Below are 57671 nucleotides of genomic sequence, written 5' to 3' on the forward strand. Positions count from 1 at the left end.
GTGGGTTAACGTGAAGATCCTGCCCGGCATTAATCGAATACAGTTACTGTCCGCTTGCCCGGATTTGCTGTCGGCACGTAAAGCTTCCAGCCGGTATTGGGTAAATGGAATGCCCTCTTTGTCTTTCAGAAAACGCCCGTAACTTTCGAAAATGTGAAATGGTGTGCTGTTCTCTGCCTCAAAATCCGTTGCGTTATGCTGCAAGGCATAATTGGGGTTGTGGTAATTCCGGTCTTTTTGAGAGAGGGATTCAGGGCGCATGTGGGAGCCAAAAGACCATTTGGAGATAACATTTTCTTCTATTGCGCTGGTGACATCCGGGTTGTAGATCAGCGTATCCGGTGCTCTCATGTTTAAATGGCTATCGCTTACATGGAGTCCATCATCGGCGAACCAGAAGAAAATCCCTTCTTCCGCCGCAAGGCGGGTAAAGAAATCGTAGGAGGATTCCCTTTTCATGGTGGTATATTCCCGCACTGAATGAGGGTCATTAAAACGCATATTGGCCCTGAGTTTTTTCTGTTTCAGCAGGCTGTATAAAATCTCGGGAACGCTGAGTTGGTGATAGATGCGGCTGTCCTGATCAAGGGTCAGCAGCCACATTTCGGGTCTGACGGTCAGGTGATACAGGGTTTGATACCGGTTTGTGGTCCCAATAACCGCACTTTCAACCAACCCTTTCACTTCACGTTGTGGGCTCTCGTCACGGGTGACGGTGAACTGTGCGGTCTGGAGTAGGAGGGTATCCGTATCAATATCGGAACGCGGTGCCGCCAAGGTCAGAGACAGGGTAAATAACGATGAAAGTGCTTCATCTAACGTAAAATTGACGACCGTAAAAGTCATGGGTGCCAGGTTGCCGATAGTGCAGGAAAAGCGGAGTCCGGTTTTCATGATTTTTCCTCAATGATGTTACATGAGCTTCTGGTGCCCGGGCATATTGTAAAATCTCCAGCATTCACCGGTGCCGTTATTGATGACGGTTAATCGGTGAAAGCTTGTTTCGACCAGGCAGAGGGCGAAGGCGGTATGTAATGTTTTAGCGAAGACATACATTTCGCCTTCATGTTCATATTTACACTTGTCTCTTTTGTATCCAAATATTAATGTTAATTTATATTTCAGTCTAATAAATATCAAGCTTGATATTTTAAAGATGTGTAAATTTCGTTTTAAAACAGTGAATGACGTAAATTTTATAGGTGTTCAGGTAACATGATTATTTTAGTTATTTCAAATAGTTTGGTTTCGGTTGGTTTGTTTTAATCAAGTTGTAACGCCACGATAGGCAAATGTCATAAGCTGAAATTAATATTTAACTAATAGTTAAGTGGGTAAAAGATGTTGCGTTCCATTATTTTGGTTGGAGATTCGACTTCGCATGGTGGCAAGGTGATGGCGGTTTTGATGTGTTAGGGAAGAAAGCGGCTCGGGTTGGGGATGCGGTATCCTGTCCCAAATGTGGTGGTAATCAAACCATCGTGGAAGGGACGCTGGGTATACAGTTCTAATGGGCAAATGTATGCACTGGAGGGGATGAAAAACTCTTGTGGGGCGACATTGATTGCTTCGCAAAGTCTATTTCAGGCATAGGATGGCGGTAACTGCCTGAAATAGAGTGGGTTGATTTAAGCGCGGATGCTCAGTTCTTCATTATCTGTCTTTTTATAAACTGCCGGGTTGGCGTGGTGGATTTCGGCCTGACATATTGGTCGTCGCACTGCGGATATTCTGACCAATTATATCAATGCTAGCCTGAAAGGGTGGGAATGGCAGAGTAATACCATGCTTGTGAAATTCTTGCAGAATAAGCTGGTGGACTTCATGACGGACGGGCATTCGGTGCCCCATTTCCGCGGCATAAATACGTAATTCAAATATCTGAATGCCATGCTGGAGATCAACCAGATACACTTCAGGTGCCGGGTTATCCAGGATCAGAGCGCTGCATTTGGCCGCATTTAACAGGATTTGGGTGATTTCTTCGCTGTTATTTTCTGCCGGAGCAGGAATTGTCAGTACGACACGGGTGATGGTGTCAGACAATGACCAGTTGATAAATTGCTCAGTGATAAAGGCTTTGTTAGGAACAATAATCTCTTTCCGGTCCCAATCTGAGAGCGTCGTTGCCCGTGTATTGATCTTAGTGATGCTGCCGGTCAGATTGCGGATGGTGACGGTATCACCAATGCGGATGGGTTTTTCAAACAGGATCATCAGGCCAGAAACGATGTTGGCGAAGATTTCTTGTAAGCCAAAACCAAGCCCAACACCCAGTGCTGCAACAAGCCATTGCAGTTTTGACCATTCAAGGCCAATCAGCGAGAAACCTACTAAGCCACCGATCAGCGTAATGGTGTATTTGGTTAGTGTGGTAATAGCAAAGCCAGTACCTGGGGTTAGTTCCAAATGTTGCAATAAGGCCAGCTCAAGCAGTGCAGGCAGGTTACGTACCAGTTGCGTCGTGATAATAATCACCAGTATGGCAATTAATACCGAGCCCATTGTGATGGGTTGAACTGTTTCTACATTGTTTATCGTTGTGGTGACATCCCACAGGCGGATATTTTCCAGGAATGAGAAAGCTGAATGGAGTTCTGACCAGAGCAAAATCAGTGAAACCAGTGCCAGCATAGTCAGAATTGAGCGTATCAATCCCAAGGATTGAGCACTGATTGCATCCAGGTCAATAATAGGTTCGTCAACCTCAATGGAGCCTTCGATGCTGCTTGAACCCGTTGAATCATCTTCTCCTTTGGCGCGTTGAGCCAGAATTTCCGCCCGTCGCTGTTTTGCCCGTTCAAAGGCAATCCTGCGCCGCTGAATCAGCATCCAGCGCCGGATAATGTGGTAAATAACCAGCAGGAAGAACCAGATAGCAACGGAGGTCTCCAAACGTCCCAGTAATGCCTGTGATGTACTGAAATAGCCCAGTATGGAAGCCAGAGCAGCAATTATTGGCGCAGAGAGTAAAATCCACCAGAGAGCAGTATTGATAACGTTTTCACCGGAGCCATTTTTATCCAGATAGAGTGGGACTCTTGCCCGTTTCAGGCTGCTGGTAATCAAGCTTAAGGAGACACACAATATCAGGAAACAGAGCCTGCCAAGTGTGGAGGCAAATTCTCGATCACTGTAATGTTCGAAAGTGATTAATGCCATCACCAATGGCACGATGGCAAAGATAGAGAGTTGGTAAAATCGCAATGCGCGTTTGACTCGCTCTTCCGGCCAACGAAAATGGGCGATGAATAGCCCATTTGGATGCGCAAACGTCGCACTCAGCATAAAGATCCACAATACGGGAGTCGTCGCACTGACACCATAACCAATGGCGATCGCCATTGGATACTGCCAGGCGCTTTGCAGTCCATAGCCGATCGCAGACCAGAGCATTGGCAAAGGTAACGCAACAATAACCGACCAGAATACGGTACGCAAAGTAAGCGAGAAGTGATCATATGTTACTTTGCCGATGCGGTTACTCGCGCGCTCAAGAAATGCGTGATAGTGGCGGAGAGAACCGACGCTGAATATGACAAGAAATAGCGCCCCAAGCAGATATAGCAGCGTATCCTGAGTGGTCAGCATGACTATCAGGGCCCCACTCAACTGAGAGAACGTATCCAGTGATAATAAGCGGGTTAGATCCTGTACAACATTAATAGGGTAATTGAGAGAAACAGGATTAACATCTGCGACCCAGAATAGATAACGGTGGGTGGCTTCTTTTACTTCTGTCAGTGCATCGTTTAGCTGGTTGGTAGCGACTTTCAGTTTGGTTAGTTCAAGAATTTCACTGTCATAACCAGATAATAATGAATTGAGTAATTCTTTACGGGTACGAATCAGCGAATCGTAAATCCGCTCTTGTTCGGCCGTCAGTGCAACGTTGTTTGCCTGCGTTGGTTTTGTTTCTTTCTGTAATTGTTCCAGCATATCTTCGTATTTCAGCCGATCGACCCTGAATTTGACAATATTCCGGTCGAGTTGCTGAGGCTTAGACATGTCGGGTAAACGGGCAAGTTGAGTTCGAAGTGCTTCTCCAAGCGTCGTGGAGCCTCCAAGCCATTGGGCCTGTTCACGAATTGTGCTCAATGCTTGCCGGACTTGAATAATATCACTGGCGGCCTGGCGTTGCTTTGAGCCGATAGTATTCATTCGTTGCGCTTGCTGATTTAGCTCCTGAGATAAATGACGGTTCAGTTGCAATTCATCAAGCAGAAATTTTGGTAGCTGACCACTCTGTTCTGCCAGCATTTCTGTATGTTCCAGCGCTAATTCTGCTTTTTGCTGGCGTTGCGCGTTAAGTTGGCTGCGGAGTTGTTGCAGCTCAAGATCAAGTCGCTGATAACGCTTTTTGAACAGATCAACTCGCATACGGGAAATTTCCTGCCGGTTATTGGCAGAAAGTTGAGCTAGTTCCAGTTCATTCACTGTAGCCTTGTGAGCATTTACTTCGGCTTGAGTCAAAGCAAATAGGGCTTCTCCTAACGGGGTGGAGGGTGTTTCTAATGATTGAAGACGAGAGGATGCTTCAGTCAGGAGACGTCGTGCTTCTGACTGTTGTTGGGGTAATAATCCAAGGGAGTCGCTGATTTCCCGTCCTTTGTCCTGTTCTTGCTGTAATTGTCCACCCTGGTCCAGTAACCGACTGCTGATCTGAATGATCTGCTGCTCAAGATTTGCGATTGGCTGGTTAGCAGGAATTTGGCGGGGAGTATCACTTTCAGCAAGTAACTTTTGGCGAAGCTCTCTGATTATTTTTGGGAAATCATCAATGGTAGCCTGATATTTCTGTGTTCTGTCGTTAGCAGATTTAGTATCAGCAATCCAATTGAGCGCCCCTTGGAGCGCCTGAGTAACTTCTGCATCCTGCGGATTTTTACTGGATTCAATTTGTTTCAGTTCTTGTTTGAGCTGGTTTTCATCAAGTTGAGTAGCAGCAAAAACCGGACTAATAATGAGCAGGCTAAGCAATAAGCTGATAATCAGGCGCACGATAGAGGGCTCTCCTTGGAAGGGGATTAGCTTATGTTATCAGTAGGTTCTTCAGGTATTATCGCCTGGGCTAATAGTTCACCCATGCGGGTTGATGAACCACTGCTTAAGTGCCCGGCTAACTGCACCTGATTTGCTGCGAATAGGTTAATAACGGTAGAGCCCAGTTTGAAGCGCCCCATTTCTTCACCTTTCTTAAAAGAGACAGCGCCAGTTGTACCGGCTTCAGGGTAAGTCCAGCGTTTGATAATACCTTCCCGTGGTGGCGTAACCGTTCCACACCAGGCCATCTCAATACTGCCGACGATAGTTGCACCAACCAGAATCTGGATCATTGGCCCAAATTGAGTATCAAACAGGCAGATGACTCTTTCATTACGAGCAAATAGGTTTGGTACGTTGGCAGCAGTCAATGGATTGACAGAGAACAGATCACCTGGGACATAGATCATCTCTTTCAGCAATCCATCGCAGGGCATGTGTACACGGTGATAATCTTTTGGTGATAAGTAAGTCGTTACAAACTGCCCATCACGGAATATCTCCGCCAATTGATGATTGCCGGCTAGCAGAGCTTCAAGGGTATAGTGGTGCCCTTTGGCCTGAAGAATTTGGTCTGTCCGGATATTACCTAACTGACTGATAATACCATCAGCAGGCAGCGCTAATTGATGTTCTTCGCTGACAACCGGGCGAACATCTTCTTTTAATGGACGGATAAAGAATTCATTGAATGTCGTATAGGCGGAAAACTCAGGTGCTTTCGCTTCATTCATATCCACTTTATAAACACGGGCAAACGCCTTAATTGCCAGTTGAGTCAGCCAGCCAGCCTTTTTATTTGCAAACCAGCCTGCCAGATTCGTAATTCCTTGTTTAGGCAATAAATAATGCAACCTGATTTTAATGTTATCCAGCACGTCAACCTCTTGGATGTTATTTTATCGGCAAATTAGACAAAAGGGAGCTATTGTACCCGTCCTTTTCTTTAATGTCAGTTAGCTATCGTTATCTGTAAACGTCTTGCGTGGTTTAATTTGGTCCATACTGTCGAGAATACGGTGATAGTTCTCAAAACGTTCTTCAGTTATTTCGCTATCTTTTACTGCTTTCCGTAACGCACATTCTGGATCATCCCGATGTTTACAATCACGGAATTTACAACGGCCCAGATAATCGTGGAATTCGACGAAACCCTGAGTTATCTGTTCTGGTGTTAAATGCCATAGGCCAAATTCCCGTACACCTGGGGAATCAATCACATCACCGCCATGTGGAAAGTGATAAAGGCGGGATGCCGTGGTGGTGTGTTGACCTAAACCGGAAGCTTCTGAAACCTGATTGACCAGAATTTCTTTTTCATCTTCTGGCAGGAGCGTGTTCAGTAAACTTGATTTACCCACTCCGGACTGACCGGCGAAGATACTGATTCTGCCTGCGAGCGTTTTTAGTAATTCTTCCATACCTTCGCCAGTATGGCTTGATAACTTTAATACTCTGTAACCAATATTATGGTATGTGGACATGACTTCATTGACCCATTCACGGCTTTCTTTATCCAATAGGTCAATTTTATTCAGCACAATCAATGGCTCAATGCCCAGTGTTTCACAGGCAACAAGGTAGCGATCGATAATATTGAGTGAAAGTTCAGGGAGAATGGCTGACACAATAACTATTTGGTCAATGTTGGCGGCGATAGGTTTAATGCCATCATAGTAGTCAGGACGTGTCAGTACAGAAGTCCGCTCGTGAACCGCTTCAACAATGCCATTGACTTTAACATCCGTTTGCGTTTGCAGCGAAGGACGCCATACCACCCGATCACCTGTGACTAATGAACGGATCGTTCTGCGAATATTACAACGTTGTATAGAACCGTCTGCTGCTTCTACATCTGCATGTTGGCCGAAACGGCTGATAACCAGCCCTTCCTGAGGTTCACCTAACTGGCTGTCATCCATTTCAGGTTTATTATCCTGTTTTTTCAGTCTGCGCTGATGATTTGCCTGTACCCGCCGTTGCTGGCCTTTGGATAATTTATTCTTAGCCACCGAACCTCACTTGTTCCATATTGATCGCTGCTATTTGTTAAAAGCGCTATGATACACCATTAATAAGAACTATCTCTCCAACCTAGGATATAACATGTCAAAAAGTGAGCACAATCTTATCTGGATAGATCTGGAAATGACGGGTTTAGATCCAGAGCGGGATCGCATTATTGAAATTGCGACAATTGTCACCGATGCAAATTTGAATATTCTGGCTGAAGGGCCAGTCATTGCGATTTATCAGTCTGATGAGCAACTTGCTCTGATGGATGAATGGAATGTGCGTACCCATACTGGCAGTGGGTTGGTTGAACGTGTTAAAGCAAGCAAAATTGATGATCGTGCGGCAGAGAAGGCGACGATTGAGTTTCTGGAACAATGGGTTCCTGCGGGTGCTTCACCTATTTGTGGTAATAGTGTTGCTCAGGATCGGCGTTTTTTGTTCCGTTATATGCCGGAGCTGGAAGCCTATTTTCACTATCGTTATCTGGATGTCAGTACATTGAAAGAATTAGCCCGTCGCTGGAAACCGGAAATCCTGACTGGATTAAAAAAACAGAATACTCATCAGGCATTGGATGATATCCGCGAATCAGTGGCTGAATTAGCTTATTATCGGGAACATTTTATTCAATCGGAATAAGAAAGTTTTATTTTGTCCTCTGTTGGCTATGATAACGCAAGCTCAGTGTGACGGTTATTAACCTGCATTGGTGTTTATTAAATCACCACTTGACCGAAAAGTTTGTTTTTTTGCGCTGAGGGGCTTGCGAGCGCAACGATTTCTCGTATAATGCGCTCCCCGTACCGATGAAGAATTTTATCAGGTATGGCATACTGAAAGATATGCGGGAATAGCTCAGTTGGTAGAGCACGACCTTGCCAAGGTCGGGGTCGCGAGTTCGAGTCTCGTTTCCCGCTCCAAATTTTGATTTGTAATCAGTATGTTTTTTCAGGCTATGATTAGCCAATCAGTGACGCGGGAATAGCTCAGTTGGTAGAGCACAACCTTGCCAAGGTTGGGGTCGCGAGTTCGAGTCTCGTTTCCCGCTCCAAATTTGGACTTGAAATCAATATATTGTTTCGGAATATATTGTTTCAGGTTGTCACTAGCCAGTCAGTAATGCGGGAATAGCTCAGTTGGTAGAGCACGACCTTGCCAAGGTCGGGGTCGCGAGTTCGAGTCTCGTTTCCCGCTCCAATCCTTACTTTCATGCCGATAATTCAGAAGTTTTCTTTTTTCCTTTATCAACCCTATTTTAACGCAACAGAACCCGTTGCATGATGTCGTAAACATCGTCTGGGTTATTGATAAACTTTTTATCTTTACTTGTGAATTTAACAAAATTGCGGAATTCTCCCCTTCTCTGCGAGATCGACGCTTTGGTACAGAACAAAAGCGTCGACAGGGTGAAATTTCTGAGCTATTTCCTGTAATTTTTTGTTTTCACTATATTCTTGATTCCAGATTTAGGTTTTTGTGGAATAAGTTCTGTACGGATTGATGTCTTATTGCAGATCAGGATACCTCCAACTACGAGGGCACCCCCGACGAACATGGGAAATGTTAATCTCTCGTTTAACAGTGCTGCGCCAAGCAATACCGCAGTTAAAGGATTAAGCGCAATGAATACGCCAGAGCGAGTGGAACCAATTCTTTGGATTCCGTCGTAATACCAGATGTAAGCCACTGCTGATCCCACAGCGCCGAGATAAAGTAAGCTGACGAGGTCAGTCATGGATAATGCATTTATTGCAGATAAACTTATTTGTCCTGTGAAAATGGCCGTTGCTGCCAGCATGATAGCGCCTGCCAGGATGGAATATGTGACGGTGTGTAGAGGGCCAATTTCATGCACAATGTTCTTGCAGAAGACGCTATAAGCAACCCAGCTTAAAACACAGCCGAAGATTAGCGCATCACCCAACCAGTTACCCTCTTTTCCAACAGTCAATTGCGGTGTTTTGCTAAAAATTACGATCATGGCGCCAAGCAGGCAAAAAATAATCCCCAGTATTTTCAATGGTGATAGCCTCTCTTTATAAAAGAAATATGAAAAAATCGCCATGACTGCTGGATTCAATGCCACGATAAGTGATGCTATGGATGCGGTCGTGTGGTGTAGCCCATAAAAGAAGAAAAGGTTGTAGGTATATATCCCGCAGAAGCCAAGCCCAATGATTTTCAATAGCTGATGTAGATTAATCTTGACGAACATCTTTCCTGACAGAATGAGGAAGATTGTCAGCGTTATGCTTGCAAGAATGAATCTGAGACTTGCTGACAGTAAGGGCGGTGTTTCAACAGAAATGTATCGGCCTGCAACAAATGTCCCGCCCCAGATGATGGCTACAAGAGACAGCTTGATGTAGGTTGAATGGTTATTGATCGGCTGTATTGATGTGTGGTTGTTTTTCATCAGTTAGCCTCCAGGAAACTTCGTCCTTCAGGACGGTGAGGAAAGGAGGCGGTTTTCCCGCTAACGATGAATTTCTGCATTTTCACATTTTCCTATGTCGTGTGTGACCCTATGAAACGCGTATATAAAGCGCTAAATATCAAAGCTGTCTGGCTGATAGTGTTAGCCCGTGGAGAGATAAGAATGTTCCGTTGATTTCCGGCCATATGGAAGATGAGCCGTCTGAAGCCCATTGATAACTTATAAAATCCCCCTTTTTTATTAATGTTTTTTTATTTATGGTTTGGAACTCTGGTGGCATGCCTTATCTATTGTTTTATCCCTGCATTGCATATATTTATATTAAATGCATGATCATGCGGAAATGAGTGATGACTCATGGGGGAGATAATGACTTTAACTCAGCTCGAAATTTTTGCCGTTGTTGCTGAACGGAAAGGTTTTACCTTAGCTGCGGCTCAGCTCAAGATCTCTCAGTCGGGGGTTTCTCATGCCATCAGGGCTCTTGAACGGGAGCTTGGTGTGGATCTGCTTCATCGGTATCAGGGAGCTGTCGAACTGACGGATATCGGGGAAAGCCTGCTTCGGCGAGTCCAGGCTATTCTTGGTCTGGCTGAAACCATGCGGCAAGAAGCATCTGATGCCCGGGGAATGAAGAGAGGAACGCTGCGGATTGGATCGTTTGGTCCAACCTCATCCCTGAGGCTGCTGCCAACGGTATTGGCCGATTATCGCAGGCTCTATCCTGGCATTGAGGTCCATGTCGATGAGGGGTCCGACAAGCAGGTCGTGCAATGGCTTATGAATAGGCGAGTGGATGTGGGATTCGTGACTCTGCCGGAAGACCAACTCGACACTTATCCGATTCTTGAAGACCAGATGGTGGCTTTGTTACCGGCAGATCATCCTTTGGCATCGCAGGATACGGTGACGTTGAAGGATCTGTGTGTCGGTCCATTTGTGTTGACAGAAGCAGGGTCGGCTGAACTGATTTCCAGGCTTTTCTTGTCGGCAAAGTTGCAGCCAAATATTCGTTATCGAACGTCTCAATTGTTAAGCACTTTGGCTACGGTTGTTCGTGGGGATGCGGTGACGATTGTAGCCGAGTCATCTCTACCGCTGACTGGCGAAGCTTACTATATCAAGAAGGCTCTGAACCCAGAAGTGAAACGGCACGTTGGGTTAGCTGTGTTTGATGAACGTCAATCGTCACCGGCCACTAAAGCATTTATCACATTGACTGCTAAAAAATTTCGAATGGCGAGTTCGACAGCTGCTCTATTGGTGGACTCAGTTGCCGGATAGCACCACGTTATTTAATTTCTCATTAATGATCTGAAGCCTGATGGCTTCAGATCGGGTTGCTCAATATTGATAGTCGACTATGATCGTATTGTAGTGATACGGATAAACAGGGTAAGTACCACCGCTCAGAATTCCACTAATTCTAAAGGAACCTTTGGCATCCTGGCCGCTAAAGGTATTTGTGGAACCATTGAGGCTGCCGGAGACATCCAGGCATTGCGATGGGTTGGAGGAATATCTTGGGGTGTAACAAACGTTGAAAGTCTGAGTTGTTGCACCATTGGCATATAAGCCGATATTCCAGGATACTGTTGTGATAGTTGCCCTTGTCGGTACTGAAGTCGGTGTGTTAAAGAAGTTTGAGTTGGTGAAGCCTCCAGCGTAAACGTTTGGAGCACGAATTGTTTGTGACCAACTGTTGGTAGCGGCAAAAGACATTTGAGCTGCGGTTAACGCGAGAAAACCTACTGCAATTTTGGTGAATCTTTTCATTTTTTGATCCTCATTGCTAGTTAGTTGTCTTACTGTTATCTGCATGCAACAGCTGCGCGAAGTCCGATATGATCGGTGCACATGAAAATTGCTTGCTTATTGATTCCTACTGTTTGTCCAGATCTTCCTTGAACAAATAAAAAGAGTCTCATTGTAATAGCCAGTAGATCAAGTGAAAGCCTTAGCTGAATGTTTAAATTGTGCGCCGACTCTATAGCGAATGTATGATGTTTGTCCGTTAAGAGTTATTGCTTGGTTATAGGCTATCTGTCTTTCTTTGGCACAGGACAATTAGGAAGGAGAAAGGCATGACCCTTTAGCCCCGAAAGTTTTTTCAACTTCTGCTTGCCAAACTTTTGAGGGTGGTACATAATGCACTCCTTTCAATGATGATGAATTTAAAAATCTCTGTTGAATCAATGAGTTAAGTGGGATTTAGAAGATTTGCTTCCCTATCCAAGTTTCTTCCTCAATGATAATACTCGCTTGTTTTGATTCGATTTTTGGGCTATATGGTTCGGTGCTGGTTTCTATTTTTTATCCACAGAATAGAAAGTGATTTCTTGGTAAATAAGTACAACACCTTGAAATTACCACACAGACTTATCCACAGGCTGTTTCTTTCGGATTTTCCTGATCTTATATTTTATGAAATCAATATTTCTTCTATAAGTTATTGATAGTTTTTCGGAATAGTCCTTTGTTAAGAAATATCACACTGATCACTTGCGCTTTTTTTGAGCATTGATCAGCAAGGGATTTTTATTTTATTCACAGGAAAATTATCTGAATTTTTTATACACTGCCAGGATGGCTAATAATTAAGCATCTCTGGGTAAGCCTTTGGTTATCGCTCGGATAAGCCGTTTTTGTTGCGAAGTTTGTACATTGACAGTATTGGTTTCTCTGCGAGTCATTTGTTGGTCAATAGCCCAATAAATATGCTCATCAAGCATTGTGTTTAATCCTAGTTTCTGTTGCAGAGACAGAATGATGTTGTCTTGATATGGTGCATTTCCCAAGGCAACCGCAATATTGCGTAACCAGCGTAAATGTCCAATACGGCGGATTGCAGAACCTTCTGTTATTCTTAGGAATTTTTCTTCACTCCAATTGAATAAATCCAATAATTCCGGCGTATGTAATGTTGCTCGGGGGCTGAAATCATTTTCATCTGTTAGTTGGGAAAAGCGGTTCCACGGACAAATAAGTTGGCAGTCATCACAACCATAAATTCGGTTTCCCATCAGTGGACGAAACTCTTTAGGAATAACACCTTCCAATTCAATCGTGAGGTAAGAAATGCAACGGCGGGCATCAATGGTATAAGGGGCGATAATTGCACCTGTTGGGCAGGTTGTCATACAGGCTACACAGCGGCCACATTGCTCTTGTTGTGGTGTGTCTACAGGTAGGGGAAGATTTATCAGTAGCTCACCAAGAAAGAACCATGAGCCGGCTTCTCTATTAAGGATAAGTGAGTGTTTGCCAACCCAGCCTAATCCAGCTTTAGCGGCTAGTGGTCGCTCCATTATTGGTGCTGAATCAACAAAAGGCCGGAAATTAAGAATTTCCTGATATTCAAAATCATGGCAATAGTTTTGAATTTGTTCACCCAGTTTTTTCAGACGTTGGCGCAGCAGTTTGTGATAATCTCTTCCTAGAGCATAACGGCTTATATAGCCGAGTTTAGAATCATTTAGCGTGCTGGCAAAAGAGGCTTTGGCAGGGAGATAATTCATTCTTACACTGATGACTCTCAATGTTCCTGGCAGTAGTTCATCCGGGCGTGTACGCATCATGCCGTGGCGCTTCATCCATGCCATCTCTCCATGATGCTGCTTATCCAGCCATTCTTGAAATTTTGGTTCTTCTACTGATAAATCAGTATCGCAGATGCCAACTTGCTGGAAACCCAGAGAGAGGCCCCATTGTTTGATGTTTGTGGTCAGACGATTGAGATCGAGAGGAGTTGCCATGGCGGAAATTAGTTTATGCTGCAAGGAGCCGCAGTATAGCATAATCTGTTGCAGGCCAAAAATAGTGAGTTTGGCAACGAAACTGAGCAGAAGATGTTAAATGTTGATAATAGAATTGTGTTAGGGTTATCGTTTTAGCTGACGAATTAATAAAACAGCAGATATTATTCGATGAAAGAACTTGTTTTATCACTTCAAGATGAAGATGCAACGGTTTCTCTTGGGAGCGCGGTTGCGATTGCCTGTAATCGTGGCAGTGTAATTTATTTATATGGTGATTTAGGCGCGGGTAAGACGACATTCAGCCGTGGTTTTTTACAGTCCCTGGGCCATCAAGGGCATGTAAAAAGCCCAACTTACACTTTGGTTGAACCTTATGCTTTAACACCGAGGCCGGTTTATCATTTTGATCTTTACCGGTTGGCTGACCCGGAAGAGTTGGAATTTATGGGAATACGTGATTATTTCCATCAAGATGCTATTTGCCTGGTGGAATGGCCTCAGCAAGGAGAAGGCGTATTACCGGATGCAGATATTAAATTATATTTGAGTTATCAGTCCGAAGGGCGGCAGGCACATTTTATTGCTTTGTCTGAATATGGTGAGAGCCTGTTAGATAATTTGAAATATTTATGAGGGATCACCCGACTATGATGCACCCTTTAGTTGCAATAATGATAAAGAAATGGCAAATCAGTTTTATGATAATTTGCTGGCTGTTTATCATGATGAGCAGTTTAGTGGTGGTAACCGCGACAGCGGCGACTTTATCCAATATTCACGTCAGTAACAGTGTCAATGAATCCAAAGTGACGATGGTTTTTTCAGATGGCCGCCCTGATTACAGTTTTTTCCCATTGCATTCACCGGAACGTTTAGTGGTAGATATTCACCAGTCAGCCAATATTATTGGCTTGCCAATGAATCTGCCAGGACTGGATTTGGTGAGGAAAATTCGCGCCAGTCAGGCACCTGATACACAAAAAAAACGTATTGTGTTTGAACTAAATAATAAAGTTAAAGTCAACTCTATAGTGAAGCAGTCGGGTCGTGAATATCGGGTTATTTTTACCTTGCGGGCTTCCGGTACATCTGTCAGTAATCCTGTTTTCAGAGAAAGCTCACAAGTGGTAGCCAGTAAATCAGTCATTATTGATAATAAACAGCCGGCGACAAAAAAGGCGACTCCACAAATTACTTCCAAGGGGAGTCAGCAGGTTGTTGTTGCGATTGATGCAGGACATGGTGGACAAGACCCTGGCGCGATCGGGCAACATGGACTGAAAGAGAAGAATGTCACTATTAGTGTCGCGCGCAAATTGGAAGCGCTATTGCGCAATGATCCTATGTTCAAACCCGTTTTGACCCGTAACGGAGATTATTTTATTTCTGTTGCTGGTCGTTCTGAGGTTGCGCGTAAACATAGCGCAAATATGCTGGTTTCTATTCATGCTGACGCTGCGCCTAATCGCAGTGCGCGTGGTGCTTCTGTCTGGGTACTGTCAAACAAGCGTGCAAACAGTGAATTGGGTAATTGGCTTGAGCAGCATGAGAAGCAGTCTGAATTACTGGGCGGTGCAGGAAATGCATTGGCAAATGGTGCAGATCCTTATCTAAGCCAGGCGGTACTGGATTTACAATTCGGTCACTCTCAACGGGTGGGTTATAATGTTGCAGTACAGGTTTTGAATGAGTTGCGCAAAGTTGGCTCATTACATAAACGTTCGCCAGAACATGCCAGTTTGGGTGTGCTACGTTCACCGGATATCCCTTCAATTTTGGTAGAAACTGGATTTATCAGTAACTCAGCTGAAGAAGCATTGCTTGGTTCCAGTGATTTTCAGGATAAGCTGGCAAGCGCTATCCATCGTGGATTGCGCAACTATTTTCTGGCGCATCCATTACAGGCTGCACCTAAAACAGCCAGGAAGTAAGGGTTAAATATGGCGATCAAGATTTTACCTCCTCAATTGGCAAACCAAATCGCTGCTGGCGAAGTGGTAGAACGTCCTGCATCAGTAGTAAAGGAGTTGATGGAGAATAGTCTTGATGCTGGAGCCAGCCGCATTGATATTGAAATTGAACGCGGTGGAGTAAAACTTATCCGTGTCCGTGATAATGGTTGTGGAATCAATCATCAGGATCTTGCTTTGGCACTGGCTCGTCATGCTACCAGTAAGATTGCCACACTGGATGATCTGGAAGCGATTATCAGTATGGGGTTCCGTGGAGAGGCGCTGGCCAGTATCAGCTCAGTTTCGCGTCTGACATTGACTTCCCGTACGAAAGAGCAGAATGAAGCCTGGCAAGCATATGCAGAAGGACGGGATATGGAGGTCACAGTGAAGCCGGCTGCCCATCCGGTAGGCAGTACGGTTGAAGTGTTAGATCTGTTTTATAACACACCCGCGCGGCGTAAATTTCTGCGAACAGAAAAAACGGAATTTGGTCATATTGATGAAGTTGTCAGGCGTATTGCGCTGGCGCGTCTGGATGTATCAATCAATTTGCATCATAACGGCAAGTTAGTTCGCCAGTACCGGCCGGCAAAAGAGGAATCACAGTATGAACGACGTTTGGCTTCCATTTGTGGTACCGCTTTTATGCAGCAGGCACTTGCTCTTTCCTGGCAGCATGGCGATTTATCCATCAAGGGATGGGTTGCGGATCCGATGAACGCGACGGCGAGTGGAGACATTCAATATTGCTATGTTAATGGACGTATGATGCGTGATCGCTTAATTAATCATGCTATCCGTCAGGCTTATCAAGATTTGATTAAGGGAGAACAGCAGCCGGCTTTTGTTTTGTATCTGGAAGTTGATCCGCATCAGGTGGATGTTAATGTACATCCAGCAAAGCATGAAGTTCGTTTCCATCAGGCTCGTCTGGTACACGATTTTATCTATCAGGGGGTCACTGCCGTATTAAAACAGCGCGGAAGCGGTGTTGAGCTGGATATAGCATGTTGTGAGCCTGCGCCGGTCTGGGAGCCGGAAAACCGCCCATCAGCAGGAGAAAATCATTTTTCCCGGCAAAATAATGCCGCATCTGCGGCAACGTCATCACCAAAAGAGGTTTTGTCAGGCAAAAGTAGCACAGGTTTTTCCCGCAGTGGTGAAAACCGTCAGTATCACGGGGACAATTATCAAAAACCTCAGGGTGAGTTGTATCAGAAGCTGATGCAATCTGTGCCGGAACCCGAAGAGAAAAGAGAGCTTTTCCCGGCAAGAATCGCTCCTGTTGTGGCAGCAAAAGTGACATCTGTTCCTGTTCAGGTTAAAAATAACAGTCATAGTTTTGGTAAAGTGTTGAGCATATATCTGCCATGCTACGCTCTGATTGAATCTCCGTTAGGTATTGGATTGTTATCTTTGCCAGTCGCTGAACGCTGGTTAAAACAAGTACAATTAACACCAACGGAGCAAGGACTGAAACCACAACCTCTTTTGATCCCGCTGAAACTTGTTCTCAGTAAGGAAGAAGCTAGTGCTTTAAATCGTTATAGTGACTTATTAGGCTCTTTTGGTATAGAAGCGTCTGTATCTCATGGAAAAGCAACACTACGTGCTGTATCGTTACCATTGCGCCAGCAAAATTTGCCCAAATTAATTCCTGAATTGTTAAACTATTTGGCGCAGCAGCCATCAGCATCGGCAGAACAGATTGTAACTTGGCTTGCTCGTCATATTGGCAGTGAGCATGAAACGTGGAATGTTGCTCAGGCAATACAGTTATTGGCTGATGTTGAGCGGCTTTGCCCACAACTGGTAAAATCTCCACCAGATGGGCTATTACAATTAATTGATTTACAAGCAGTGGTGGCATTCCTTACTCATGAGTGATCAGAAAACTCAACATCTGCCAGCGGCAATCTTTGTTATGGGGCCGACGGCCTCAGGCAAAACCGCCTTATCTATCGCTTTGCGCCAGCATCTTCCTGTGGAACTGATAAGCGTTGATTCTGCGTTGATTTATCGTGGAATGAATATTGGTACAGCTAAACCAACAACAGAAGAGCAAGCGTTGGCGCCTCATCGTTTGATCGATATTCTTGACCCTTCTCAGCCTTATTCTGCGGCTGACTTCCGTCAGGATGCGTTGAAGGAAATGGCGGAAATTACCGCTTCTGGGCGTATTCCTCTGTTGGTTGGCGGAACTATGCTCTATTTCAAGGCATTACTTGAAGGTTTATCCCCTTTGCCTTCTGCTGATCCGGTTATTCGGGCGCAAATAGAGCAGCAGGCAGCAGAGCAAGGATGGAATGCATTGCATCAGCAGCTACAGAAGGTTGACCCTGTGGCAGCGTTAAGAATTCATCCCAATGATCCACAGAGGCTTTCCCGGGCACTGGAAGTTTTTCTTATTTCAGGTAAAACTCTCACTGAACTGACGAGATTGTCAGGGGAAGTACTTCCTTACCGTGTCCATCAATTTGCTATTGCGCCGGCAAAGCGTGAGCTCCTTCATCAACGTATTGAAGCGCGTTTTCATCAAATGCTTGAATCAGGATTTGAAGAAGAAGTTAAAGCCCTTTATGCTCGTCATGATTTGCATGTGGATTTACCTTCTATTCGTTGTGTTGGTTATCGCCAGATGTGGTCCTATCTTTCCGGTGAGATTAACTACGATGAAATGGTTTATCGCGGTATTTGTGCAACACGCCAATTGGCAAAGCGTCAGGTAACTTGGCTCAGAGGTTGGGAGTCGGTTCATTGGTTGGATAGTTTTCAACCTGAACAGGCTTTAAGCACAGTTATGCAGGTTGTTAGTGCATAGGTTTATTGATTGTGTACAATTGATGAGTACCAAAGCGCAATTTTTGAGTAGTTCATTTTTCGAACCTCCAGGTTCTTAGTTAAAAACAACAAAATAAGGAAAATATAGAATGGCTAAGGGGCAATCTTTGCAAGATCCGTTCCTGAACGCATTACGGCGTGAAAGGGTCCCGGTTTCTATTTATTTGGTCAACGGCATCAAATTGCAGGGGCAGATTGAATCTTTTGACCAGTTTGTCATTTTACTGAAAAATACAGTTAGCCAGATGGTTTATAAACACGCTATCTCGACTGTTGTACCTTCCCGCCCAGTTTCTCATCACAGTAGCAATACGGGTGTAGGGGCAAGTGTAGGTAATTACCACTCTGGTGGAGCTTCCGCTCCGGCAGCACAACAGGAAAGTGATGGCGCTGAATAAGCTTGAGAACGGTAACAAAATGAAGAAAAACATAGGTAGGGAGACTTTACCTATGTTTTTTCCTATAGTTTTTTACTCAGCCTGAGAGGTCTCACCTTTGTTTGAGCGTTATGAAGGCGGTGAACGAGCCGTTGTGGTGCACATTTTCTTCTCGCAGGATAAAGACACAGACAATCTCAGTGAGTTTGAATCACTGGTAACTTCTGCTGGTGTGGTTCCTGTTCAAATTGTCACAGGGAGCAGAAAAGTACCTAATCCGAAATATTTTGTCGGAGAAGGTAAGGCTGAAGAGATTGCTGAGGCTGTACAGGCTAGTGGTGCTGATGTTGTGCTGTTTAATCATACTCTTAGCCCTGCGCAAGAGCGTAACCTTGAACGGCTCTGTCAGTGTCGGGTGATCGATCGCACTGGTGTGATTCTGGATATTTTTGCTCAGCGAGCGCGGACCCACGAAGGGAAGTTGCAGGTGGAGTTGGCACAGTTACGCCATCTTTCTACCCGTCTTGTCCGGGGATGGACTCACCTTGAACGTCAAAAAGGTGGGATTGGTCTAAGGGGGCCGGGGGAAACTCAGCTTGAAACAGACCGGCGTTTACTGCGGGATAGGATCCGCCAGATTCTGGGTCGCCTTAATCGGGTTGAGAAGCAGCGTGAACAGGGGCGTCAGGCGCGGAATAAGGCGGATATACCGACGATTTCTTTGGTGGGATATACCAATGCCGGGAAATCGAGCTTATTCAACCGCATGACATCCGCTGAGGTTTACGCGGCTGATCAGTTGTTCGCAACGCTGGATCCAACGTTGCGGCGGATTGAAGTTGATGATGTTGGCACGGCGGTGCTGGCTGATACTGTTGGTTTTATCCGTCATTTGCCTCATGATCTGGTTGCGGCATTTAAAGCGACATTGCAGGAAACCCGGCAGGCAACACTATTGCTGCATATCGTCGATGCTGCGGATAGCCGCATTGACGAAAATATTGCCGCAGTTGACAGTGTACTGGAAGAAATTGAAGCTCATGAAATTCCGGTACTGCTGGTGATGAATAAGATTGATATGCTGGGAGATTTCACACCGCGTATTGATCGCAACGAAGATAACTTACCGGTCAAAGTTTGGTTGTCGGCGCAAACCGGTGAAGGTATCCCGTTGTTGTTACAAGCGTTAACGGAGCGTCTTTCGGGTGAAATCGCACACTACGAATTGCGCTTGCCGCCAGAGGTGGGTCGTTTACGCAGCCGCTTCTATCAACTTAAGGCAATCGAGAGAGAGTGGATAGAAGAGGACGGCAAAGTTGGTATTGAAGTGAGAATGCCGATTGTTGACTGGCGCCGTCTGTGCAAACAAGAACAGGATTTGTTTGATTATATTGTCTGATGTGTTTGTCAGATGAATATCTGAAAACTTGTGTGATTGAGAGCTGGTTTGTTTACAAGCGGCTCTTGGCCTGAAAAACCAATCATAAAAGAATGGAGCTAAAACATGGCGTGGAATCAGCCCGGGAACAACGGACAAGACCGTGACCCGTGGGGGAGCAGCAATAATAATGGCGGCAACTCCGGCGGGAACAAAGGTAGTCGAAACCGTGGGGCATCTGATCTCGACGATCTGTTCCGTAAGCTGAGCAGTAAACTCGGTGGTTTCGGTGGGAATAAGGGGGGTAATGGCTCTGATCAGGGGGCAAAATTTGGCGGGCGTATTATTAGCCTTGCTGTTGTCGCGGTCGTCGTGATCTGGGCCGCCAGTGGTTTCTATACGATTAAAGAAACAGAACGTGGTGTTGTTACCCGTTTGGGTAAATTGAGCCATATCGTGCAGCCAGGTCTGAACTGGAAACCAACGTTCATTGATGAAGTGGTTCCGGTCAACGTGGAATCTGTTCGTGAACTGGCGGCATCCGGTGTGATGCTGACTTCCGATGAAAACGTTGTTCGCGTGGAAATGAACGTTCAGTACCGTGTGACTAATCCAGCCGCTTATCTCTATAGCGTAACAAGCCCTGATAACAGCCTGCGTCAGGCAACCGACAGCGCGGTTCGCGGTGTTATCGGTAAATACACTATGGATAAAATCTTGACAGAAGGCCGTACTATTGTACGTAGCGATACCCAGAAGGTACTGGAAGAAACGATTCGTCCATATAAAATGGGTATTACTTTGCTGGATGTTAACTTCCAGACTGCCCGTCCACCGGAAGAAGTAAAAGCGTCATTTGACGATGCGATTGCTGCCCGGGAAAATGAACAGCAGTACATTCGTGAGGCGGAAGCTTACGCTAATGAAGTTCAACCGCGTGCAAATGGTCAGGCTCAACGATTAATCGAAGATGCTAAGGCTTATAAAGCGCGTGTGGTATTGGAAGCGCAGGGTGAAGTGGCGAGTTTTGCTAAGATGCTGCCTGAATATAAAGCAGCACCGGAAATTACCCGTGAGCGTCTGTATATTGAAACTATGGAAAAAGTACTGAGTAATACCCGCAAAATTATTGCTAATGAGAACAGTAATAACCTGATGGTCTTGCCATTAGAGCAAATGTTCCGTAGCGATGCAGCCAGTGGTAAAACGGCCGTGGAAAGTCAGCTTGGTAATACAACTGTTTCCAGCCCGCGAGTTACTCGTCCGACAGCATCCTCAAGTTCAAACCGGACAGTAGATTACAACCGTACAGATAATCTGCGTAACGATACTGTCAGAGTAGGGAGACAATAATCATGCGTAAGTCATTCATCGTTATTATTGTCGCTGTACTGGTGGCTTTGTATACCTCAGTGTTTGTTGTGCATGAAGGACAGCGCGGTATTGTTCTGCGTTTCAGTAAGGTTGCCCGTGACGCGGAAAATAAACCGATCGTTTATGCACCCGGTTTGCACTTTAAAGTGCCATTCATTGAAACAGTGAAAACACTTGATGCCCGCATCCAGACTATGGATATTCAGGCGGACCGTTTCCTGACCAGTGAAAACAAAGACCTGATTGTTGATTCTTACCTGAAATGGCGCATTATTGACTTCAGCCGTTACTATCTGGCTACCGGTAATGGTGATATTTCTCAGGCTGAGGTTCTGCTGAAGCGTAAATTCAGTGACCGTTTGCGTTCTGAGATTGGTCGTCTGGATGTTCGCGGTATTGTGACTGATTCCCGTGGTAAACTGACAACCGATGTTCGTGATGCCCTGAACAAAGGGACGACTGACGGCGAAGCTGTGGCTACCAGTGAAGCAGACGATGCGATTGCATCAGCGGCGGCTCGTGTAGAGAAAGAAACTGCGGGTAAACAACCGGCTATTAACCCAAACAGTATGGCTGCTCTGGGTATTGAGGTTGTTGATGTGCGTATCAAACAGATTAACCTGCCACTGGAAGTTTCAGAAGCTATCTTCCAGCGTATGCGTGCAGAGCGTGAAGCGGTAGCCCGTCGTCACCGCTCTCAAGGTCAGGAAGAGGCAGAAAAATTGCGTGCAACAGCAGATAAGCAAGTCACTGAAACATTGGCAAAAGCGGAGCGTGAAGCCCGTACTTTGCGTGGTTCCGGTGATGCAGAAGCTGCTAAACTGTTTGCTGATGCATTCAGCAAAGATCCTGACTTCTATGCCTTTATCCGTAGTTTACGTGCTTACGAGAAGAGCTTCAGTGAAGATGGGAAAGATGTTCTGGTACTAAGTCCGGATACTGATTTCTTCCGTTATATGAAAGCACCTGAAAAACGTGCAGTTCAACATTGATAGATGTTTGAATATCTAAGTAAGGCCCGCATCAGGCGGGCCTTGTCGTGTCTGGTGGTCAACAAAAATAACAGATGTGATAAAAATTACTGAAAGGTGTGGAATGAGATGTTAGAATCCATTTTTAAGCAACCGAGTGAATTTTGAAATGGGTAAGAACGTTGTCGTATTGGGCACCCAATGGGGTGACGAGGGCAAGGGCAAGATCGTCGACTTGCTGACTGAACGAGCTAAGTATGTTGTTCGTTATCAAGGGGGCCATAATGCTGGTCATACACTGGTTATCAACGGTGAAAAAACCGTTCTCCACTTAATCCCGTCGGGGATCCTGCGTGAAAATGTTATCAGCATCATCGCAAACGGAGTCGTATTAGCACCGGACGCGCTGATGAAAGAGATGAACGCATTAGAGTCCCGAGGTGTTCCTGTCCGCGAGCGTTTGCTCATTTCAGAAGCCTGTCCGCTTATTCTTCCGTATCATGTTGCTTTAGATAATGCTCGCGAAAAAGCACGTGGCGCAAAGGCAATTGGTACAACCGGCCGTGGTATTGGCCCTGCGTATGAAGACAAAGTTGCACGTCGTGGCCTGCGTGTTGGTGATTTGTTTGATAAAGAAGTCTTTGCGGCCAAGTTGAAAGAAATTATCGAATATCATAACTTCCAACTGGTTAACTATTACCAAGAGCCGGCGGTTGATTACCAGAAAACTCTGGACGAAATCATGGCGGTTGCCGATATTCTGACGGGTATGGTTGTTGACGTTTCTGACTTGTTGTATAAAGCAACGCAGAAAGGTGAGCTGGTCATGTTCGAAGGCGCACAAGGCACGCTGTTAGACATCGACCACGGTACCTATCCATACGTGACCTCTTCCAACACCACGGCAGGTGGCGTTGCAACAGGTTCCGGTTTAGGTCCACGCTATGTTGATTATGTTTTGGGGATTATCAAGGCTTATTCCACCCGTGTAGGTGCTGGCCCATTCCCAACTGAGTTGTTTGATGAAACTGGCAATTACCTGCGTGAAAAAGGCCAGGAGTTTGGCGCGACTACCGGGCGTAGCCGTCGTACTGGCTGGCTGGATATCATTGCTATTCGTCGCGCAGTACAAATCAATTCACTGTCTGGTTTCTGTATGACCAAACTGGATGTACTGGATGGTTTGAAAGAAGTCAAAATTTGTGTTGGTTACCGTATGCCTGATGATCGCGTGGTTGAAACAACACCTTTGGCTGCGGATGACTGGGAAGGGATTGAACCTGTTTATGAGACGATGCCTGGCTGGGACGAAAGTACTTTTGGTGTGCAAGAGCACAACAAATTGCCTCAGGCGGCACTGAATTATATCAAACGTGTAGAAGAGTTGACCGGTGTTCCGGTTGATATTATTTCTACAGGCCCGGATCGTTCAGAAACTATAATTCTGCGTGATCCGTTTGATGCTTGATTGTGTCACATGATCAGGTAAAGCCGGGCTTGTCAGCCCGGTTTTTTGCTATTTATTATGGTCTTTTTTGCGTAACTACCAGATGATTAACATGATTTCGGCCAATTCAAGGTATATGTTGAACAAATACTTATTTTTTTAATTTGTTCTCGGATATATTAACTTATATCTCATTATCCAGAGGTTGATGTGCAGTTAACGAGTTTTACAGATTATGGCTTGCGCGCGCTAACTTATATGGCTGCTTTACCGCAAAATCGGATGACCAGTATTTCTGAAGTCACTCGTGTTTATGGTGTTTCCCGTAACCACATGGTAAAAATTATTAACCAGTTGAGCCATTTAGGTTTAGTGGATGCTGTTCGTGGTAAAAATGGCGGCATTCGTCTGGGTAAGCCAGCAAAAGATATTAGAATTGGTGATGTCGTTCGTGCTCTCGAACCATTATCATTGGTTAACTGTAGTCAGGAATCTTGCCGTATTACCTCTGCATGTCGCCTGAAAATAGTATTAAATCAGGCAATAGAAACATTTTTGAACGAACTGGATAAATATACTTTAGCTGATATGGTTGAAGATAATATCCCCCTTTATAAGCTGCTTCTGACCGAATGAAGAAATGGCGCAAACAGCCTGCTGATGACAACGGAGGAACCGCCATGTCACAAGATCCTTTTTTGGAGCGCGAAGCAGAAAAATACGAATCTCCTATTCCAAGCCGCGAATACATCTTAGACATTATTTCTAAACGCACTGTACCGGTAAGTCGCCAGGAACTGGCACAAGAGCTGAATCTAGCTAACGATGAGGAGCTTGAAGCGTTACGTCGTCGTTTACGGGCGATGGAGCGTGATGGTCAACTGCTTTTCACGCGCCGTCAATGTTACGCTTTGCCGGAAAAACTGGATTTATTGAAAGGTACCGTCATTGGCCACAGAGATGGTTATGGGTTCCTGCGGGTAGAAGGCCACAAAGACGATTTTTATCTCTCTGCCGAACAGTTAAAAATGGCTATTCATGGTGATGTTGTGCTGGCACAGCCATTACCTTCCGATCGCAAAGGGCGTAGTGAAGCGCGTATTGTCCGTGTGTTGGAACCCAAGACCAGCCAGATTGTTGGCCGCTATTTTATTGATTCTGGTATGGGTTTTGTTGTGCCGGATGATAGTCGCTTGAGCTTTGATATCCTGATCCCGAAAGATGAGAATAGTGGTGCCCGCATGGGGAGTGTCGTTGTCGTTGAGTTGACTACACGCCCAGCGCGTCGTACAAAAGCTGTCGGTAAAATAGTTGAAGTGTTGGGTGAAAAGATGGGAACGAACATGGCAGTGGAAATTGCCCTGCGTACTCATGAAATTCCACATAGTTGGCTGCCGCAGGTGGAAAACCAAGTGGCCTCTCTGGATGAACAGGTGCCGGAATCTGCGAAAAAAGACCGCGTTGATCTACGAGATTTGCCATTAGTGACAATCGATGGTGAAGATGCCCGTGACTTTGATGATGCCGTATATTGTGAAAGAAAGCGAAGCGGCGGCTGGCGTTTATGGGTTGCTATTGCTGATGTCAGTTATTATGTCCGCCCACAAACGGCATTGGATACAGAAGCACGTAACCGAAGTAACTCAGTTTACTTTCCATCTCAGGTTGTTCCCATGTTGCCTGAAGTGCTTTCCAATGGCCTCTGTTCTCTGAATCCGCAGGTTGACCGCCTTTGTATGGTGTGTGAGATGACGGTTTCAGAGCAGGGAAAATTGTCATCCTATAAATTTTACGAAGCCGTCATGAATTCTCACGCCCGCCTGACCTATACCAAAGTATGGCGTATGTTGCAGGGTGATGAAGAGCTGTGTGAGTACTATAAACCGCTGGTGCAGCATATTGAGCATTTACATGAGCTTTATCAAGTGTTAGAAAATGCCCGTGAACAGCGTGGTGCAATCTCCTTTGAGTCAGAGGAGGCGAAGTTTATCTTTAACGCTGAACGTCGCATTGAACGAATTGAGCCGGTTGCCCGCAATGATGCTCATAAACTGATTGAAGAGTGCATGATTCTGGCGAATATTGCGGCTGCGCGTTTCGTGGAAAAAAACAGCGAACCGGTGCTTTACCGCATTCATGATAGGCCAAGAGAAGAAAGCATTGTTAATCTGCGCTCTGTTTTTAGCGAATTGGGGTTGACGCTGCCGGGTGGCATGAAGCCGACACCAAAGGATTATGCGCAACTGATGCAGCAAGTGGCTGAACGCCCGGATCGTGAGTTATTGCAAACCATGTTGCTGCGTTCAATGAAACAGGCAATTTATGACCCGGAAAACCGAGGTCACTTTGGTCTTTCACTAAGTTCTTATGCACACTTTACCTCACCTATCCGCCGTTATCCTGATTTAGTGCTGCATCGAGCGATTAAATATCTGCTGGCCACACAGCAAGGTGTTGTTGAGCAATGTGGGACACCGACTGGTGGGTGGCACTGCGATATGGCGCATATGTTGCAACTGGGCCAACATTGCTCTATGGCAGAGCGTCGTGCAGATGAGGCAACGAGAGACGTCGCCGATTGGCTTAAGTGTGACTTTATGCAGGATCAGGTGGGCAATACCTTTACCGGGATTATCACTAGTGTGACTGGTTTCGGCTTCTTTGTTCGTCTGAATGATCTGTTTATTGATGGTCTGGTACATGTTTCCACACTGAATAATGATTATTATCATTTCGATAATGTTGGTCAGCGTTTAATTGGTGAGTTTTCTGGTAAAACTTTCCGGTTGGGAGATGAAGTTGAAATCCGTGTGGAAGCTGTCCATATGGATGAGCGTAACATTGATTTTAAACTGCTCTCCGTTAGCCGGGAAGCCCGAAATGTGGGTAAGACAGCGCGTGACAGGGCGAAAAAAGCAGAACCTGGCCGTAGTAACAGTAAGAAAGGGCGTAGTCGTAGCAAAGAGGCTAACTTTGAGCCCGATGGTGCTTTCCGTAAAAAGAAATCTGTGGATAAGCCTAAAGGAGATAAGAAAAAGGGTAAGAACCTTTCAGCCAAGACACAGAAAATTGCCGCTAAATTCAAAGCTAAACGGGCTAAGAAAAGCGCAGATAAATAATCAAAGGGCTATCCTGTTTCTTCAGGATAGCCTGAATATTTTAGTCTCTTGAATACATTGAGCTTGATGGATGGGTTCAGGGATGTCAGTGCTGTATGACAGTGAAAATAAGAAGATTATGAGTGAAATTATCTACGGTATTCATGCCGTTAAAGCTTTACTGGAGCGAGATCCTCAGCGTTTTATGGAAGTTTATGTACTGAAAGGGCGCGAAGACCGCCGTCTGACACCGCTGATTAATGAGCTGGAAAGTTTCGGCATGGCGATCCAATTAGCAAATCGTCAGTGGCTGGATAATCAAACGGAAGGTGCTGTGCATCAGGGGATTATTGCTAAAGTAAAACCAGGGCGTCAGTATCAGGAAAACGACCTGCCAGATTTACTGGCGCAAATGGAAACCCCTTTTTTGCTAGTGCTTGATGGTGTGACAGATCCACATAATCTGGGGGCTTGCCTGCGCAGTGCAGATGCAGCAGGTGTACATGCTGTTATTGTGCCCCGTGACCGTTCTGCCCAGCTTAATGCCACTGCGAAGAAAGTTGCATGTGGAGCCGCGGAGAGCGTACCGCTTGTTCGTGTCACCAACCTTGCCCGTACTTTGCGTTTGTTACAGGAACACAATATTTGGGTGGTGGGTACAGCAGGAGAAGCCGATCATACGCTACATCAGAGCAAACTAACCGGCCCTATGGCGCTGGTGATGGGGGCTGAAGGGGAAGGTATGCGTCGTCTGACCCGCGAACATTGTGATGAATTGATTAGTATTCCAATGATGGGTTCGGTCTCATCCCTGAACGTGTCTGTTGCAACGGGTATTTGCCTGTTTGAAGCAGTGCGTCAGCGGAGTTCGCAGTAACCCATAACATAAAACGTTACCCGCTCCTTGAGTTTTTTATGTGAGGCGGGTATAGTTACGCGTCAATTTTTCAGCCGCACTTAAACAAGTTCCTTGCCTCCACGGGCCGCGGTTGACCCTGACAGGAGGCTGAATAATCCGTAAGGAGCAATTCTAATGCGTCATTACGAAATCGTTTTTATGGTCCATCCTGACCAAAGCGAACAGGTTCCGGGCATGATCGAGCGTTACAGTGCGACTATCACTAACGCGCAAGGTCAGATTCACCGTCTGGAAGACTGGGGCCGCCGTCAACTGGCTTATCCAATCAACAAACTGCACAAAGCTCATTACGTTCTGCTGAACGTTGAAGCGCCGCAGGAAGCGATTGATGAGCTGGAAACTAACTTCCGCTTCAACGATGCCGTTATCCGCAGCATGATTATGCGCGTTAAGCACGCGGTAACTGAAGCATCTCCAATGGTTAAAGCCAAAGATGAGCGTCGCAGCCGCGATTACTCTATGGAAGACGCCGGTGTTGATGCTGAAGAAGCTGGGGATTCTGAAGAGTAATAACTGTGACAACTAATCGTTTGGTGCTTTCTGGCACAGTGTGCAAAGCCCCCATTCGAAAAGTCAGTCCTGCCGGCATTCCTCATTGCCAGTTCGTGCTTGAGCATCGCTCACAGCAGCAGGAAGCCGGTTTGAGCAGGCAAGCATGGTGCAGAATGCCCGTTATTGCCAGCGGACAATTGTTACAAGTTTTAACTCACAGTATAACGGTCGGCAGTCGATTAACCGTTTCAGGATTCATTAGTTGCCATCAAGGTCGCAATGGTCTTAACAAACTGGTTCTTCATGCCGAGCAGATTGAATTGATAGATTCTGGAGACTAGCCAAATGGCACGTTATTTCCGTCGTCGCAAGTTCTGCCGTTTCACCGCGGAAGGCGTTCAAGAGATTGATTATAAAGACATCGCTACGCTGAAAAACTACATCACCGAGAGCGGTAAAATTGTACCAAGCCGTATTACTGGCACCCGTGCAAAATACCAGCGTCAGCTCGCTCGTGCTATCAAGCGCGCGCGCTACCTGTCTTTGTTGCCTTACACTGATCGTCATCAGTAATCGGCACAGTCCATTAACGACTCTGAGAGGATAAGGTAATGCAAATTATTCTGCTTGATAAAGTAGCAAACTTGGGTAGCCTGGGTGATCAAGTTAACGTTAAACCGGGTTATGCCCGTAACTACTTAGTACCACAGGGCAAAGCTGTTCCTGCGACTAAGAAAAACATCGAATTCTTCGAAGCTCGCCGCGCTGAACTGGAAGCTAAATTGGCTGATGTTCTGGCAGCAGCGCAAGCTCGTGCTGAGAAAATCAGCGCACTGGGTTCCGTTACTATCGCTTCTAAAGCGGGTGACGAAGGTAAACTGTTCGGTTCTATCGGTACTCGTGATATTGCTGATGCAGTGACTGCCGCAGGTGTTGAAGTATCTAAAAGTGAAGTTCGTTTGCCTAACGGCGTTCTGCGTACTACTGGTGAACATGAAGTTAACTTCCAGGTACATAGCGACGTATTCGCAAAATTGAACGTTAACATTGTAGCTGAAGCTTAATTTCTGATTAACTGATGCGAACAAGTAAAAAACGCTGGCAATGCCAGCGTTTTTTATTGTTTTAACTCACTATTACCCCGTTAGTCTATAAAATTGGATAATTTATATTGAACTGGGTATTAATCTGACTTATTTTCCATTTGTTTTCTTTATGTTTAATTTATAGAAACATGGTTTTTCTTGCATATTTTCCTATAATTTTATCTCTTGGCTTGTTTTTATTATCTAATAATGCGGCTTGCTAATTCTAATGTAATTGGCGATCTTTTATTAGATAATCTAACATCTTTTCTCATAAATTTGATTAATTACAGATATTATTATTTCATAATAATTTAAAAATATATTTATAATATTCAATTTATTTCATCTGATCTTAGATAAGAATGTGAAAAAATTAATGATATGTTATTTTATTGTTAGATAATATAATGAAAATTATACGAAACATTATTGATATAACTGTCAGAGTTGACAGTAGACTTTTAGGTGTAAATTTATAATTATCATTTGTACCGATTAGTCATTGAACGAGCACACAAATAGATGCAATTATCTTTATAGTAATTAAGTTATTCCCAATATTTATTTATAAGATAGATAATTTCATCAGTATATGAATAGGAAAATCAGATATAAAAGTGCTTTATTTGTTGGTAAAAACACTTCATCATCATTCACATTGATTCAAAATTAGAGATAAAATAGATATGAAGCTGGGTAAAAATATATTACAAACTATAGGTAATACTCCAGTAGTTATGTTGGATAGTAGACATACGAAAGGTATTAATATTTTTCTTAAGATGGAGAATGTTAACCCTGGTGGAAGTATTAAAGACCGCATTGCAGTTGCTATGTTGGAAAGTGCGGAAGCTCAGGGAGAATTAAGATCGGGTATGGTGGTTATTGAGCCATCATCGGGTAATACTGCGATTGGTCTGGCAATGGCGTGTGCTGTTAAAGGTTACCAATTTATTGCTGTTTTAAACCGTATGGTACCGCCTGCGAAATGCGATAAAATAAGGGCATTTGGTGCTGAAATTATTTTTCTGCCAGAATTTGAAGCGGGAACAAATACTGCCAAGCAGCTTATCTCTTTAACCAAGGAGATTGTAAAAGCCTATCCAAATGCGTTTAGCCCCATGCAATTCGAAAATCAGGTTAACCCTAATGAACATTATCATTCTACAGGGCGTGAGCTATATGAAACCTTTGGTGATAATTTGACGGCTTGTTTTGTGACAGCAGGAAGTTGTGGAACGCTTACTGGGATTTCCCGTTATTTGAAAGAGAAAAACCCTCAAGTGCGGATTTATGGCGTTGAACCTGTTGGGTCAGCTATTTTTGGTGGTGAGCCGGGAAAATATTTGGTACAAGGTGCAGGGCTGACGTTTACACCTTCTATTTTGGATCGTAGTAATATCGATATTACTTTGAAGATCGCAGATATTGATGCATTCCGGATAGCAAGGAAATTAGCCAGAAATGAAGGTATTCTGATCGGTGGAACGGGAGGTTGTGCGGTAAGTGCAGTATTAAGTCACTTAGATGATTTTAAACCTGGAGATAATATTGTTGTTGTTATTCCTGATAGTGGAGAGCGGTATATCGACACGATGTATAATGATACTTGGTTATCTGAAAATAATTTTTCAGAATTAATTGAGGAAAGTACAATAGAAGTAAATTTAAAAGAAATTATTACGCGAATGGGGTGCACACTAAATGAATTCTGATAGTGTTTTGGGTGATTTATTTATAAATATTATTGGAAGAGATGTACTGAAAATTTTCTTTCATAAGTGGTAAAAGCCAATGTTATTTATCAGAATGGTTATTTTCTCAATTCTGCACTTTTCCGGCCTACAATTGTTGGCGATTAATCTCTGATTACTTGTTTTAACTCACAATTATCTTGTTAATCTATAGCATTTTTTCTGGTAATTTATTATTAAACTGAATGTTAATACAACCTGTTTTCTTATAAATCTAATTAATTACGTGCGTTATTATTTTATAATCATAATTATTGTATTTGTAATAGTTATTTTTTTTCTTGATTTTATATAAAGATGTTGAAAGTTAATGATATATATTCTTATTATTAAATAATAATATCAAAAGTTTATATGGAGTTTTATTTATATAACTGTCAGAGTTGACAGTAGACTTTCAGGTGTAAATTTATAATTATCAGTTATGTTGATTAATAATTGTATGAGAACACGCACAGATGGGCTTGTTTTTAATAGGAATCAAATTATTTCTAGGAGTTATTTATAAAATAAATAATTTCATCAATAAATTAATAGATATATTAGATATAAAAGTACTTTATTTATTTGTTAACAAAAATACCTCATCATCACTGTATGTTCTTCACATTGACCAAAAAATGAGAGATAAAACGGATATGAAGCTAGGTAAAAATATATTACAAACTATAGGTAATACCCCTGTGGTTATGTTAGATGGCAAATATACTAAAGGTGTTAATGTTTTTCTTAAAATGGAGAATATTAACCCCGGTGGGAGTATTAAAGACCGTATTGCAGTCGCTATGCTAGAAAGAGCGGAAGCTCAGGGAGAATTGAGGCCAGGAATGGTGGTTATTGAACCATCATCGGGGAATACGGCGATTGGTCTGGCAATGGCGTGTGCTGTTAAAGGTTACCGATTTATTGCTGTTTTAGACCGTATGGTGCCGGTAGCGAAACGCGATAAAATCAGAGCATTTGGTGCAGAAATTATTTTTCTGCCAGAGTTTGAAGCTGGAATAGATACGGTCAAATATCGTATTGACTTAACCAAAGAGATCATAAAATCCTATCCGAATGCGTTCAGTCCCATGCAATTTGAAAATCAGGTTAATCCTGATGAGCATTATCATTCCACAGGGCGTGAGTTGTATGAAACCTTTGGCGATAATTTGACGGCTTGTTTTTCTACGGCGGGAAGTTGTGGAACCATTACTGGGATTTCTCGTTATTTGAAAGAAAAAAATCCACAAGTACGAATTTATGGTATTGAACCTGTTGGATCAATTATTTTCGGTGGTGAGCCAGGAAAATATCTGGTACAGGGAGCGGGGTTAGCATTCATACCGACTATTCTCGATCGTAGCAACATCGATTTTACGTTGAAAGTTGCAGATATTGATGCATTCCGTATGGCAAGAAAATTGGCCAGAAATGAAGGTATTCTGATTGGTGGGACGGGAGCCTGTGCGGTGAGTGCTGCATTAGATCATCTGGACGATTTTAAACCTGGAGATAACATCGTTGTCATTATTCCTGATAGTGGAGAACGTTACATCGATACGATTTATAACAATACCTGGCTATTTGAAAATAATTTCTCGGAACTTATTGAAGAAAGTACGACTGAATCTGGGTTAAAAGAAATTATCACAAGTATGGGGTGCACATTAAATGAATTCTGATAGTGTTTTGGTGATTTACTATAATCGTCGCTACAATCCTCTTATAATAAGGAGTCTTAAGTCTAAATTTAAAGAGGTTATTGCTCTTTATATTGATGAAGGACAAGTAAGAGATATTGAAGATATTGAATTGGAGTGCATGGTTGCGGGTGCTGATAAGTTTATTTATAAAGATTATCGAACTCAATATGCTGAAAATTTTCTTTCAAAAGCAATAAAAGCTAATGCTATTTATCAACATGGTTATTTTCTCAGTGCTGCACTGTCCCGGCCTGCAATTGCTGAAGCTGCCGTTGAGGTAGCCAATTCACTTAATATTAATTATATTGCACATCAATTCAGAGGTAATGATCAAGTCAGAATGGATATGAATATAGAAATTCTGGATAAAATACCTATTGCTTCGTTGCGAGATTTCAATTATGACGAAAGTATCGTAAATAATTATGCGGCTCAGTATGGTATTCCTCAAGAATTTGGTTGCAATAATCCTTATTCTACCAGTGAAAATATGTGGGGATTCAGTATCGAATGTGGTCCGTTGCAAGAACCAGAAATGTTGATTCCTGAAGATGTCAAAGAGAAATTATATGAATATGCACTCTCAGCCACTGAACCAATATTTTTGTCAGTAGGTTTTGAGAATGGTGTACCTGTATCACTGGATGGTGAAAAAAGATCATTAAATGAAATTATTGAAATATTAAATGAAATTGGTAAAAAGCTATCGATTGGCATTTTTGATATTGTTGAAGATGGCATTGTAGGTTTGAAAACGCGTGCAATTTATCAATCACCTGCTGCACACATCTTAATTACTGCTCATCGTGATTTGGAACTCTACTGTAGTAATCGTAATGAAAACTGGTTTAAAGAAATAGTTGATAAAAAATGGGCTGAACTGGTCTATTCCGGGCTTTGGTATGATCCCTTATTTACTCATTTGAACCAATTTATTGATAGTATGAATCAGCATGTCAGTGGTGAGGTCAAACTTGAATTAGGTTATAAATATGTCAATGTTTGCTCCCGTTCTTCAAAGAGCAGTATTTATGATCATAATTTGGCGATATATAATTGTGGGCATTTATATAGTCAAAATGATGCAGAGGGATTCGCAAAAATATTTAATATACATACTAATCAAAGTGTTAAATCCAGAGTGAGGAAAATGTAATGATTAAAGAGTTATTAATGTGTAAACCGGATTTTTACGATATTGAATATGTTATTAATGATTGGATGGATCCTAATAATAAAGTTAATAAAAAATTAGCACAACAGCAGTGGGACTTTCTTTATGAACGACTGATCGAACGAGGTATTAGTATTCGTACTATCGCTCCTGTTAATGGTTTGCCTGATATGACTTTTTCAGGAGATTGTGGCATGGTGCATAATAATAAATTTCTTGCCAGTAATTTCCGGCACGCTGAACGTCAGGGAGAAAGTCAATATTATATAGATTATCTGAAAGATCTGGGCTACGAGATACATCATGTTGATGAAGATATTTATTTTGAAGGGCTTGGAGATGTTATCTATTGGGATAATGATATTATCTTTGGTTATGGTCCTCGCTCAGATAAAGAAGCAATAAATACAATTCAAAAAGTATACCCTGAACTTAAAGTGAAAGGTGAACTGCATATTCAGGATAATACTTTCTTCCATGTGGCTCTGGCATTTTCATTTATTGACAAAGATACTGTTATTTATTATCCGGAAGCATTTACTAAGGAAAGTCAGGATTATATTTCTGAAACATTTGAACGAAGGATTTCGATATCAGAGTATGATGCTAAAGAGTTATTCTCTTGTAATAACATTCCAGTAGGAAAAGATATTCTAATGCATGATTGTTCTATTGAGGTTGAACGCCAATTAAATAATTATGGTTATAATGTCGTTAAGTGTGATATGGGTGAATTCTTAAAGAGTGGTGGTAGTTTACGCTGCTTGGTATTAAAAATAAATTAACCATAATGAGAGGGTAATAAGCAATGTATATATTAGGTTTAAATTCTGTTTACCATGAATCAGCTGTTTGTTTATTAAAAAATGGCGAAACTATTTTTGCCATTGAAGAAGAACGGTTAAATAGAAGGAAACATGGGAAACCAGCAAATGTCGATAATTCTGATGAACTACCATTGGCTTCAATTGAAGCTGCATTAGATTTTGCAGGCATTAAGTTGGAAGACGTGAGTCATATAGGATTTTCGATTGATCCGATAGAACGAAGAAAGTCAGTCTTTATTGATGAAGTAAAGGATGAGGGAAGTTGGGGAAGCGTATCGGGTGAGTCAGTTTTCTATCGTAAAACAACTTCAGTACCAGAAATTTTGCAGTCAATGGGATTTCGTGGTCAGTTCCATTGGGTACCTCATCATACAGCTCATGCGGCATCTGCTTATTTTGTCTCGTCATTTGATAAAGCACTAACATTATCGCTTGATGGTATCGGAGAGGATAATACCGCTGGCGTATATCTGGGCGATGGCAATAGCATTGAGAAAATTAAAACTATTGAATATCCTAATTCAATCGGGTTTATGTGGGAGAAGTTAGCGGAATTCTTGGGTTTTTCAGTATACGATGCATGTAAAGTAATGGGAATGTCTGCCTATGGAACGCCTGAAGGTTTTATGCCGGCATTCCAACAATTAGTTAAAATTCTTGAGAAAGGGGAATTTACTATCGATAACACCATTCTCAATTTCCGCGGTAAAGATTTTTCTAAATTGGAATCTTTGTTTGGCATTGAGAAAAGGGTTCCTGGTGGAGAAGTTGCACAGGAATATTATGATATTGCCGCCTCTCTTCAGGAAATAACTGATGAGATAGTTTTGAATATGGCTCGTTATCATTTACAGGAAACTGCAACGAATAAGCTCTGCCTTGCTGGTGGTGTTGCATTAAATTGTATAACAAATAAGCGGTTGTATGAAGAGTTGGATATTAAAGATATTTTTGTACAACCTGCCGCGCATGATGCGGGTACTGCTACGGGAGCCGCGTTATTTATTTGGCATCAGATTCTTGGAAATGAGCAACGCTATCCTCTGCCTCATACTTATTGGGGGCTTGGATATAGTGACGATGATTACCAGCGTAGTTTGAGAGCACATGGTCTGAATTGGACATATGAAGAAAATATTCATGAAGTCGTCGCAGGCTTGCTGGCTGAAAATAATGTGGTTGGTTGGTTCCAGGGGAGGATGGAATTTGGGCCGCGGGCACTAGGTAATCGTAGTTTGCTGGCAGACCCGAGAAATAAAGATATCCGGGATTTAATGAATCGTAAAATTAAGCATCGTGAAATGTTCAGGCCATTTGCGCCGAGTGTATTGCGTCAGCATGTCGCTGATTGGTTCCACGTTCGGAAAGAATTACCTGAAGCTGCAAAATATATGCTGTTGGCGATGGATGCTAAAGTCGATAAAGCATCACAAATTCCAGCAGTTGTTCACGCAGATGGCACTGCCAGAGTTCAGGTTGTAGATAGTGAATCAAATCCAGGTTATGCTCGGTTAATTGAGGAGTTTTATCGGAAAACAGGTGTTCCTTTGTTGCTGAATACCTCTTATAACGATAGTGAACCGATCGTTTGTTCACCTGAGGATGCTATTAAAACTTTCATGAAAACAAATATTGATTATTTAGTTTTGGGGAATTATTTGATTAAATCGATTCATTAAATTTTGCGTAGTAAAAGTCTATCCCAGTAGGCGTAATTGATGAAGTCAATTTGAGTGTTGCTCAGACTCAAGTTGATAAATAAAATAGCCTAATGGGATAGACAATAAGGTTGGGGTAATATTAATGATACACAGGATCATACTGGCTCGCTTTTTTTCCGTTTTTTCAGAGGCATTTGTTATGTTTGCTGTGCCGGTATTAGTATATACCTCAACTAATAGTGCTTCACTTTCATCTTTTGCTTTCGGGCTTGAACGGTTATTCAGAGTCATTTCACTCCCTATTTCTGGCTGGATGGGTGACAGGATGCATACATTGGTTATGTTATTCCTGAGTGATATCCTACGTTCATTGGTTTGTTTATTCCTTTTTATTGTTTCATTTATATATTCTGACAATAACATCGTATATGTCATTATTCCTCTCTCATGTGTTTTATCCTTTTTTAGTGGAGCCGGATATGTCAACCTAGAAGGTTTTGTCTCTAAAAACATTAATGCAATAGAGTTACCTTCTGTTAACTCTCGTTTGCAATTTGTTGAACAGTTTACCTATATTGCAGCACCGGCGGTTGTTGGTGTGTTGGTTTATAAATTCAGCGTTTATGCCGTATTTGCATTCGCTTTTTTTCCTTTCCTGATTAGTAGCTTCATATGGTTTCAGTTACAAAAGAAAAATCAGATTGAAGAGCATGCTAATAGAGAAGGCTATAATCTGTTTGCGATTTTTAAATTCCTGATGGGAAATCCATCGCTGCTACGGGTTATTAGCCTGACGTTTCTGATGAATGTGATGCAAGGGGCTATCTTATCAACGGCTGTTTATGTTATCACTAGTGTTTTTTCGCAACCGGAAGAGGGCTATGCCCGGCTTTTGGCTTATGCAGGGGTGGTGAACTGTTGTGTATTTTTTGTTGCTCCAAAATTATGCCGTATTTTTGATGTGCGTATCGTTGGTGTGACGGCTTTTCTTATTGCATTATGTGGTCTGACATTATTCGCTACCGGCCCGTTATTCTTTATTTATACATTGGGTTTCTTGCTGGTCATTGGTTCGGAAGGTTGTTTCAATCTTTTTTCCCGTTCTTATCGGGCAAGCCTTATTCCGAAGAAGAATTTTTCTCAGTATCTTGGTGTTGTGCTTGTTTTGAATCAGATAGCAACACCTTTAACCAGTTTCATTTGTGCTAATTTACTGAACTATTTTTCCTACAATAGTATTTATCTGATATTCTCTGTATTTGTTTTATTGATGTTCGTCATTATTAATCCTTATCGTTCGCTTAAATTTAATCTGCATAATAGTTAATAATGGAGGAAATATGGGTTCGAAAAAATACTTGTTAGTACTTGATTATCTTCCGGCAAGACTGAATGAAATCGTTAATATTCGTGATTATATTCAGTATAATTATTCCCTTGAATTAGTGATTATTAGTGACATGTTGTCCGGTGAAGAGAAAAATATCACCCCATTTGTCTATCATATACCTGTACGGACAGAAAATTATGTTGATAAAGTAATAGGTGTTCTTTCTGACCTTGATATGACATGTGCCGGTATTCTTCCTTTTATGGATGCGGTATCCGGGTATGCTGCTGTTATAGCGAAGAAATTGAATGTTTATGGTGATGATCCTGACTTAAGTTTCGCGGGTATTGAGAAATATCAGTTCCGTCAACAAGAAACTCGTATATTGCCACTGCTTGCGGCCCAACATATTAAGACCCCTCGCTACACTTTTATTAATAATATTAAAGAACTGGAAGTATTTTATGATTCTGTTCCGTATGGTGTGATTATTAAACCTAATTGTGGTCGGGCAAATTTCGGTGTAGTGGCGATTAAAGATAGGAATAAAATCCCAACGGCTTTTTCTCAATCTGTTGAGCAATCGGGTGGCAATCAAATTCTTGCAGAAGAACTTATTACTTTCGATACAGAATATTCGTACGATGGTATTGGTTGTATGGCTTTTTTAACGCAAAAAGTCTCTCAGAAAGGTGAATATCCTGTTGAAATAGGGCAAATAGTTCCCGCGCAATGTGATGGAAGAAATGCTATTGCATTACATAAAGCAGGGCAAGCAATTAACCTGATTTCAGGGCAGACTCTCGGCGCATTCCATAATGAGATTAAGCAAAATAGTAAAACGGGAGAAACTTTTCTGGTTGAAACTAACCGTAGACCAGCAGGTATGCGTATTTGGGATATGGCTAATCGGGTATATGGTATAAGTTTGCAGGAAATTTGGGTTGATCATTTAGTTAAAGGATTTAGTGATCGAATGATATTACCCGAAGCGAAGGGGAGAGCATTTTTGATTAATTTGCTAGCGGGCAAAGATGGGAAAATAAATGATAAGTTTAGTAAAACAGAAGTAAATAGATTATTGTTAGCATCTATTGGTAATATCCTGAGAAAATTACATTATGAAATTATTTCAATAAAAATTAATTTAGACATAAATTTACCGGTCTATGAAACACCTAAGAGTAATAATGATTTCTGTGGTTATGTTTGTGTGCATGTTAATGATGAACATATCAAATGTGAATCCCTGATGAATGAAATTAATGATGCTTGGAGAGATATTTTGGGAAATTATATTTTATAGTTTTATATAATTAGAGCCTCATTGTGGCTCTAATTGTTATATGATCAGATTATATGCTATTGCTTTAGCAACAGCAGCGACTTTATTGGGAACAACTAATTTCTCCATAACATTATTGATATGGAAATTGACTGTTCTTGTTGAAATTTCCAGTATATTGGCTATTTCAGCGGAGGTTTTTCCTTCACAAGTCCATCTTATTACTTCGACTTCTCTCGTGGATAGTGTTGGAACAATTATTTTATCCTTTTTATTTTTTAGTTTATTGAATGTCTCCACGCATTCATTTGCCAATATGCCTAACATGCCTGCTTTATTAAGTATCTCATTGTGAGAAATGGCGCCTTCTTTTCTGGCGACTGAAAAAATTGATCTTTCTCCATGAGAGCCTTTGATTTTAATTGAAAGACTATTTTTAACTTCGTCTATATTTGATTTTTCAATCATAAAATCAGTATCTTTTGATATTTTTTCATTGCAAATTGAAGGGATAGAAAAAGTATAATCACCATTCATTAATTGATCACTGTCGTGATTATTATTTTGATTATAATTGTTTGCTGTTTCTATATTTAAATTGGTTATTAGAACATATTTCTTTGTTGTGAATGGATATTTTTCTTCCTGATAAATTGAGTAAAATTCAAAACCCAGATAATTTATCGCGTTTAACAATTTCCTTTCTAATTCTAGCATGGTTTTGGATTTTTGAATTTCTGATAAAATCTCATTAAATGATGTATTCATAAGATTTTCCTCATTATATAATATTAAATGTAAAATTAATTCTATATCAATAGTATTTTATTCATATAATCAATTGGAAGTAAAAATTTTTTAAAAGAATTTATTCATATTATAACCTTTAAGAAATAAATATGCCACTTAGAGTTATACCGATTATCGAGTCTTATATATTTCGGCGAGACGTATCCTCCTGTGAATATCTTCGGTTTACCCTGCTACATAGCACTGTTATGCTTGCAGTCCTAATTTAATTTGATCACAGGTATTTTCATGGCAAAACTTTCTTTTGACTCTATCGAAGCACAAGCAAGTTATGGGGTTGGCTTACAAGTCGGTCAGCAATTACTGGAATCTGGTCTGCAAGGTTTGGAGCCTGAAGCTTTGCTGGCAGGGTTATGTGATGCGCTGGAAAGTCGTTCTCCAGCGGTGCCGGTTGATATACTGCATCGTGCTTTACGTGAGATGCATGAGCGTGCAGACGGTGTGCGTCGTGAACGCCAGCAGGCTATGGCAGAAGAGGGTCAGAAGTTTCTGGCAGAAAACGCCCAGCGCGATGGTATCAGTACGACAGAATCTGGTTTACAGTTCTCAGTACTAAAACAGGGTGATGGAGCAATTCCGTCCCGTACTGACCGGGTGAGTGTTCATTATACAGGTCGCCTGATTGATGGCACTGTGTTTGACAGTTCAGTAGAACGTGGTGAACCTGCCGAATTCCCAGTGAATGGTGTGATTGCCGGATGGATCGAAGCATTAACCCTGATGCCTGTCGGTTCTAAATGGGAACTTTATATCCCATATGATTTGGCTTATGGTGAGCGTGGTGCCGGCGCATCGATTCCTCCATATAGCGCACTGATTTTTGAAGTGGAATTACTGGATATTCTATAATTTTATCCAGAAATATGATTAAAAATAGCCGGTATATCCGGCTGTTTTTGTTTTGGTGATGGCAATAAAATTCTTACAATTCCGGCAGAAGATCGATTGATAATATAGTCTAAAATGATAACAGATAACTAACCGTAGAGGTGTATGATGCTAGAACAAGTCTGCCAACTGGCCCGGGAAGCTGGCGCAGCTATTATGACGATTTATCAGGATGAGCATCCCCTGAAAGTTGATCATAAACAGGATGATTCACCGATTACTATTGCTGATATTGCGGCTCATAAGATCATTAAAGCCGGATTATCCCGTATCGCACCGGAAATCCCATTATTGTCGGAAGAAGAGCCCCCAGCTTGGGAGGAGAGGCGTGATTGGAAGCGCTATTGGTTAGTTGATCCTTTAGATGGAACTAAGGAGTTTATTAATCGTAACGGTGAATTTACGGTTAATATCGCTCTGATTGATGGGGGAATTCCTGTGATGGGGGTGGTGTACGCTCCTGCGCAGGATACGCTTTATTTTGGGCAAGGACGACAGGCATGGAAAAAAACCTGTGGTGGTCAATGTTTGCCGATTAAAATTCGTGATGCTAATCCCCCAATGGTGGTAGTCAGCCGCTCTCATATGGATACAGAATTGGAGGATTATCTCAATCAGTTAGGTGAACATCAGACGGTTTCTGTGGGTTCTTCATTAAAGTTCTGCCTGGTGGCCGAAGGAAAGGCGCAACTTTATCCCCGTTTTGGACCAACTAATATCTGGGATACCGCAGCAGGCCATGCTGTGGCAATTGCGGCCGGTGCTCATGTAACAAACTGGAAAGGCCAGACTCTGGATTATACGCCTCGTGAATCATTCCTGAATCCGGGATTTAGAGTAACAATTTTTTAGTAAATGAGGGTAAAACTACCTTGCTCATCCTGCACCGTGACTGCAAGGGCACGGGTCAGGTTGGTGGAGAAGAGCAAAGCGATAAACATAACGCGAATCAGTGCAGACATAACTGAACTCCAGAAATAGCAAAGCCGGGCAATGGCCCGGCGAAAGGGTTAACGTAGCATCAGAACTTCAGTGAGCCTTGCATATAGAATATGCGCGGCTGCCCGGCGTAGATGCCTTTATTGTTATCATCATAGGAACGGGTGTAATACTCGCGGCCGAAAATGTTTTTTACCCCAAAGGCTAGAGTGAGATTAGCCATTTGTGGGCCGAAGTCATACGCCATACGTGCATCCCACAGCATAAAGCCCGGAATGCGGCCGGTGCTGCCATCGGCACTTTCCTGTACGGTGTTAGCGTTATCAGCAAACTGACCAGACTGGAATTCGCTGTTGAGGTTGAAAGTCCAGTTGCTAGGTTTGTAATCTATACCAAATGTACCTTTATGTTTCGGTGAGAATGGCACTTGATTCCCGTAGGTATCGCCTTTTTCACGAATTTCTGCGTTCACATACGTGTAGTTGGCGTAAACTGAAACGTTCTCCAGTTTAGGCGTAAGCTCGGAAAGATTGTAACGTGCCTGAGTTTCCAGCCCAGTGTGTCGGGTTTTTCCACGTGCCGTAACAGTATCGTTGGTCTGGTTGGAGTCGTACTGATTGTTGAAGTTAATCAGGAACAGCCCCATTTCCGCAGTCAGAGCGCCGTCGTCGTAGCGGGTTCCGACTTCCCAGGTTCGCGCTTTTTCCGGTTCTACATTGCCGCTCCGCACCGCCTTACCAATCTGGCTGTACTGTACGGTACCGAATGAGCTTTCCGTATTGGCATAAAGATTCCAGCTGTCAGTAACGTGATAAAGAACGTTGAGTGCAGGCAGCGGTGCATTGTAGCTTACTTCTTGGCGGGTGCCTTTCAGGTTGTTGTTTTGGATGGATTTAATATGTTCGAATCGTATCCCTGGCGTGATGGTCCAGTTGCCTATATCAATGCGGTCGTCAATGTACCAAGCATGAGCCTCGGTGCCAGAGCGGGTATTACGGTCATAAGGGCTCGACGTGCTGGGTAATTCGCCGCTGCTGGCGGCGGTGTAGTAACGCATTTCGTGACTGGCTTCATTTACGTAACGGTAGCCAATCCCTACTTCATGGGCTGAAGGCCCTAAATTGAAGAGCTGGCTATAGCGCGGTTCGATGCTGCGCACCCAGTATTCCCGTGGGGAAAGGGTAATGCGTTTGCCCTGTTTGAGATAACCGCTGCGCAAGGTATGGGTATATAAGCTCTGAATATTGAATTTGTGCTGCTGGTCGGGCTGATACTGATAGCTGAGGCTCGCGAGCTGACGGCGGCCCCAGAAGCGATCATATGGGCGAGTGGATTGCCAGCGATTGGCATCGTAATCGGCGCGTGAAAGACCTCCGGGCATATCCGCGCTGCCATCATAATATTGCAGCAGGCTGTTGAAGGTGTGCACTTCATTGGGTGCATAGCGGCTTTTGAGCATCACGTCGTCAATGTGCGTGGCGCTGTGTTCGCGCCAGTCGCTGCCACGTGTACCGGAGTAGAGAAGCGCCGTGCCGAAACCGTTATCTGCCGTACCGCCAATCATCAGGTTATGGGTTTCTTTTGGATTATTTTGTGAAGATGTGGGGCTAATCTGGCCTTCCACGCTTGCCTCAATACCAAAATCCTGTGGGATAGCGCGAGTTACGAAATTCACTACACCACCTACGCTTTGTGGTCCGTAGCGCACAGCGCCGCCGCCGCGTACTGCGTCGACTGCGTCCATGTTGCCGAGAGATATTGGCGCCAACGATAGTTGTGGCTGGCCGTAAGGTGCGAAGGGGACCGGAATGCCATCCATCAAAACCGTAGAGCGGCTGGCAAGGCGGGGGTTCAGGCCACGAATGCCAAAGTTCATCGCCAGGTCGTGGCTGCCGGTACCGTTGTTTTCCGGTGCACTGACGCCAGGAATGCGGTTTAGTACTTCACGCATTGTTGTTGCGCCTGTTTTGGCAAAATCTTCACGGCGGATGACATCGCGTGCGCCTGCATGTTCAAACACGTCAGTTTCACGAGCATCGCCTAGCCAGTCGCCTATCACGGTCATCGAGTCTTTCTGCGTGACAGAAGCGGGTTCGAGCGTGAACGTGTTATCACCCAACGTTTTCGCCTGTAAATCAGTACCGGCCAGTAAGGTGTTCAGTCCATCGGTGATGGAATAATCGCCGTGTAGGCCGCTACTCTGTTTGCCGCGCGTTAAGCTGGCATCTACCAAAAGGGTAATACCCGCGCGGGTGGAATATTGGTTGATAACTTTATCCAGTTCGCCTGCATTAATGTCATAATGTGCGCTAGCTGGCGCCACCGAAGCATACGCTATCCCTGAGGTTAGGCAAGCCACTGGTAACAGGCTTAAACGAATCGCTATTGCCAGCGATGTTGTTTTGTGAAGCGCGCGCAGTGGCCGTGCACGTAAAGGCATCATAACGTCTCCATAATCATTTTGTTGCTGTATTCACTTATAAGTCGAATGAAGAGGTAAAAAGGGACAATCGAAAATGATTATTTTTACGTTAATAATTTTTATGCGGGCAGAACATTCACCCAGTAACGGGTAATGTATTGAATCTTAACGGGAAGTGTTTTTTCTATAACGGTTAATACTGTATCGGTATTTTTTATCGGGAAAGTGCCGCTTAACCGTAGTGAGGCGATAGTTGGGTCGCAGCGTAATACGCCGTTGCGATAGCGGGCGAGGGTCGCTATCACTTCACTCAGTGGTTTGTTGCTAAAGCTTAATATACCCTGCGTCCAGGCGTTGTTTTCGGCGATTGCTGTTGTCAGTTCGCTAAAATCGGTAGCGCTGAATCTTAAACTTTCACCCTGACGCACAATATATTTGCGGTCAGCACCGGTCAGTATCACCTCTACGGCATGCTGCTGCACGCTAACTAGCGTGGTGTTGCCTTCCTGACGAACTGTAAATTTAGTACCCAATGCGGTCAGTTGTGCCTGGCGGGTTTGTACGCGCAATAACCTTGTTCCAGCATCGTGCCCGGTGGTGATGGCAATTTCGCCATACCAGAGATGCACCAGACGTTGCTGAGGGTCAAAATGGACATCTACTGCGCTGTCAGTATTGAGTGTAAGCAGTGTGCCATCGCTCAGTTGATGATGCTGAATGTCCCCTTTAGCAGTACGGTAATCTGCTCGCAGACCCTCTCCCGCTTCTGAATACCACAGTTGCCAGATACCGCCGACCCCTAATAGCAACAGCACGCTTTTCATCATTCTGCGGCGTGACAGGTGCGTTTCCTGAAGTGTGCGGCTTGCCATATTGCCTGGCACCACAAGCATCTGGTTACGCAGATTTTCCACTTGTTGCCACGCCCACTGATTATCCTGATGCTGTTCGTACCAACGCTGCCATTTTTCGGTTTGCAATGGGCTTGTTTGATCGCTGCTTAGTACTGCATACCAGTGTGATGCTGATTTTAGGGCCTGGAGACGAGAATTGGTCAACGTAGTATTCATATCAGAGTCCATGTTCCAGGCGAAACAGCAAGCAATGTTCGGTGGCTTTAGCCATATATTTTTTCACGGAACTGACAGACACGTTAAGACGTGAAGCGATGTCGCTGTAGGTCAGGTTTTCAAGCTGAGACAGTAAAAAAGTTTGGCGCATTTTGCTGCTCAGGCCATCGATCATCTGGTCGATTTGTTGGAGCGTCTCAAGCTGACACTGACGAATTTCTGGCGAAGGTATAAGCGCCTCGGGCTGTTGCGCAAGCAGTTCCAGATAGGCTTTTTCCAGAGCGTTGTGGCGAAACAGATCAATCATCACCCTTTTGGCGATAGTGCAGAGGAAGGATTTTGGGTCGCGAATTGTCTGTAGCGAGTCACTGGTTATCACGCGGAGGAAGGTATCCTGCGCTACGTCGTCGGCGTCAAAGGACGATTGCAGTTTGCGCGTGAGCCAGTTTTTCAGCCAGCCGTGATGCGTGCCGTAAAACGATTCAAGCGTCAGCTCAGCGGAAACAACAATGTAGTCAGACATAGCTTTATAATATCAAAAGTTAATAATCACGGTATCATCTTAATGTGAGAATGGTAATCATTACAATTGTTCATGAAGGTTTTTCTTTCATGTTAGCGTGATGTTAAGTAGGTGTGATTACGAGACTTGTCGCTGTTTCCTAACATGTTGGAATGTAAACACTGTGTACGTGATTCTGAAAATTGCTGCTCCTAAGCAAATCTGACGTTAAATAAGTTGCTTTTCAGTAGGGTTGTGGTGATAAGGGCAAACCGAACCATATCCGCAAGTCGTTATCACCACTGATGTTTTTACTGTAATTCTTTACGAACCAATTCAATTACTTGTTTGATTTCGTTGCTGTTTAACTTACCTTCTTTGGCAAACTTCGCGACGCCGTTTTTATCCAGGACAATAATGGCAGAATTTTTGGGTTCCAACTGCCAGGTTTTTTTGACTACACCATTGCTGTCAGCGATAAACTGGGACCAAGGAAACTCTTTTTTACTGTCTTCAATACTGCTGCGGACGAATGGCCCGGTACCAAATATGGCATCATTAACATTGATGATGGTGGTTGTTTGGTATTTTTCTTTTGAAAAATCAGCACGTTTTATTTCTTCTATCAGCGGGGCATTCAGCTCTTTCGCTGCACTACGACCTGCAATATGTTGTATGACTCTCACTTTTCCGATCAGTTTTCCACTATCCCAATTTTGATAGCTAAACTTATTATTGTTGAGTAACAACTCACCTTTATCAGAAACACTGACCGTAGGAACACTTTGTTCCAGGTTAATGTTGTGAGCGAATGCCAGAACAGGAGAACAAAGTAACGCAGCATATAACATAAAATTCTTGATCATAATTTTTCCTTTATAAGTGAATGTGACGATGCACGGGTTTTTAGCATAGCGGTTATCAGTTGATTTATCTCTTTAAAGAAGATCAATTTTTTAACATTAAGTAAGGGATAAATTTACATAATTATACATATCTAAATATCTGTCATTTTATGTAAATTCAATGCATAAAACTAAAAATAGGGGGAACAAAATCCGATAAATTCAGTCTACTATTCTACATAACGGTGTGGTGTATGAGGTTGGTTCACCAAATGTAACCGTAAGAAGCATAGGAGGAAAAAAGCAGAGATGAAAATTTTTCACCGATATAACCCACTGAAAATTGCTCTCTACGTTAAGACTTTATTCCGTGGACGCTTATACATTAAAGATATGGGGGCTTTTGAATTTGACTGCGGTAAAATTTTACCGCCGAAGGTGAGAGACAAACGCCATTTTAGTGTGATGAGTGAAGTTAATCAGCAGGTGCTACGTTTGCAGGCTGAAATAGGATAGATAACGAGAATAGCCGCGAGCAGCATACTGAATAACTTGCGCCACAATAACAATAAGTGGCGCTTAACACGAGAATATTAAACGGCCTCACTTCACAAGAATAGGCCGTTTTTATTTATTCATCACTAATAGTTGGGTTGTGAGCGGGAGCCGTGGTGGGGGTGTCAGTGATTTTTGTGACTAATAGCTGATCGATTTTGTAGTTATCAATATCAACAACTTCAAACTTATAACCAGCAAATTTGACCGAATCAGTACGTTTTGGAATTTTTCGCAACCGGAACATCATAAAGCCTGCAATGGTTTCGTAATTACTGGAATCAGGGAAATCATCAATATCCAGTACTCGTTGTACATCATCAATCGGTGTTCCACCTTCAACCAGCCATGAATTTTCGTCCCGGACGACGATCTGCTCTTCTTGCCCCTGACCAACTAAATCACCCATCAGGGTAGTCATGACATCATTGAGGGTAATCACACCCATTACCAGCGCGTATTCATTTAGGATAATAGCGAAATCTTCACCGGCAGCTTTAAAGCTTTCTAAGGCATCTGAAAGCGTTAAGGTATCTGGAATGATCAGCGCATTGCGGATCTGGATACCTTTATTGAAGCTCAGGCTCTGACCACTCAGGACTTGGTTAAGCAGATCTTTGGAATCCACATAACCGATAACATGATCAATATCTCCGTCACATATCAGATACTTGGAATGTGGTTGGGTGGAAACCTGTTGTTTGATACTTTCTTCGCTTTCATTCTTATCAAAGTAGACGACGCTTTCCCGTGAGGTCATGGCAGAAGGAACGGTGCGGGATTCGAGTTCGAATACGTTTTCAATCAGTTCATGTTCTTGTTTACGCAGGATACCAGCAACAGCGCCTGCTTCCACAACCGCGAAAATATCATCAGATGTGATGTCTTCATTACGTGCCATCGGAATTTTAAAGATCTTGAAGATAAGATCAGCCAGTCCATTAAACAACCAAACTAATGGACGGAAAATGGCCAGACAGAAACGCATTGGATTAACGATTTTCACCGCGACAGCTTCTGGTTTGATCATTCCGATACGCTTTGGTGTCAGGTCAGCAAGTAAAATAAATGTACTGGTCACAATGATGAATGAACAGATAAAGCCGAGTTGTTCTGCCCATTCAGGACGCATAAATTGAATGAAAAAAGTTTTCAGTGAAGGAGAGAATGCCGATTCACCGACAACACCTGCCAAAATTGCTACAGCGTTTAGGCCGATTTGTACAACGGTAAAAAACATTCCCGGAGATTCTTGTAATTTGAGGACATGAGCTGCGTTAATATTACCTTCATCTGCCATCAGTTTTAATTTGATTCGCCTTGAGGCGGCAAGAGAGATTTCAGATAACGAAAAAAAGGCGCTTATTGCGCACAGTAGAAGCACGACTGATAGACTATTTAGCATAAGGTATCCATGTTTTACCTCCGGTGATAGGGTAGGTTTTCGTTGAAAAAACACCGGAGGAAACAATAAAAATCATATAAAATAAAAAGTTGCGATAAATACTTAGAAAACTATTGATTAGTGTGATAATTATAACATCAGTTTAGGTTAATCGGCTAGTTTTTGCCCACTTGTGGCAGGCAAATGCCAATACCGCCTAACCCGCAATACCCCTCAGGATTTTTAAACAGATATTGCTGGTGATAGTCTTCAGCAAAATAGAATGGCCCAGCTTCTGTGATCTCGGTGGTAACAGGTCGGTTATCCCCTTGTTGCTGCATGGCTTTTTGGAAGCGCTCACGGCTGGCTAATGCCAGTTCATGTTGCTGAAGTGACACCGTATAAATCGTGGAGCGATACTGAGTGCCAATATCCCCTCCCTGACGCATTCCTTGAGCCGGGTCGTGGTTTTCCCAGAAAAGTTTTAACAGGTTTTCGTAACTATTTTTTGCCGGATCATAAACGATTCTGACAACCTCAGCGTGGCCGGTCAAACCGCTACAGACTTCTTCATAAGTTGGATTGGGTGTTGTACCACCGCTATAACCCACAGAGGTCGTGTAAATATCAGGTTGTTGCCAGAACAGCCGTTCTACGCCCCAGAAACATCCCATACCAAAATAGGCAACTTCCATATTCGCTGGAACAGGCTCTATTGCATGATCGGTGACAGTATGGTTAGGTGAAACTTTAAGTGGTTCAGCTCTGCCAAGTAAGATACTTTTAGAATCGGTAGATAGGATTTTATTAGCTGAAGTTGGCACAATTCCCTCCTGTAATTATTAGGTTTTCAGATATTGATAGATTGTATATATTATAAACTTTACTCAAGTTAAATTTTATTATAGTCAAATTATTCCGATCAGGTTAGGAGTTCGCGTGTCGAGATACCCCGTTTTATGTTTTCTTTGTATGTCTATCGCAACTCCCATCGCTCATAGTGCTAGTCTTCGCCTGAAAATAGAAGGATTAACCGGCAGTTTAGAAAAAAATGCCCGGGTTCATCTTTCTACCATCAGTACTGACGAAGTTGCGGCAGATGGTCGCTTCCGTTCTCGTGTAGATAAAGCGATTCGTGAAGGTCTGCGTCCCCTTGGTTATTATGAACCTATTATTGAATTTACTTATCAGGAAAATAACCCCCCCGCTCGCCCGGTATTAACAGCAAAAGTCACCGCAGGTGAACCTGTACGAGTTGCCAACGTTAATGTTGTTTTGGAAGGTGGGGCTAAGACAGATGGAGATTATGCCAAACTTGTTAAAAGCAAAAGTCCGAAGAAAGGGGCAATTCTTAATCATGGTGAATATGAAAGCTTTAAAGGTTCTTTGACCGGGCTTGCTATTAGAAAAGGTTATTTTGACGCGATAATGAAAAAGAGCCAATTAGGTGTTGCCAAAGAGCGGCATGAGGCATTCTGGGATTTTAATTTTAACAGTGGTGAACGTTATCACTTTGGTCAGATACATTATCGTGGTTCACAAATTCGTGAAGATTATCTGAGTCACTTGGTGCCGTTCAAAGAAGGGGATTTTTATACCTCGGAACAATTGGCAGAATTGAACCGGCGGCTGGCAGAAACTGGCTGGTTTAATTCAGCATTGGTGACACCTGATTTTAATGCTGCCAGAAAAAGTGGTAATAAGACTCTCCCTCTTGATGCGGTATTAACACCACGTTCTAAAAACTATGTTGAACTGGGTGGGGGTTATGGAACAGATGTTGGGCCACGGGTAAAAGCTAAGTGGACAAAACCGTGGCTAAATTCTCGTGGACATAGCCTTGATACGAGTATCAACCTTTCTGCACCTGAACAGGTGATTGATGCTACCTATAAAATGCCGCTGAAAACGAACCCGCTGGAGCAATATTATGCGTTGCAGACGGGTTATAAACGTAAGGATGTCAACGATACCGTATCAGATACTGCGACGGTGAACCTTTCTCGTAACTGGGATCTTTCAACTGGTTGGCAGTATGGGATCAATATGCGCTGGAGCCTCAGTCACTTTACTCAAGCTAATATCACGAATACGGCTATGTTGTTGTATCCGGGAGTGAACGTGAGTCGGATCCGTCAACGTGGAGGTACGATGCCTTATTGGGGCGATAGCCAGCGTTATTCCATTGATATTTCTGATACCTTTTGGGGTTCTGATGTGGATTTTCTGGTATTACAGGCGCAAAACGTTTGGATCAGAACTTACTGGGATAACCATCGTTTTGTTGCCCGGGGTAATTTAGGTTGGATAGAAACTAATAGGTTCCAGAAAGTCCCTCCTGATTTACGTTTCTTTGCCGGTGGTGATCGTAGTATCCGTGGTTACAGGTATCAGAAGATTTCCCCTAAAGACAATGACGGAAAATTGACTGGGGCATCCATGCTGGTCGTGGGTTCGCTTGAGTATCAATATAACGTAACCGGTGATTGGTGGAGTGCTGTTTTTGTTGATACCGGTGAAGCAGTCAATGATGTTAGAAGGAGCAATTTTAAAACCGGCGCAGGTGTTGGTGTGCGTTGGGCTTCTCCAGTCGGGCCCATTAAGTTTGACCTTGCCAGGCCAATAGGGGATTCAGAATCTCGTAACATCCAGTTTTACATCGGGTTAGGATCTGAATTATGAAATGGATTAAGAAGGTCAGTATTGCTTTTTTGCTGATTATTACGCTGTTGGTTATTACTGTTGCCGGATTGGTAGGAACGCAATCTGGCCTGCATACTATGATTAACAGTGCCGTCCGTTGGGTACCGGGGCTGGATATTGCCGATGTTAGTGGTGGCTGGCGTGATTTGACCTTGAAAGGTATCAGGTATCAGATGCCCGGTGTGGATGTTAATGTGAATCAACTCCACCTTTCGCTGCGTCTTTCCTGTCTGAAAAATAGTCAGTTATGTATTAATGCATTGACGACAGAAGGCGTAAAAGTCGCGATTAACACTAAACAATTGCCACCTGCGGGAGAGCCGTCGCCAGAATCAGAGCCTCTGACTGAACTGAAAACGCCGTATCCGATTTCACTTAATTTGCTATCCATTAAAAATGCCGCAGTCACCGTAGATGATAAGGTATTTGCCCTTGATGAATTCAGGACCGCAGCTGAGTGGCAGCAAAAGGCATTAATTCTTAAGCCAACAAAAATCACTGGATTGCTGGTGGGATTGCCAAAAACAACTCCTGAGCAATTGAAAACAGCGAAAGCAAAGCGGGAAGTTGAACCGGAAAAGTCGTTGGGAGAAATCCTGAAGACATTGTTCTCTCAGCCGCTATTGGCAACGTTACCGGAAGTGCCTATTCCATTGGATATTACTGTTGAAGGGATCAGTGGTAAGCAATTACAGCTGACCGGTGATACCAATATCACAGTCAATGATTTATTACTGCAAATTAGTAATCAGGGGCGGCAGATTCAGCTTAATAAATTGAATATAAAGGTGCCGGAAGGCTCTTTAGCCGTTCATGGTTCCGCGACGTTGGCACAGCAATGGCCGGTAAAGCTGGTAATAAAAGGTGAGTTGAATCGGCAAGAGATTCAGGGGCAAAAGGTTGATTTAAAGCTTAATGGGGCCTTGCTGGAGCAACTTAGCTTAATGTTGAATTTGTCTGGCCCTGTCAGCGCTAAAATTGATGCTCAGGCGGAATTGGCTAAGACAGGTTTGCCAGTGCGTATAACGCTTGAAAGCCAGCAACTGAGCTGGCCTTTGACGGGGGAGCCTGAATATCAGCTTGATAATGTGAAAATGCGCCTGAATGGTAAAGCGAGTGGTTATGATTTGTCATTGCGTTCGGGCATTAAAGGTAATGAAATCCCACCGGCATTATTGGTGTTGGATGCTAAAGGTAATGAAGAACGCTTTAAATTGACCCGCTTGCGCCTGTCTGCTTTGCAGGGAAGGACTGAACTGGTCGGTGTGGCAGATTGGAGTAAGGCAGTAAGTTGGAATGCGGTGTTGACACTCTCTGGAATCAATACCGCTAAACAGTGGCCGGAATGGCCTGCCGAAATAGAAGGGAAAATAGTGACCCGTGGCAGTTTGCACGGTGGTAGCTGGCAGCTCCGAATCCCGGAAATAACGCTTGATGGTAATGTAAAACAGAACTTGATAAAAGCCAGGGGTAAGATTTCGGGTAATGCGGCTGGTCAGTGGAGTATTCCTCAATTTGAACTGGCTTTGGGGCGTAATAAAATCAACCTCCAGGGACAGTTGTTCAAACAGTGGCAACTTGACGGCGATATCAGAGCACCGAGGTTGGATGGCTTATTACCGAGGCTTGGCGGTGTCGTTAATGGGACGTTGAAACTGCGTGGTAATATGCAAGCGCCTCAAATTCTGGCTGATCTGAATGCTAATGGGTTGAAATGGCAGGATTTGCGTATTGATAGTGTTAATGTGAAGGGAGATATACGTTCTGCTGCGCAGATCCAGGGGGATTTTGCTATCAAAGTCAGTCAGTTGAAGCAGGCTGATTTAGTTATTCGTAATTTAACGTTGAATGCAAAAGGCAATGAAAAGCAGCATAATTTGCAATTGAAGATCGATGGTAAGCCGGTTGCCGGTCAACTTGCGCTTAATGGTAGTTTTGATCGCAAACAACAACGATGGAAAGGCAGTATTAATAATACCCGTTTTGATACCCCGGTTGGCGAATGGCGTTTAACCAAAGCGATGACTATTGATTACCTCAATCAGCAGCAGAAAGTTACTGTGGGTACGCATTGTTGGTTGAATCCACATGCGCAGCTCTGCATACCGAAACCCATTGAAGCGGGCGCCAGCGGCAACGCATCTGTTATTCTTGATCGTTTTGATCTTGCTATGATTCAACCACTACTGGGGTCTGAAACACATTTGAAAGGTGTATTCAGTGGTAATGCTGATGTTAAATGGAGTGCCGGAGGTGGATTGCCTCAGGCCAACGTTAATCTGCATGGTGATGCGGTGCAGGTTAAGCAAATGGTTGATGGCATCGCATTACCTGTAGATTTTCAAACCCTGACACTCAATGCAGGCTTGAAGAATGGGGCCGCAGAGCTGAATTGGTTGTTTAAAATTATGGGAAATGGTCAGTTTAACGGTGCGGTACAGATTGCTGATCTTGAAGGGCGTCGCAAACTATCGGGCAATGTCGGTATTCAGGATATTTCACTGGCATTGATCGAACCGATTCTTGGAAAAGGTGATAAGGCAGAAGGCCATTTGAACGCTAACTTGCGTCTGGGCGGAAATGCCAAAAATCCATTACTGTTTGGTCGGTTGGGCCTGAGTGCACTGCAAGCTTCGGGTCATTGGATTCCATTTGATATTACTCAAGGGCAACTTGGTGTAAATTTTGATGGAATACGTTCCGATCTTGAGGGGGTTATCGAAACCCCGAAGGGGCAACTTAACCTGAATGGTGATGCTGATTGGCGTAATTTGGATGCGTGGCATGCAAGAATTACCGCTAACGGTGATAAGTTGAGGGTAACTTTTCCACCAATGGTGAAAATTGATGTCAGCCCTGCTCTGGTGTTTGAGGCTTCTCCTCAGTTGCTGAAATTGGATGGTAATGTTGATATTCCCTGGGCGCGTATTACAGTTAAAGAACTACCCGAATCGGCTGTTGAGGCATCATCGGATGAGATTATGTTGGGTGAGAATCTTCAGCCGTTAGAAGTGAAAAAAGCGTCAATCCCGATTCAAAGTAACTTGATGATTCATATAGGCGATGATGTTCGACTCAGTGCATTTGGTCTTAAAGCGAAACTTAGGGGGGTTCTGAAAGCCGTTCAGGGCGAACAGGGCCTGGGTTTGAATGGCCAGGTTGATATTATTGATGGCCGTTTTCATGCCTATGGACAGGATCTGATTGTCCGTAAGGGGATGATTATGTTCTCTGGTCCACCGGAGCAGCCATTGCTTAATATTGATGCTATCCGCAACCCAGAATCAACGGATGGCCGTGTTATTGCTGGGGTGAGAGTTACCGGTTTGGCGGATCAGCCAAAAGTGGAAATTTTCTCAGAACCTGTCAAATCACAACAGGAAGCGCTTTCTTACCTGTTACGTGGTGAAGGGTTAGAGAGCAGTGACTCGGACAACTCCCAGATGACAGCAATGTTGATAGGGTTGGGGGTTGCGCAGAGTGGTCAGTTGGTAGGTAAAATCGGTGAAATATTTGGTGTTTCCGATTTAGCTCTGGATACTCAAGGAGTTGGTGATAAATCACAGGTAGTTGTTAGCGGAAAGATCACAAAAGATCTGCAAGTTAAGTATGGTGTTGGTATATTTGATTCACTGGCAACATTAACCTTACGCTATAGGTTAATGCCTAGATTGTATCTGGAAGCAGTGTCTGGTATTGATCAGACATTGGATTTGCTCTATCAGTTTGAGTTTTAAAAATGCGAATTATTGTTTATGGCAGCTTACGGCGCAAACAGGGCAATCATCACTGGATGACCGATGCTCAATGGTTAGGGGATCATAAGCTGGAAGGTTATGAGCTGTATGACCTTGGGTATTATCCTGCGGTAATCCGTGGTGACGGGAATATTGAATGTGAGGTATATCGCATCAACTCAACTATCCTGACAGAATTAGACGATTTGAAAGATAATTCTCGGGAGTATGTAAGGGAGTTGATTCAGACACCATATGGTAGTGCATGGATATATCTTTATCAGTTTCCGGTAACCGGTTTACGGCGGATAAAAAGCGGTGACTGGTTAAAGCGCCACGCAGAAGAGTAAATAAAAATCCCTTTTTATCATGATAAAAAGGGATTATGACATTAAAAAACCTCTGTCGGTGATGTTCCGCAGAGGTTTTTAATTATGCGTATAAAGAGGGATTATTTCTTAGCTGCACGTTCAAAAGAAGAGATAATTTCTGCTTTAGCCGCTTTGGCATTATCCCAACCATCAACTTTAACCCACTTACCTTTTTCCAGATCTTTGTAATGCTCAAAGAAGTGAGTGATCTGAGCACGCAGCAATTCTGGCAGATCGTCTACATCCTTAATGTGATCATATTCTTTGGTTAGTTTAGTGTGTGGAACCGCAACCAGTTTTGCGTCTTCACCTGATTCATCAGTCATTTTCAGAACGCCAACCGGACGGCAACGGATCACAGCACCGGGTTGCAATGGGTATGGCGTTGGAACCAGAACATCAACTGGGTCACCATCCAGAGATAGGGTATTGTTGATGTAACCATAGTTGCATGGATAGAACATCGCACTAGACATAAAACGGTCTACAAACAGTGCGCCGGATTCTTTATCAACTTCATATTTGATTGGATCTGCGTTCGCAGGGATTTCGATAATGACGTAGATGTCTTCTGGCAGGTCTTTCCCTGCTGGTACTGAGTTCAGGCTCATGAACGTTTCCTTTGTTTCAAACTAAAATGGAGTGGGAGCTATTATAGACAAAACATGTTTAAAGTACTCTCCATTTTTCTGGCTTAAAGTTGCTTTAGTACTGGAGCAGTTAAGGTGGCGAATTTCCAGTTCTTGAGCCATCAGGACAACAGATTTTTCCGCTTTCTAGCAGTAAGGCAACGGTTCTACGTTTAAACTCGGGAATATATTCTTGTCTTGTCATAACGACCTTATCTTTGTTTATTAATTTGAAAATAAGGTGAGCACTAAATATCAAGGGCGGAGTAAGCGGGGAATTATCCGCTCTAGAAAATATTATGTGATTGATGCCAGCCATATCAAAGTTCACCTTCATGCGGCAGGCGCTAAAGGAGGTAATCAGGATATGGGACGTACAAAAGGGGACTCAACACTAAGACACATTTGGCCGTGGATGTGCATGGTATGCCGCTCAGAGTTCTTGTTACAAGTGGGGTACTACAGCTGATTGTTCGCAAGCTGGTGACATGGGATTAAGATACAAATTTCTTGTCGAAAAAATCGTAACATAGAGCGGGAATATGATCGTGAGCTCTATCATTTCCGACATCATGGTTGAAAGTGCCTTCCTTTACCTTAAACACTGGCGTGGTATAACGACCCGATATGCGAAAAATAGTGCCTCATTTTTTGCCGCAGTTCAGATCCGTTGCCTTGCACTTTGGCTGGAAATCTCATGATGACACTATGTGGTTAGGATTAATCACAATTAAATATCTATAAATGCACATTATATTCACGCCGATTTTACATTGTGATTCTCATTTGTTAACATAGGTGATGATTTTTAGGATGATTCATTTTAGGGTACATGGATGCTGGTGCTGGATAAGGCTGTTCGAGAAAAAAATATTGAGAAATTATTAGAAATTGAAGAGCGTATTTCAAAGAGTTGGTATTATAGCTCGCTGAGAGGAAAAACCCAGTTTATCCCGTACCATTTCAGAAGTGCAGCACACTATACACGGATGAAACATACCAATGATGTAATTAGTTGTATTCGCCTGTTTGGTAGTGGACTGAATGAATTTGAGCTTGGTCTTTGCCGTATTGCTGGAATGCTTCATGATATTGGCCATCCTCCTTTTGGACATTCAGGCGAGCGGGTATTGAATGAGCTAATGGCTGAATATGGGGGATTTGAAAGTAATGCACAAAGTGTCAGAATCGCCTATCAACATCTTGAACTCCCAAATCTAATTTCCTCGCTTTGTATTAAATACAATCATGTAATCCCAATATGCACATGTTCTCAAAATGCCCCATTAATCAAAGGAATTTACGAATCAGAAAATTTTCTTCTGACGTTATCAAGGAATTATGATCTGGAGGAACTAAAAGCTGTCGTGAATTACGCCGATGAGATTTCGTACACTATCAGTGACATAAAAGATATGGTTACTGAGAGAGGGAGTATGAGCCTTTTGGAGTCATATAGAAAGACAGACTATTTGGATGTGTGCAAAGTCATCATCGAAATGATAAATCAGAGTACCACTCAGATAGCCTCCACAATACTTACCCAATTTTTCTTCAACTCTAAAGGTCATATTAACCTCAGTACCTTCCAAGATTTCACTCGCTGTGCAGCAGTAATTAGCAAGCAATTCTTAATCGAACACGAATACGCAATGAAAGAAGATGAGTATTCAAGGCAAATACTCTCTTGTTTATTTGAATCATTGATGCAGAGACGGCAAGAAAGTGTATTGGCCCGGAATATCGTTGATTTGATTTCATCGTTAACTGAGCAACAAACACTAACATACTACTAAAAGGGAGAGTAATAAATGGAGCAGTTCAGCGTGTATGGAGATACATACCTTAACGACAGATACTCAGTATATGAGCGTTTGAGAAATGAGGCTCCGGCATATTTTTC

General features: G+C 43.2%; 49 protein-coding genes, 3 tRNA genes and 1 pseudogene (1 of these 53 running past the window's edge). 38 read left to right on the forward strand and 15 right to left on the reverse strand.

Annotated features, from left to right (window positions below; translation table 11 throughout):
* The coding region (gene tssI, locus C5470_RS00005) for a type VI secretion system tip protein TssI/VgrG (protein ID WP_166285048.1) at positions 1-894 on the reverse strand (894 nt) is incomplete at its 3' end.
* 515 nt (positions 895-1409) lie between these two features.
* Here tssI and C5470_RS23345 point away from each other — a divergent pair.
* Complete coding sequence (locus C5470_RS23345; RefSeq protein ID WP_339366711.1) at positions 1410-1511, forward strand: PAAR domain-containing protein; 102 nt, start codon at positions 1410-1412, stop codon at positions 1509-1511.
* A gap of 154 nt (positions 1512-1665) precedes the next feature.
* Here the strand turns inward: C5470_RS23345 and mscM are convergent, their stop codons facing one another.
* From mscM to rsgA, 3 genes are all read right to left on the reverse strand, one after another.
* Positions 1666-5001 (reverse strand): miniconductance mechanosensitive channel MscM, encoded by a 3336-nt coding sequence (gene mscM, locus C5470_RS00010; protein WP_166285049.1) that lies wholly within the window; start codon positions 4999-5001, stop codon positions 1666-1668.
* Positions 5002-5027: 26 nt separating this feature from the next.
* Positions 5028-5921: an archaetidylserine decarboxylase gene (gene asd, locus C5470_RS00015; RefSeq protein WP_166285050.1), complete on the reverse strand. Its 894-nt coding sequence runs from the start codon at positions 5919-5921 to the stop codon at positions 5028-5030.
* A 78-nt stretch (positions 5922-5999) separates the two neighbouring features.
* Positions 6000-7055 (reverse strand): small ribosomal subunit biogenesis GTPase RsgA, encoded by a 1056-nt coding sequence (gene rsgA, locus C5470_RS00020; protein ID WP_166285051.1) that lies wholly within the window; start codon positions 7053-7055, stop codon positions 6000-6002.
* A gap of 94 nt (positions 7056-7149) precedes the next feature.
* Here rsgA and orn point away from each other — a divergent pair, with 94 nt between their 5' ends.
* The 4 genes from orn (at position 7150) to C5470_RS00040 (ending at position 8256) form a co-directional block, all read left to right on the forward strand.
* On the forward strand, positions 7150-7698 hold the full coding sequence (gene orn / locus C5470_RS00025; RefSeq protein ID WP_036844125.1) for an oligoribonuclease: 549 nt from the start codon (positions 7150-7152) through the stop codon (positions 7696-7698).
* A 205-nt stretch (positions 7699-7903) separates the two neighbouring features.
* Positions 7904-7979: transfer RNA gene (locus C5470_RS00030), tRNA-Gly, on the forward strand.
* A 55-nt stretch (positions 7980-8034) separates the two neighbouring features.
* Positions 8035-8110: transfer RNA gene (locus tag C5470_RS00035), tRNA-Gly, on the forward strand.
* Between the two features lie 70 nt (positions 8111-8180).
* Positions 8181-8256: transfer RNA gene (locus C5470_RS00040), tRNA-Gly, on the forward strand.
* 223 nt (positions 8257-8479) lie between these two features.
* On the opposite strand, the gene C5470_RS00045 is transcribed toward C5470_RS00040, so the two are convergent.
* Positions 8480-9475 (reverse strand): DMT family transporter, encoded by a 996-nt coding sequence (locus tag C5470_RS00045; protein WP_166285052.1) that lies wholly within the window; start codon positions 9473-9475, stop codon positions 8480-8482.
* Positions 9476-9865: 390 nt separating this feature from the next.
* Here C5470_RS00045 and C5470_RS00050 point away from each other — a divergent pair, with 390 nt between their 5' ends.
* Positions 9866-10780 carry a LysR family transcriptional regulator gene (locus tag C5470_RS00050; RefSeq protein WP_166285053.1) on the forward strand — a complete coding sequence of 305 codons (915 nt, stop codon included), beginning with the start codon at positions 9866-9868 and terminating at the stop codon, positions 10778-10780.
* A gap of 60 nt (positions 10781-10840) precedes the next feature.
* Here C5470_RS00050 and C5470_RS00055 read toward each other — a convergent pair whose 3' ends face one another.
* Both C5470_RS00055 and queG read right to left on the reverse strand, forming a co-directional pair.
* The gene (locus tag C5470_RS00055) at positions 10841-11272 is read right to left on the reverse strand and encodes a flagellar protein FlhE (protein WP_166285054.1); all 432 of its coding nucleotides are present in this window, start codon (positions 11270-11272) and stop codon (positions 10841-10843) included.
* A gap of 821 nt (positions 11273-12093) precedes the next feature.
* Positions 12094-13251 (reverse strand): tRNA epoxyqueuosine(34) reductase QueG, encoded by a 1158-nt coding sequence (gene queG / locus C5470_RS00060; protein WP_166285055.1) that lies wholly within the window; start codon positions 13249-13251, stop codon positions 12094-12096.
* Positions 13252-13422: 171 nt separating this feature from the next.
* Between queG and tsaE the strand changes: the two genes are divergently transcribed.
* The 23 genes from tsaE to C5470_RS00175 all read left to right on the forward strand — a co-directional run bounded on the left by tsaE (position 13423) and on the right by C5470_RS00175 (position 38934).
* Positions 13423-13887, forward strand: coding sequence for a tRNA (adenosine(37)-N6)-threonylcarbamoyltransferase complex ATPase subunit type 1 TsaE (gene tsaE, locus C5470_RS00065; protein WP_166285056.1), 465 nt, complete (start codon positions 13423-13425; stop codon positions 13885-13887).
* Positions 13884-15185, forward strand: coding sequence for an N-acetylmuramoyl-L-alanine amidase AmiB (gene amiB, locus C5470_RS00070; RefSeq protein WP_242687774.1), 1302 nt, complete (start codon positions 13884-13886; stop codon positions 15183-15185). The genes tsaE and amiB overlap by 4 nt, the downstream gene beginning before the upstream one ends.
* A 9-nt stretch (positions 15186-15194) precedes the next feature.
* Positions 15195-17096, forward strand: a complete 1902-nt coding sequence (gene mutL / locus C5470_RS00075; protein ID WP_166285058.1) for a DNA mismatch repair endonuclease MutL — start codon at positions 15195-15197, stop codon at positions 17094-17096.
* Entirely contained in the window at positions 17089-18030 is a 942-nt protein-coding gene (gene miaA / locus C5470_RS00080) for a tRNA (adenosine(37)-N6)-dimethylallyltransferase MiaA (protein WP_036844118.1), read from the forward strand. The genes mutL and miaA overlap by 8 nt, the downstream gene beginning before the upstream one ends.
* A gap of 109 nt (positions 18031-18139) precedes the next feature.
* Positions 18140-18448 (forward strand): RNA chaperone Hfq, encoded by a 309-nt coding sequence (gene hfq / locus C5470_RS00085; protein WP_023044707.1) that lies wholly within the window; start codon positions 18140-18142, stop codon positions 18446-18448.
* A gap of 97 nt (positions 18449-18545) precedes the next feature.
* A complete protein-coding gene (gene hflX, locus C5470_RS00090) occupies positions 18546-19826 on the forward strand; it encodes a ribosome rescue GTPase HflX (RefSeq protein ID WP_166285059.1) in 1281 nt (426 codons plus the stop codon).
* A gap of 105 nt (positions 19827-19931) precedes the next feature.
* A complete protein-coding gene (gene hflK, locus C5470_RS00095; protein ID WP_036844115.1) occupies positions 19932-21158 on the forward strand; it encodes an FtsH protease activity modulator HflK in 1227 nt (408 codons plus the stop codon).
* Between the two features lie 2 nt (positions 21159-21160).
* Positions 21161-22171 carry a protease modulator HflC gene (gene hflC, locus C5470_RS00100; protein WP_036844114.1) on the forward strand — a complete coding sequence of 337 codons (1011 nt, stop codon included), beginning with the start codon at positions 21161-21163 and terminating at the stop codon, positions 22169-22171.
* 148 nt (positions 22172-22319) lie between these two features.
* Positions 22320-23618, forward strand: a complete 1299-nt coding sequence (locus C5470_RS00105; protein ID WP_166285060.1) for an adenylosuccinate synthase — start codon at positions 22320-22322, stop codon at positions 23616-23618.
* Between the two features lie 189 nt (positions 23619-23807).
* Positions 23808-24233, forward strand: a complete 426-nt coding sequence (gene nsrR, locus C5470_RS00110) for a nitric oxide-sensing transcriptional repressor NsrR (RefSeq protein WP_166285061.1) — start codon at positions 23808-23810, stop codon at positions 24231-24233.
* A 44-nt stretch (positions 24234-24277) separates the two neighbouring features.
* Positions 24278-26716: a ribonuclease R gene (gene rnr / locus C5470_RS00115; protein ID WP_166285360.1), complete on the forward strand. Its 2439-nt coding sequence runs from the start codon at positions 24278-24280 to the stop codon at positions 26714-26716.
* 118 nt (positions 26717-26834) lie between these two features.
* Positions 26835-27572 carry a 23S rRNA (guanosine(2251)-2'-O)-methyltransferase RlmB gene (gene rlmB / locus C5470_RS00120; RefSeq protein WP_036844352.1) on the forward strand — a complete coding sequence of 246 codons (738 nt, stop codon included), beginning with the start codon at positions 26835-26837 and terminating at the stop codon, positions 27570-27572.
* A 156-nt stretch (positions 27573-27728) separates the two neighbouring features.
* Positions 27729-28124 carry a 30S ribosomal protein S6 gene (gene rpsF, locus C5470_RS00125; protein ID WP_036844111.1) on the forward strand — a complete coding sequence of 132 codons (396 nt, stop codon included), beginning with the start codon at positions 27729-27731 and terminating at the stop codon, positions 28122-28124.
* Between the two features lie 5 nt (positions 28125-28129).
* Positions 28130-28447, forward strand: coding sequence for a primosomal replication protein N (priB, locus tag C5470_RS00130; RefSeq protein ID WP_021322928.1), 318 nt, complete (start codon positions 28130-28132; stop codon positions 28445-28447).
* 4 nt (positions 28448-28451) lie between these two features.
* Complete coding sequence (gene rpsR / locus C5470_RS00135) at positions 28452-28679, forward strand: 30S ribosomal protein S18 (protein WP_000135199.1); 228 nt, start codon at positions 28452-28454, stop codon at positions 28677-28679.
* A 38-nt stretch (positions 28680-28717) separates the two neighbouring features.
* On the forward strand, positions 28718-29170 hold the full coding sequence (gene rplI, locus C5470_RS00140) for a 50S ribosomal protein L9 (protein ID WP_021322927.1): 453 nt from the start codon (positions 28718-28720) through the stop codon (positions 29168-29170).
* Positions 29171-29880: 710 nt separating this feature from the next.
* Positions 29881-30909: a PLP-dependent cysteine synthase family protein gene (locus C5470_RS00145; protein WP_166285062.1), complete on the forward strand. Its 1029-nt coding sequence runs from the start codon at positions 29881-29883 to the stop codon at positions 30907-30909.
* Between the two features lie 497 nt (positions 30910-31406).
* On the forward strand, positions 31407-32615 hold the full coding sequence (locus C5470_RS00150) for a PLP-dependent cysteine synthase family protein (RefSeq protein ID WP_242687775.1): 1209 nt from the start codon (positions 31407-31409) through the stop codon (positions 32613-32615).
* The gene (gene argG, locus C5470_RS00155) at positions 32605-33792 is read left to right on the forward strand and encodes an argininosuccinate synthase (protein ID WP_166285063.1); all 1188 of its coding nucleotides are present in this window, start codon (positions 32605-32607) and stop codon (positions 33790-33792) included. Before C5470_RS00150 ends, argG begins: the two co-directional genes overlap by 11 nt.
* Positions 33792-34595, forward strand: coding sequence for a dimethylarginine dimethylaminohydrolase family protein (locus C5470_RS00160; protein ID WP_036844108.1), 804 nt, complete (start codon positions 33792-33794; stop codon positions 34593-34595). Before argG ends, C5470_RS00160 begins: the two co-directional genes overlap by 1 nt.
* A gap of 23 nt (positions 34596-34618) precedes the next feature.
* On the forward strand, positions 34619-36316 hold the full coding sequence (locus C5470_RS00165) for a carbamoyltransferase family protein (protein ID WP_166285064.1): 1698 nt from the start codon (positions 34619-34621) through the stop codon (positions 36314-36316).
* A gap of 124 nt (positions 36317-36440) precedes the next feature.
* Positions 36441-37625, forward strand: coding sequence for an MFS transporter (locus tag C5470_RS00170; RefSeq protein ID WP_166285065.1), 1185 nt, complete (start codon positions 36441-36443; stop codon positions 37623-37625).
* Positions 37626-37638: 13 nt separating this feature from the next.
* On the forward strand, positions 37639-38934 hold the full coding sequence (locus tag C5470_RS00175) for an ATP-grasp domain-containing protein (RefSeq protein WP_166285066.1): 1296 nt from the start codon (positions 37639-37641) through the stop codon (positions 38932-38934).
* Between the two features lie 36 nt (positions 38935-38970).
* Here the strand turns inward: C5470_RS00175 and C5470_RS00180 are convergent, their stop codons facing one another.
* Positions 38971-39681 (reverse strand): helix-turn-helix domain-containing protein, encoded by a 711-nt coding sequence (locus C5470_RS00180; RefSeq protein WP_166285067.1) that lies wholly within the window; start codon positions 39679-39681, stop codon positions 38971-38973.
* Positions 39682-39951: 270 nt separating this feature from the next.
* Between C5470_RS00180 and bamJ the strand changes: the two genes are divergently transcribed.
* Together bamJ and cysQ are read left to right on the forward strand one after the other, a co-directional pair.
* Entirely contained in the window at positions 39952-40572 is a 621-nt protein-coding gene (gene bamJ / locus C5470_RS00185; RefSeq protein WP_036844103.1) for a BamJ family beta-barrel-assembly machinery protein, read from the forward strand.
* A 147-nt stretch (positions 40573-40719) separates the two neighbouring features.
* Positions 40720-41463 carry a 3'(2'),5'-bisphosphate nucleotidase CysQ gene (cysQ, locus tag C5470_RS00190; protein WP_166285364.1) on the forward strand — a complete coding sequence of 248 codons (744 nt, stop codon included), beginning with the start codon at positions 40720-40722 and terminating at the stop codon, positions 41461-41463.
* Positions 41464-41632: 169 nt separating this feature from the next.
* Here the strand turns inward: cysQ and fecA are convergent, their stop codons facing one another.
* The 4 genes from fecA to C5470_RS00215 form a co-directional block, all read right to left on the reverse strand.
* The gene (fecA, locus tag C5470_RS00200) at positions 41633-43993 is read right to left on the reverse strand and encodes a TonB-dependent Fe(3+) dicitrate receptor FecA (protein WP_166285068.1); all 2361 of its coding nucleotides are present in this window, start codon (positions 43991-43993) and stop codon (positions 41633-41635) included.
* Between the two features lie 98 nt (positions 43994-44091).
* Positions 44092-45042 (reverse strand): ferric citrate uptake sigma factor regulator FecR, encoded by a 951-nt coding sequence (gene fecR, locus C5470_RS00205; RefSeq protein ID WP_166285069.1) that lies wholly within the window; start codon positions 45040-45042, stop codon positions 44092-44094.
* A 1-nt stretch (position 45043) separates the two neighbouring features.
* The gene (gene fecI / locus C5470_RS00210; protein WP_166285070.1) at positions 45044-45565 is read right to left on the reverse strand and encodes a ferric citrate uptake sigma factor FecI; all 522 of its coding nucleotides are present in this window, start codon (positions 45563-45565) and stop codon (positions 45044-45046) included.
* Positions 45566-45855: 290 nt separating this feature from the next.
* A complete protein-coding gene (locus C5470_RS00215) occupies positions 45856-46410 on the reverse strand; it encodes a YtfJ family protein (RefSeq protein WP_166285071.1) in 555 nt (184 codons plus the stop codon).
* 288 nt (positions 46411-46698) lie between these two features.
* Here C5470_RS00215 and C5470_RS00220 point away from each other — a divergent pair, with 288 nt between their 5' ends.
* On the forward strand, positions 46699-46905 hold the full coding sequence (locus tag C5470_RS00220; protein ID WP_011148633.1) for a DUF1107 domain-containing protein: 207 nt from the start codon (positions 46699-46701) through the stop codon (positions 46903-46905).
* Positions 46906-47020: 115 nt separating this feature from the next.
* Here C5470_RS00220 and paeA read toward each other — a convergent pair whose 3' ends face one another.
* Both paeA and msrA read right to left on the reverse strand, forming a co-directional pair.
* Entirely contained in the window at positions 47021-48349 is a 1329-nt protein-coding gene (gene paeA, locus C5470_RS00225) for a polyamine export protein PaeA (protein WP_166285072.1), read from the reverse strand.
* A 155-nt stretch (positions 48350-48504) separates the two neighbouring features.
* On the reverse strand, positions 48505-49152 hold the full coding sequence (msrA, locus tag C5470_RS00230) for a peptide-methionine (S)-S-oxide reductase MsrA (RefSeq protein WP_166285073.1): 648 nt from the start codon (positions 49150-49152) through the stop codon (positions 48505-48507).
* A gap of 115 nt (positions 49153-49267) precedes the next feature.
* Here msrA and tamA point away from each other — a divergent pair, with 115 nt between their 5' ends.
* Genes tamA through C5470_RS00245 form a run of 3 tightly spaced genes read left to right on the forward strand, consistent with a single transcriptional unit; the run spans position 49268 to position 55118 of the window.
* Positions 49268-51010: an autotransporter assembly complex protein TamA gene (tamA, locus tag C5470_RS00235; RefSeq protein WP_166285074.1), complete on the forward strand. Its 1743-nt coding sequence runs from the start codon at positions 49268-49270 to the stop codon at positions 51008-51010.
* The gene (gene tamB / locus C5470_RS00240) at positions 51007-54768 is read left to right on the forward strand and encodes an autotransporter assembly complex protein TamB (RefSeq protein WP_166285075.1); all 3762 of its coding nucleotides are present in this window, start codon (positions 51007-51009) and stop codon (positions 54766-54768) included. The genes tamA and tamB overlap by 4 nt, the downstream gene beginning before the upstream one ends.
* Positions 54769-54770: 2 nt before the next feature.
* Positions 54771-55118, forward strand: a complete 348-nt coding sequence (locus C5470_RS00245; protein WP_166285076.1) for a gamma-glutamylcyclotransferase family protein — start codon at positions 54771-54773, stop codon at positions 55116-55118.
* Positions 55119-55219: 101 nt separating this feature from the next.
* Here the strand turns inward: C5470_RS00245 and ppa are convergent, their stop codons facing one another.
* Positions 55220-55750: an inorganic diphosphatase gene (gene ppa / locus C5470_RS00250; protein ID WP_166285077.1), complete on the reverse strand. Its 531-nt coding sequence runs from the start codon at positions 55748-55750 to the stop codon at positions 55220-55222.
* Positions 55751-56060: 310 nt separating this feature from the next.
* On the opposite strand from ppa, the pseudogene C5470_RS22590 reads away from it, so the two are divergent.
* The 3 genes and pseudogenes from C5470_RS22590 to C5470_RS00270 form a co-directional block, all read left to right on the forward strand.
* Positions 56061-56469, forward strand: a pseudogene (locus C5470_RS22590) (transposase); the annotation flags it as partial.
* 135 nt (positions 56470-56604) lie between these two features.
* Positions 56605-57564 carry an HD domain-containing protein gene (locus C5470_RS00265; protein ID WP_166285079.1) on the forward strand — a complete coding sequence of 320 codons (960 nt, stop codon included), beginning with the start codon at positions 56605-56607 and terminating at the stop codon, positions 57562-57564.
* Between the two features lie 15 nt (positions 57565-57579).
* Positions 57580-57671, forward strand: partial view of a cytochrome P450 gene (locus C5470_RS00270; protein ID WP_166285080.1) — the start only. The gene runs 1150 nt beyond the window's last position; the window shows 92 of its 1242 coding nt (coding positions 1-92); its start codon is at positions 57580-57582; its stop codon lies beyond the right edge, outside the window.

Origin of the sequence: Photorhabdus stackebrandtii (assembly GCF_011189495.1) — a bacterium.
GTDB lineage: Bacteria > Pseudomonadota > Gammaproteobacteria > Enterobacterales > Enterobacteriaceae > Photorhabdus > Photorhabdus khanii.

Bases quoted from the DNA above. Each gene is read 5' to 3' on its own strand.
- orn (WP_036844125.1), top strand. From the start codon at position 7,150: ATGTCAAAAAGTGAGCACAATCTTATCTGGATAGATCTGGAAATGACG.
- C5470_RS00045 (WP_166285052.1), bottom strand. From the start codon at position 9,475: ATGAAAAACAACCACACATCAATACAGCCGATCAATAACCATTCAACC.
- C5470_RS00050 (WP_166285053.1), top strand. From the start codon at position 9,866: ATGACTTTAACTCAGCTCGAAATTTTTGCCGTTGTTGCTGAACGGAAA.
- C5470_RS00055 (WP_166285054.1), bottom strand. From the start codon at position 11,272: ATGAAAAGATTCACCAAAATTGCAGTAGGTTTTCTCGCGTTAACCGCA.
- queG (WP_166285055.1), bottom strand. From the start codon at position 13,251: ATGGCAACTCCTCTCGATCTCAATCGTCTGACCACAAACATCAAACAA.
- tsaE (WP_166285056.1), top strand. From the start codon at position 13,423: ATGAAAGAACTTGTTTTATCACTTCAAGATGAAGATGCAACGGTTTCT.
- amiB (WP_242687774.1), top strand. From the start codon at position 13,884: ATGAGGGATCACCCGACTATGATGCACCCTTTAGTTGCAATAATGATA.
- mutL (WP_166285058.1), top strand. From the start codon at position 15,195: ATGGCGATCAAGATTTTACCTCCTCAATTGGCAAACCAAATCGCTGCT.
- miaA (WP_036844118.1), top strand. From the start codon at position 17,089: ATGAGTGATCAGAAAACTCAACATCTGCCAGCGGCAATCTTTGTTATG.
- hfq (WP_023044707.1), top strand. From the start codon at position 18,140: ATGGCTAAGGGGCAATCTTTGCAAGATCCGTTCCTGAACGCATTACGG.
- hflK (WP_036844115.1), top strand. From the start codon at position 19,932: ATGGCGTGGAATCAGCCCGGGAACAACGGACAAGACCGTGACCCGTGG.
- hflC (WP_036844114.1), top strand. From the start codon at position 21,161: ATGCGTAAGTCATTCATCGTTATTATTGTCGCTGTACTGGTGGCTTTG.
- C5470_RS00105 (WP_166285060.1), top strand. From the start codon at position 22,320: ATGGGTAAGAACGTTGTCGTATTGGGCACCCAATGGGGTGACGAGGGC.
- rnr (WP_166285360.1), top strand. From the start codon at position 24,278: ATGTCACAAGATCCTTTTTTGGAGCGCGAAGCAGAAAAATACGAATCT.
- rlmB (WP_036844352.1), top strand. From the start codon at position 26,835: ATGAGTGAAATTATCTACGGTATTCATGCCGTTAAAGCTTTACTGGAG.
- rpsF (WP_036844111.1), top strand. From the start codon at position 27,729: ATGCGTCATTACGAAATCGTTTTTATGGTCCATCCTGACCAAAGCGAA.
- rpsR (WP_000135199.1), top strand. From the start codon at position 28,452: ATGGCACGTTATTTCCGTCGTCGCAAGTTCTGCCGTTTCACCGCGGAA.
- rplI (WP_021322927.1), top strand. From the start codon at position 28,718: ATGCAAATTATTCTGCTTGATAAAGTAGCAAACTTGGGTAGCCTGGGT.
- C5470_RS00145 (WP_166285062.1), top strand. From the start codon at position 29,881: ATGAAGCTGGGTAAAAATATATTACAAACTATAGGTAATACTCCAGTA.
- C5470_RS00150 (WP_242687775.1), top strand. From the start codon at position 31,407: ATGGGCTTGTTTTTAATAGGAATCAAATTATTTCTAGGAGTTATTTAT.
- argG (WP_166285063.1), top strand. From the start codon at position 32,605: ATGAATTCTGATAGTGTTTTGGTGATTTACTATAATCGTCGCTACAAT.
- C5470_RS00160 (WP_036844108.1), top strand. From the start codon at position 33,792: ATGATTAAAGAGTTATTAATGTGTAAACCGGATTTTTACGATATTGAA.
- C5470_RS00165 (WP_166285064.1), top strand. From the start codon at position 34,619: ATGTATATATTAGGTTTAAATTCTGTTTACCATGAATCAGCTGTTTGT.
- C5470_RS00170 (WP_166285065.1), top strand. From the start codon at position 36,441: ATGATACACAGGATCATACTGGCTCGCTTTTTTTCCGTTTTTTCAGAG.
- C5470_RS00175 (WP_166285066.1), top strand. From the start codon at position 37,639: ATGGGTTCGAAAAAATACTTGTTAGTACTTGATTATCTTCCGGCAAGA.
- C5470_RS00180 (WP_166285067.1), bottom strand. From the start codon at position 39,681: ATGAATACATCATTTAATGAGATTTTATCAGAAATTCAAAAATCCAAA.
- bamJ (WP_036844103.1), top strand. From the start codon at position 39,952: ATGGCAAAACTTTCTTTTGACTCTATCGAAGCACAAGCAAGTTATGGG.
- cysQ (WP_166285364.1), top strand. From the start codon at position 40,720: ATGCTAGAACAAGTCTGCCAACTGGCCCGGGAAGCTGGCGCAGCTATT.
- fecA (WP_166285068.1), bottom strand. From the start codon at position 43,993: ATGATGCCTTTACGTGCACGGCCACTGCGCGCGCTTCACAAAACAACA.
- fecR (WP_166285069.1), bottom strand. From the start codon at position 45,042: ATGAATACTACGTTGACCAATTCTCGTCTCCAGGCCCTAAAATCAGCA.
- fecI (WP_166285070.1), bottom strand. From the start codon at position 45,565: ATGTCTGACTACATTGTTGTTTCCGCTGAGCTGACGCTTGAATCGTTT.
- C5470_RS00215 (WP_166285071.1), bottom strand. From the start codon at position 46,410: ATGATCAAGAATTTTATGTTATATGCTGCGTTACTTTGTTCTCCTGTT.
- C5470_RS00220 (WP_011148633.1), top strand. From the start codon at position 46,699: ATGAAAATTTTTCACCGATATAACCCACTGAAAATTGCTCTCTACGTT.
- paeA (WP_166285072.1), bottom strand. From the start codon at position 48,349: ATGCTAAATAGTCTATCAGTCGTGCTTCTACTGTGCGCAATAAGCGCC.
- tamB (WP_166285075.1), top strand. From the start codon at position 51,007: ATGAAATGGATTAAGAAGGTCAGTATTGCTTTTTTGCTGATTATTACG.
- C5470_RS00245 (WP_166285076.1), top strand. From the start codon at position 54,771: ATGCGAATTATTGTTTATGGCAGCTTACGGCGCAAACAGGGCAATCAT.
- ppa (WP_166285077.1), bottom strand. From the start codon at position 55,750: ATGAGCCTGAACTCAGTACCAGCAGGGAAAGACCTGCCAGAAGACATC.
- C5470_RS00265 (WP_166285079.1), top strand. From the start codon at position 56,605: ATGCTGGTGCTGGATAAGGCTGTTCGAGAAAAAAATATTGAGAAATTA.